Here is a 53,999-nt window from a genome sequence, read left to right on the forward strand (position 1 = left end):
ATTCCACCGAGAACCGCTCCACAGCCGATGGCCTGGCCGGGCTACCGCGAGACTATGCTGGCGTGCCGCGGCTTGGTCCGCCGCTTCCCGGAGACCTCGGCCGGCCTATCCTCAGCACACAGGATCGCGGCCAGCCAGTGCCGACCCCTGGCATCGCCACGCCCAATCCCGGCATCAGCCCGGAAGAGCAGCGGCGCCTACAGGAGATCGAGACCGCGCGGACGAGTCGCCTATTCTCCGGATCGGAAAGCCGGGGTGCGCCCGCTGCGGCGGGGGCGGCCCCGGCACTCCCGCCCGCACCGGATTTGGCGAGCCTTGGCCTCGCGCCGCCGCCAGCAACTCCCTCCGCACAGGATCGTCAGAACGCCTTTCTCAACGCGGCCACCGATCGACGAACGGTGTCTCCCGATCGCGTCGTTGCTCCGGCGTCGCCGAACATCCTTCAGGCCGGCGCAGTCATCTCGGCGGCACTCATAACCGGCATCCGATCGGACCTCCCGGGCCAGATCACCGCCCAGGTGACCGAAAACATCTACGACAGTCCCACAGGACGCATCCTGCTCGTGCCACAGGGCACGCGCGTCATCGGCCAGTACGACAACAATGTGCAGTTCGGGCAAAGCCGTGTGCTGCTTGTCTGGAACCGGCTGATCTTTCCGAATGGTCGCTCGATCGTTCTCGAGCGCCAGCCTGGTGCCGACGCCGAGGGATATGCCGGCCTGCAGGATGGGGTGGATTACCATTGGTGGGATCTCGCCAAGGCGGCAGGACTTTCGACGCTCCTCAGCGTTGGCGCCGAACTTGCCGTCGATAATGATGACCGGCTTATCCAGGCGATCCGCAATGGCGGCCAGGACACGATCAATGACGCCGGACAGCAGATCGTCCGCCGTCAGCTCAACGTGGCGCCCACTCTCACAATTCGCCCAGGCTACCCAGTCCGCGTCATCGTAACGCGTGATCTCGTGCTCGAACCCTATGGGGAATGAATATGTCTAAGCTCAAGCTAGGTCCCCTCGCGGACGATAAACCCGTAAAGGTTCAGGTCGAGCTGCCAGCCCCTCTGCATCAGGACTTGGCCGATTACGCGGACCTCCTGGGCCGCGAGCAAGGCCAGCCGGCGGTGGAACCCGCTCGGTTGATCGTCCCGATGCTACAGCGGTTCATCGCTACAGATCGCGGCTTCGCGAAGGCGCGGCGAGCGTCCACGCAGCGGAAGGCTGATTAGGCGGCGCCTACTTTCATACCGGGTAGAGCGTCGAAACACTTCAGTAGAAGGGGCAGCGCTGGATTATCGTTGTCGCTAGACGAGATCATTGCTGCGGTCGGCGCCCGGCTGGATCGAAGTGGCACCAGAGCAAGGTCTGGACGGCGAACCGCACTCGTGATGGTAACCCCAAACCCCTGTTCGACCATCGTCAGCAGGGTCTCTCGACTGACCTGTTGAATTGAAAGTTGGACGGCACTCTCGACCGCCCCGACCATCCGTCGCAGCATCGCAGCGAGTTCTCGTCCGGCCCCATCGGAGCGGGACAGAAAGATTTCTCCGCAGAGGTCATCCCAGACGAGATTAGGCCGCGATGCCAATTTGTGACCTGGGGACAGCGCGACGAACAGATCCGGTTCACATAGGCGTCGGATTTGGAGCGCAGGGTCTCTAGTCGCGCCCAGGCTGATTGCCGCGTCTAGCAACCCCCGTCTGACACCCAGTGTGTTTGCTTCTGACGTTCCTTCCTCGAGTTTGACCTCAATCGTCGGGTATCGGAGCCGGAAGCTCGCTAGAAGGTCGATGATAGGGCACGCGGGAAATGCTTCGAGCATTCCGAACCTGACGACACCGGTCGTCTGCTTCCGTGTAGTGCGGATTTCCGTCGCGGCTTCGCGAAGGAATCTCGCACCCACTACCGCCTGCTGAAGGAAGCGTTCCCCCTCGGGCGTCAAATCAGCGCCTGATCGCGTGCGGTGGAATAGCGAGCACCCAAGCTGGCGCTCAAGTATCTGAACCCGACGGCTCACGGTGGATTGCGATATCGCAAGGCGCTCGGCCGCGCGTCGAAAACTACCCGCCTCAGCGACCTGAACGGCGTACTTCAAGTATCGAAGGTCCAGCGTCAGATCGGGCATGACACTTTTCCCATGGCTGTGGCCCGCTTGCAGGAGATCGAGCCCAGAAGCCGGAGCCGTCGGAAGCGCGCCCGCTCAAGCCGCCTCGCGCATGAAAAGGTTGCATGCGTATCGATCCCAGATGTGGAATCCGAGCCGAGCCCTTTGTTGAGCATGACCATATCCGAATCCGTGAGAGATGTATGCGTCGGTCATACATTTCTCCCATCTTGATGTCTATGCGCGACGCATATATTATTTCGGAATGGAGCCTGAGGTCGCCAAATATCATTTTGGTGCTCTGGCGCTGGCGGTCGCCGAAAGCATCGCCAGCGTCTCGGCCTCGCTTTCACCCAGCGGCTCCGCGACCGCGATGATGATATTTCTGAGTTTGGAGCCTGGGCTTCCAATCAGTGTTCTAGCGACCCGGATTAGGCTGTCGCATGCTGGAACAGTGAGGCTGATCGACAGACTGGTACAGGACGATTTGGTGGAACGACGCCGGAATAATGCAGACCAACGCGCGCGACTTATCCACCTCACCGGTTCGGGGGAACGTCTGACTGGAGCTTTACTCAAAGCGCGAGAGCGCGTCATCGATGAGTGTGTCTCTGCGTTGTCGCGCGGAGATCTCGACATCCTCGGCACTCTATCCGAACGGCTGCTTTCAGCTAATGGGTTCGACAAATCCGGCTCTAGCAGCCTCTGCCAACTGCTCGGCTACGGAAAACAAGTCCATTCAGGACCCGTGGGCCAGACAGGGCGGTCCCGGCGCCGAAACGTTGCCCGTTGAGGCTGACAAGATGATTGAGCAGGTCTACAATTGGCTTCGATAGCCCTCGAATTTCTGCTTTGCGTGCTTGCCTTCTGGTTTGGGTATTCCGCCAATCAAGGTGGAACGTGCCTAGTCGTCGCTGCTCACGAAATCCAGAAGCGACGCCCGCCGAGGATGTTTGTTGGATTTCTAGCGGCGTCAGCAGCTGCGGGCCTTATCTCGATACCGCTTGTCTGGTCTGGAGCGCTGGGCGCTACTCTCACGCCGTCGACTAGCATCAACTGGCTTCTCTTAGTTGGCCAATGGGCAAGTGACAAGCGGTCGGAAAAGGGCCCATTTAATGTGGTGGAGGGGTCTCCACTTTACGGGATCTTCTGCGAATAAGTCAGACAGGAAGGCGACGATGGAGCAGGTACCGGCTGTTGAGTTGGATTTGGCAAAGCCGGTTGGCTAGGTTCACGGCGTCAACGCACAGTGCAATGTGCCCTGATTGGGACGCACAGCAATGTTTTCGAGCCCAGCGATGCACCATTCGGGGTCATAACGCGCCTCCGTCCCGTCTGAGCGCCATATCCAATGATCCCCATTTATGTCCTAGTTCGATCCGTCTTTCCGGCATGCGGTCCTATCAGCGATACTGATCGGCCAAGGCGGAAGGTGCTCGCTCAATCGAACGCGCGCGCAATGCTGGTGTTGGGTACCGCAGCTTGCATCCTAGCCCAGCATTCAGCCATGCCGCCGCGCGATCCATGTCCAGGCGGTCTCGCGTTCACTGCCGCATCCATGTCTACCAACTGATCATGTTACCTTAATCTCTGCTTCACTTGGCGCGGTGCTTCTCCCGTGACGCGAGCGAACACCCGTGAGAAGGCTGCGGCACTATCATATCCGACGCTGTCGGCCACGGTCTTGACCGGCTTGCCTGCGGCAAGAAGGTCACGCGCAATCGTCATTCGCCACCGGGTCAGATAGTCGATCGGCGTCCGCCCAACGCAGGCGCGAAAATGCGTGGCAAAACGGGTGCGCGACATGCCGGCCACCTCTGCCAGATCATCAAGAGTCCACGAATGCCTTGGCTGTTCGTGCATCGCCGTCAGCGCCTTGGCCAATCGCGGATCGGCAAGGCCGCCCAGCACACCATCATTCACCAGGCCACTGGCGACAACATGACGCACTACCAGGATCAAGAGATAGTCGAACAAATGGTCGATGGCGGCCTGACGCCCATTATTGTCGCCAAATCCTTCGACAAGCAGAAGATCGCAGGCGGGCCCCAGCGTCGGGTTCTCGGCCAGCGGCAGGATGACAAGGTCGGGCAGTCCTTCGCCAATCGGGTTGCCATTATCGCCGCCCAGATCGACCTTCGCGCAGACCAGATCAGCCCCGCCTTCCGCAGCGCCAGTGAACCGATGCGCCTGTCCGCGCGGGAAGAAGAGCAGCGTTGGTTCGTTCAGAATGAGATCGGCCTCACCAGATCGGCTCAGCGTCAACGCGCCGCTCTTGAGAAGGTGGAGGTAGCCGCAATCGGCAAATTGCGCGGTCGTACACAAGTTGCCGGTAAAGAATGTCCGGGCGCTCACGGCAGTGTGGGCAAAGAGAGCGGCAAAGATGTCCATGTGAACGATCTGCAATGAAGTTGGCACCAATCTGCACCGATAACAGCCGATAGAGGCGTTGTGCAAGCCCGCACTGACCAACAGAGGAAACGCAAATGCCCCGCATCAACCCCGTAGAACTCGCCACTGCCGACACCGGCGTCCAGGCCACCCTCGGCGCTGTTAAGGCGAAGATTGGCATGGTCCCGAACCTTTTTGCGACCTTCGCTCATGCTCCTGCCGTGTTGAATGGCAACCTCGCCTTCGCAGATGCACTGGGAAGTGGTGTGCTGACCGCTGCACAGCGCGAAATCGTTGCGCTTGCCGTCGCCCAGTACAACAGCTGCCACTATTGCCTGTCGGCGCACACGCTGCTCGGGAAAGGTGCCGGCCTTTCGCCAGAGGCTATCCGCGCCGCCCGTCTGGGCAAGGGCCAAGATCCCCTCGACGATGCGATCGCGACGCTTGCCTTGCGCATCGTTGAAACACGCGGTCAGGTGAGCGACAGCGATCTGTCAGCAGCCCGCCTTGCCGGCCTCGACGACGCCCGCATCGTCGAAATCGTCGGTAACGTCGCGCACAATGTTCTGACCAACTTCATGAACAACGTCGCCCAGACCAAGATCGATTTCCCGGTCGTCGATGTGGCGGTTGCGGCCTGATCATAATGCGTGCGGGCCGGTGCAGGACATCGGCCCGCTCCTCAATCACTTCCATAGGGAACCCTTGCCATGAAACTGCAATTCCTTACCCCTGCGCTGCATGGCGTGCTTGACTATGTCGCCGCTGCCGCCCTTATTGCGCTGCCATTCCTGCTCGGCTTTCAGGGTGTGGATCGGCGTGCAAAAAGAACCCCGTTATGGGGGTGATCGGCGTCTAAAAGGGACCCCCATCTCGATGGTTTAGGTGCGTCGGCTTGGTTGTAGCCAAGCGGCGGGATCGGGATGTTGATTTTGGAGACGGTGGTAAGGATCCGGCGCGAGCACGCCGATGGTAAGTCGATCAAGGCGATCGCGCGAGACCTGCGGGTGTCGCGCAAGGTGGTGAGGAAGGCGATCCGCGCTCCGGAGGCGGGCTTTGCTTATCGGCGGTCAGTGCAGCCGCTTCCCCGGATCGGCCCGTTCCAGGAGCGCCTAGACACTCTGCTGACGGAGAACGAGGCACGGCCCCGGCGCGAGCGGCTGCGGATGACGCGGATCCATGACCTGCTGCTGCGCGAGGGGTTCGACGGCTCCTACGATGCAGTGAGGCGCTATGCGAAGCGCTGGCTGGATAACCGGCGCAAGGATGCGGGCGACGGCGCAGCGGCGTTCATCCCGCTGATGTTCCGGCCCGGCGAGGCATACCAGTTCGACTGGAGCCACGAGGATGTGGAGATCGCTGGCAAGCCGATGCGCGTGAAGGTCGCGCATATGCGGCTTTGCGCATCGCGGGCGGTGTTCGTGCGGGCCTATCCTCGCGAGACGCAGGAGATGGTCTTCGATGCCCACGCGCGGGCGTTCGCCTTCTTCGGCGGCGTGCCGACGCGGGGGATCTATGACAACATGAAGACCGCGGTGACGACGGTGTTCACGGGCAAGGAGCGGGTCTTCAACCGCCGGTTCCTGATCATGGCCGACCACTACATGATCGAGCCCGTCGCCTGTTCGCCGGCGGCCGGTTGGGAGAAGGGCCAGGTCGAGCACCAGGTGCAGACGATCCGGGGCCGGTTCTTCCAGCCCCGGCTGCGCTTTGCGAGCCTGGAGGAGCTGAATGGGTGGCTGGAGGCTGAGTGCCGCCGCTGGGCAGCGCTGCATCCTCATCCCGATCAGCGCGAGCTGACCATCGCCGAGGCATGGGACGCCGAGCGCCCGTCGCTCCAGGTGATGCTGGCGCCGTTCGATGGCTTCCACGAGACGCCGCACGCGGTGACCGGCACCTGCCTGATAAGCTTCGACCGCAACCGCTACTCGGTCATGGCCAAGGCGGCCCGACGCGCGGTGCAGGTGCGCGCCTACGCCGACCGGATCGTGGTGCGCCTGGACGACGAGGTGGTCGCCGAGCATCCCCGCTTCTTCGGCCGGGATCGGATGATCCTTGATCCCTGGCATTACCTGCCAGTGCTGGCCAAGAAGCCGGGCGCCTTGAGGAACGGGGCACCGTTCCAGGACTGGGATCTGCCACCGGCACTGGCGCGGCTCAGGCGCAAGCTGGGGACGGGCGATGAAGCCGACCGCCGGTTCGTGCGCGTGCTCTCTGCCGTGCTGACCGACGGGCTCGAAGCGGTCGAGGCCGCGATCCGCGAGGCGCTGGCCGCCGGTGCTGCCAGCGATGACGTGATCCTCAATATCCTGGCACGGCGTCGTGAGCCGCCCCGGCCACCGACCATCGCCACGTCCGAAGCGCTGGCGCTCAGCCGCCCGCCGGCCGCGGACTGTGCTCGCTACGACCTGCTGCGAGGCGCCCGTGCAGCGGCATGAGATGATCGCCGCCATGAGCGGCCTGGGCCTCAAGGGCATGGCTGGCGCCTTCGACGAGGCGGTCACCACCGGCATCCAGCGCAAGCGCACCGCCATGGAGATCCTGACCGATCTGCTGCGCGCTGAGGCTGCCCATCGCCATGCGGCATCGATCCGCTATCGCATGACCGCGGCCAGGCTGCCGGCGGTGAAGGACATCGATGCGTTCGTGTTCGAGGGGACGCTGATCGACGAACAACTGGTGCGCTCGCTACATGCCGGCTCGTTCCTGCCCGGCCAGCGCAACATCGTCCTGGTCGGCGGCACCGGGACTGGGAAGACTCACCTGGCGATCGCAATCACCGCCAGCGTCGTGCGTGCCGGCGCCCGCGGCCGCTACTTCAACACCGTGGATCTGGTGAACCGGCTCGAGGAAGAGAGCCGCCTCGGCAAGGCCGGTACGCTTGCGGCCCAGCTCTCCCGCCTCGACCTCGTCGTGCTCGATGAGCTCGGCTATCTGCCGTTCGCCCGCTCGGGCGGCCAGTTGCTGTTCCACCTCGTCAGCAAGCTCTACGAGCGCACCTCGGTGATCATCACCACGAACCTGGCGTTCGGTGAATGGCCGACCGTCTTCGGCGACCCCAAGATGACGGCCGCGCTGCTCGACCGCATCACCCATCACTGCGACATCGTCGAGACTGGCAACGACAGCTGGCGGCTCAGAAACCGGAGCTAAAACCCTCCCCCCAGACCCCCCCACCCGGCGGTTGACCCGGTGGGTCCACAGGAACCTCCCACGGCCGGCACCGCCAGCGCTTGAGGGGGGGCGCGCGGCGCCGGCCGTGGGTCCCTCCTATGGACTACCGGGACAACCGCCCCCCAACCCGCAAAGGGGGTCCCTATTGCACGCCGATATGGGGTCCCGGTTCGACGCCTATTTACACCGCAAATCGTGTAAGAGTTTGGCTTGCTGTCTATGCTCCGCGCACATATAGATGCGGCAATGGATGGACCTCGAGATCGCAACATTTTCGGGGCGTTCTCACTCATGATCAGCGACGACATCGTTCGCGCTAGTTCATCGCGGGCGCCGGAAGCTGGCCCTGCTGCCTCTGCATTGGCGCTGCTCGCGCACAAGCCTGGGCTATCTATTCGTATGCTCGCGGTCGGCGTGGGCCTGTCACACGCAGGAACGGTTCGTCTCGTGGACCGGCTAGCGGCCGAAGGGCTGATCGAACGCCGGGGTCATTCAACAGACGGACGCACGCGGTCTCTCTATCTCACTGAGTCAGGGAAGGTTGCGAGCGACGGCGTGCTCGCATCGCGGGACGAAGTCATCGCCGAGGGTCTTTCGATCCTCGATCCTGCCGAAGTGAAGCTCCTGTGCGATATCGCCGAACGCGTCCTCCGCGCTCGTTTGGAGAACCTCGAGCACTCATATCGGATTTGTCGGCTCTGCTGCTACGATGGCTGCACCAACTGTCCAATCGACGCCGAACTGCACGAAAGAGGCGTGGATCGAGAAGGCAGCGACGGCGCGTAACCAGCTTGTTGACGTGGCGGCGTCAGTGCTGCGCGATCAAATAAGCTGCGAGGAAGCCCACAACGGTTATGAAACCGATGAACGGAGGCGCCTTTTCGAAGGCTTCTGGAATCATTGCCTCAGCCAGCATCGCGATGACCGCGCCCGCAGCGAAGGAAAGAATTGCGGGAGCTTGCGTATCGGCCGAACCAAAAAGCAGATTGCCCAAAGCTGCTGAAATGCCCACGAGAAGTGGGATGCCGATCCAGATCGTGAAGATGTAGCGTCGAGATCGCCCGGCGACTTTCATACCCGATGTACTCGACAGACCCTGCGGCACGTTTGCGAGAAAGAATCCAGCGATCACCGCAACGCTGATCGCGCCGCCGTTCGCGACCGACATCCCGATCACCATCGCTTCCGGGATGCCGTCAAGGACGCTGCCGAGCGCGATCGCAGCGCCGCTCCCGTGCTGCTCGCCCTCACGCGGCTGCTCGGTGCATTCACCGCATCGCTTGCGATTCTTCGCGCCACGCCGAGACAGGTAGAAATTGGCTCCGCTGAAGATCGCAGCGCCGGCAAGCAGCGCGATGACCGCTGTGGGCCCGAGATCGTCCGAGACCCGTTCTCCAATGAGCTCGGTGGCTACAACTGCTATCAGAACACCGCCGCCAAAGCCCATGACGGCTGAAATCATGCGGTGAGTGAGCTTGCCAAAGAGGGCATCCGCGACGATCGCGCCGACAAGCAGCCCACTGCCTGACAGCAATCCCCACAGGCCCGCGATCACGTACTCAGGCATCACGACCTCGCTTCGCATCGCGAGACGCGAAGCCGAACATGAGACAAAGCCGCGCCAGTTTGGAACTCATCGATCTGACCTGTCCAAGCGCCAATTCGCTCGCTCGAAATGGCAGCTATAACCCTGGGGATTCCGGGCGAGATAGAGTTGGTGCTCAGCTTCCGCCTCCCAGAACGGCTCCTCCGGGTTGATTTCGGATACCACCGGGCCAGGCCAGCGGCCTGACGCTTCGATCTCGGCGATCGTTTTTAAGGCCACGTCCATTTGGGCCTGCGACGTGTAAAAGATCGCCGAACGATAGCTTGGACCGACGTCGCTACCTTGCTGCTCGTAAGTTGTCGGGTCGTGGATCTGGAAGAAATATTCCAGGATCTTGCGATAGCTCGTCACCGCCGGATCAAATGTGATCTCAACCGCTTCCGCATGGCCATGATGACGAGCATATGTAGGGTCAGGCATCTCTCCGCCTATGTAGCCAACGCGCGTGCCTACGACCCCCCTGGCTCGCCGAAACAAATCCTCCAAGCCCCAGAAACACCCACCAGCAAGGATTGCGCGTTCTCGACGCATGGTTTCGCTAACTGATTGACCGTGACTTTTTGCGGAAGTCACGATTACGGCTCCACCTTCGTGGGCGTGATGAATGCTAATCCGTCTATCAACTCGGTTTGCACATCCGACCCTCGGAGGAGCGTCAAGTCCACCGGACAGCGATCAGCAATCTCAAGTATCCGCGCACGCTGCTCATCACTCAACGGCCCCTCCAGAACGACCGTCCGTTTGAAGCGATCGGGGGGCATCATATCTGCCACTTTCATGTGCTCGACGGTCGTGCTCGCGCGCTCAAGCGGAAATCCCTTGCGGTTCGCGTAAAGTCGCATCGTCATGACGGTGCAGGCCGCTAGACCGGCTGACACCAATTCATAAGGGGACAATCCGCTGCCAAGTCCGCCGACCGACGGCGGCTCGTCCGCAAACAAAGTGTGCTCGCCGCTGCGCACCGTAAGCTGGAACTTTCCGGCTAGCGTCTCCGTGGCGCTCACGCCCTTCGCCGCTTCAACTTGCGGGAGGTCGTCCACGAGTGGCGGAAGAAAGCGGTTGGCCCAGGCAGCGACCATAGCGGCAGCGTAGTTCGCGTCGCCTGCATCGCTGAGGAGGTGATCCGCCGTATCAAGCGATATGAAGCTCTTTGGGTGGCGCGAGGAGACGAAGATGCGCGACGCATGGTTGATCCCAACCACCTGATCGACCGGGGAGTGCATAACCAGCACCGGACGTCGTAGTGAGTTGATGGCCGTCTCCACATCGATTGCTTGCAAAGACTCGATGAAGCTACGACTGATCACGAATGATCGACCGGCGATTTCGACCGAGGCTTCCCCGTCTTCCCTGATGGCGTCGAGGTCATCTTGCTTAAAGATGCTCAGGATATGGTGCAGGTCCGCCGGCGCACCGATCGTTGCCACCGCAGCGACATCTGGTAGCTCTGACGCGGCTACGATTGCTGCAAGGCCGCCAAGACTATGCCCGATAAGAAGAGAGGGGGTCTTACCGGCGGCCTTCATCGCCTTTGCGCCTGACCTGATATCCTGAACGTCCGAGGCGAAGTTCAAAGCATCGGCGGTCGGCTCGCCGATCCCAGCGCCGGCAAAGTCAAATCTCAAGACGCCGATGCCCGCGCGCGACAACGCGCGCGATATGTGAACTGCGGCACGGTTGTCTTTTCCGCAGGTGAAGCAATGGGCGAAAATCGCCCAGCCGCGAGGTGTTCCCTCCGGGGGTTCTAGCCGCCCGGAAATCCGTGAACCTGCCGCGTTGAGAAACGTGAACGCAGTGCCTGCCATGTCTTCGAGCCTCCCACACGCCGCGGTGCGAGCGTGCCAGCGCGCAAACTCGGCCGAACCGATCGACATATTCGCGACCAAACCCAGCACCGCAGGACATCTCTTTTATATGCGTGGCGCATATAGACAAGCCCCTCGGTCATGATTATATGCGTCGCGCATACTTCTGTAGGGCGTCCGCGGGGGACGTTCAGTCAGCGGTAGCATCTGTCAGGCGCACGGGCCGAAGGGCTATGGAACTCAATCAGGTCAGCTATTTCATCAACTTGGCCGAGACGCTGAATTTCACGGCAGCTGCTCGTCTTAGTGGTGTCTCCCAACCAAGCCTGACCCGCGCGATCCGCCGCCTGGAGGAAGAACTTGGTGGACCGCTGATTTATCGTGACGGGAAGAACAGCAGGCTCACCGGCCTCGGTCAGGATGTCGAACTCGAGTTCCGCCGCATGCTGGTCGCGATGAAAAGCGTAAGGCATCACTCGGAAAACTGGGCCATGGGACGACACCGCGTTCTCGATGTCGCGGTCGCTCCGACGGTCGGCCCAAAGGCTTTCACGACATTTTTCGACAGCGCCTTGGAAGAGGTTCCGTCAATCGAGATCAAACTGCATTCGCTACAGTCGAGCGAAGACACGTCGGAGGTGCTCTCAGGTAAGTACCATGCTTGCATCCTACCCCGCGAATCGAGACCGGACCGCAAGCTCGATGTCCGGCCCCTGTTCAAGGAACGGTTCGTGCTGGGCTGCTCCGTCAATCACCCTTTAGCGGAGACCGACACCGTTCGCGGCGAAGACCTCCTGGCCTTCCCGTTCGTGGATCGGCTGAAATGCGAGTTCCGCGATCAGATCCTCGATCACTTCGCTCGGCGGGAGGTGCTCGTCCGCCCTCGTTTTCGCTCAGATCGAGATGATTGGGTCCAGCGTGTCGTCGCTGAAGGGCGGGGGATTTGCATTCTGCCTGAACGATCGGCTGCCGCGCCTGGCTTGGTAACCAGACCGATTGAGGGTTTCGCCCTGGAACGTGAGGTGGTGATCGCGACCGTTTCAGGGTCCACGGCGCCGGTCGAGATACGGAAAATTGCACAACTCGCAGCGCGTTACGAGTGGAGTTGACCTCGCAAGCAAAGTGCACGGGCGGTATCAAAACTATACACACGACGTATTGGATAAAAACTGGAGCCGCTGCGATAGTTGAGGCGACCACCGCAAAGATAAACTGAACGTAGTGTGCCTGGACCTCTAACTAAGTATTGGAGACCATCATGAAGTTTGAGAAATCAAAGGAAGCAATTGAGCGCCTGACGCCGGAACAGCGCCGGGTCACCCAGCAGGACGGCACCGAGCGGCCCTTCACCGGCGAGTACAACGATAACAAGGAGGCGGGCATCTACGTCGACGTCGTATCCGGTGAGCCGTTGTTCGCGTCGACGGACAAGTTCGAGTCGGGCACCGGCTGGCCGAGTTTCACCAAGCCGATCGTCCCGGCGCACGTCAACGAGGTTCGAGACAGCTCGCATGGGATGGTACGGACTGAAGTTCGCTCAGTACACGGCGACAGCCATCTCGGTCACGTGTTTCCGGATGGTCCGTCCGACCGCGGCGGCCTGCGCTACTGCATCAACTCAGCAGCGCTTCGCTTCATCCCACGCGATGAGATGGAAGCCGCGGGCTACGGTGAATATCTCGATCAAGTAGAGGAGGCCTAACATGCAGCAGCGCGCTGTTCTCGCAGGCGGGTGCTTCTGGGGTATGCAGGATCTGATCCGCAAGCAGCCCGGAATCGTCTCGACCCGCGTGGGTTACACCGGTGGCGACGTGCCAAACGCCACCTATCGCAATCATGGCACGCATGCCGAAGGGATCGAAATCATCTTCGACCCCGAGGTGACGAACTATCGCAACATCCTGGAGTATTTTTTCCAGATCCACGATCCGACCACGAAGAACCGTCAGGGCAATGACCGCGGACTCTCATACCGGTCGGGCATCTACTACGTCGACGACGAACAAAAGCGCGTCGCAGAAGACACGATCGCTGATGTTGACGCATCCGGACTGTGGGACGGCAAGGTGGTCACCGAAGTCGAACCCGTTGGGGATTTCTGGGAAGCAGAGCCAGAGCACCAGGATTATCTGGAGAAGCGGCCGGGTGGCTACACCTGCCATTTCCCTCGCGCAAACTGGGTGCTCCCCAAACGTAATGACGCTGGCGACACTCAGCGCACCGCCGGAGAGGCAGCGGAATAGCTGCAACGGCCAGCGCGGCTAAGCCCCTGGATCGTAAGCATCGGGACCGCATCGACCAGCGATGCGGTCCCCGAGCCAGCCAATCAGGCGGTCACGCTTCTTCGCTGAAATCACGTTGTGGGATCGCCCAGCATGCCAGACCTTTCATCGTTTCCGATCACTCAGCGCTGGCCCGCCTCCAACACTGATCTGTTGCAGCTCTATGCGGCTCCGACGCCAAACGGCGTCAAGGTCTCCATCATGCTGGAGGAGACCGGCCTCCCATACGAGCCGCACTTCATCGACATCAGCCGGAATGAGACCAAAGACCCGGCTTTCGTGTCTCTAAATCCCAACGGCCGCATACCCGCGATCATTGACCCATCCGGTCCGGACGGTGAGCCGCTCGGTCTTTGGGAATCCGGTGCGATCCTCGTCTATCTTGCCGAGAAGACCGGCCAACTGATCCCAGCGGCGGCAGCCAGGCGTTACGAAGCGCTCAGTTGGGTATTTTTCCAAATGTCGGCGATCGGCCCGATGTTCGGTCAACTGGGTTTCTTCCTGCGTTGGGGCGGCAAGGACTATGAGGACAAGCGGCCTCAGCAGCGGTTCGCCGACGAGTCCAAGCGCCTCCTGGGGGTGTTGGATCGCCAGCTCGAAGGGCGCAACTGGATCGTCGAGGACTACTCCGTCGCCGACATTGCGACGCTCGGCTGGGTCAATGCCCTGGTCGGCAGCTATGACGCCGGCGACCTGCTGCGCCTTGACGATCACCGGAACGTCCGAGCGTGGCTAGACCGCGGCCTTGCTCGGCCAGCTGTGCAGCGGGGCCTGCTCATCCCGGCGAGGCCGGCATGAGCGTCATCGCCGCGTATTACTACAACGAGGGTCGGCGGATCCGCGAAGTCGCGATCGACGAGCGCGTCGACCTCGACAAGAGCCGTTCGGGCTTCTGCTGGATTGGGCTCAGCGAGCCGTCAATAGGCGAACTGAAGACGCTTCAGGCGACCTACAATCTGCATCCATTGGCGATCGACAACGCGATGCACCCGATGTGCCCGCCGAAGCTCGAAGTTTACAATGGCGAGCTTTACGTCGTCGCCCAGACGGCCGAGCTGGTTGGAGATCGCATACGCTACGGCAAAACGATGTTCACTGGCCATAACCACCTCATCACCGTGCGCCACGGCAACGCCGGGGCATTGGGCAATCTTCGAGAGCAACTGGAGGGCTCGCCCGCCCAGTTCGGAAAGGGCGTCGATTACGTCCTTCACGCGATCCTGCACCGGATCGTAGATCAGTATCTTCCCATCTTCGAAATGATCGAAGATGACGTTCTCGAGATGGAGAGGCGGTCGCTCGACGATTTCCTCGGGCGAGAGGAAGTCGCCCGCATCTTCGGCTTACGATGCGAGCTAACGCGCTTTCAGCGTACGCTCGGCGCTATGGCGGAGCTGGTGCGCAAGCTCGTGCGCGGACACTTTCCATGCATCAGCGCTGAAGTTCGCCCCTACTTCAACGACGTCGCGGACCATGTCGATCGCGTTCAGTCCATGGTCGACGGCCTCCTCCAGGTGTTGTCCACTGTTTTCGAATTCAGCAGCCTGCTGGAAGCGCAGAGAACAGGTGTCATCACGCGCCAACTCGCGGCCTGGGCGGCCATCCTTGCGGTCCCGACGGCCATAGCGGGGATATACGGGATGAACTTCAGGAACATGCCTGAGCTGGATACAGCCTACGGCTACTTCGTCGTGCTCGGACTGATGTTGACGTTCTGCCTGTTCCTGTTCGTGCGCTTCAAGCGAGCAAAATGGCTATGACGGAAGCCCACGCTTCGCGCGCTGATTGGTCGATGCGCCATTGCGTGCTCTCCGCCCTGGCGCGATCCTTCCAATGCGAATTCGAGGTGCGTTTATGCCGACCCAAGTGACAGACGTTCTGGATGCCGTGCAGTCCTTCGTGGCGAAAGGCTATGACCGAGAATATCGCGTGAAGGACGGCGCTCTCGTCGATCTCGAACTCGGATCAACGCTCGATCCATGCAGCATTCGCGTCGACGCAGCATTGCGTCTCGAAAGCGGGGACGGGGCCGAAGACGCGTCCAACATTTACGCCATCACCGATCCGGCGACCGAGCACAAAGGCCTGCTGATCGATGCGTTCGACGTATTTGACGAGATATGTCACCGCGACCTGTCTGAACGGCTTATCGAGCACCGCGAGACAGCCCCGGCTGGCGACGAGGACGTCCCGAGCAAGCATGGGCTGCGCAAGGTCTATAAAAGCGAGTTCGATCGCGATCCGGAGCGCTACGTGTTGAGAGAGGGCTTTCCGGACTTTCCAGCGTGTCCGTTCGGGGGCGCATTCAGCATCCTCGGCTTCGATACTGCAGAACAGTCCTACGTTTGGCTCGTCACGAGCATCATTCGGGACCCTCGGCTAATCAGAATTCCCTACCAGGGCGAAGACGTCATTAGCGACGAATGACTCGTTCGCTGTTCGCGGAGACCGCTTCTCGAGCAATCGCCCAGGATGTGCGTCGGCTCCAAATCACGAAGTAACGAGGACAAGATGGACTGGAACAAAGACCACATTCGGGAGACCATGCTGTCGCTTGAGACGGCCGCACTACACAGCGCTCGAGACAACTATCTCGATTACGTTTCCACCGCGCGCCTCGATCGGAGCGAGCCGATAGAGAACGACGAGCAGGCGCAAGCCGAGGTCGCAAGCGATTTCGCTGAAGCGCTCGACGACACTCTCGATGATTATGCGGATAAGCTCGACAAGCTGCGTGCGATCGATTTCGGGCCGAAGTCAGCCGTTGCGGAGGGCGCCGTCATCAAGCTGTCCGGCAAGTACTTCGTGATCGCAGTGTCGACGAGTAGGTTTACCTGTCATGGGCGTGAGCTCATGGGTATTTCCACGATGGCCCCGATCTTCGAGGCGATCGAGGGTGCGCGGGCGGGTGAAACCGTGCAGTTCAACGGCCGGGACCTCACCGTTGAGGCCGTTGCCTAGGCGAGGACCCGCCGTGCTGCATTATGCAGCCCCACAGAAATTCAATCCGGATCTTAGGCGGCCGCGGCCCAGCGGTTGGCACACACAACATCTGGGGGGTGAGGCTGCGGACAGATAGCGTCAAAAGCCTTGCCGACCCAACGGCTATCTCCCGGGGCCGTTACATCGAACCGATGTTGAGTTTATGCCCCTAGAGACGCTCATGATCCCCACGCCCCACCACGGAAAGCCTACCTGCACAGCCAGAAGACCGAAGGCCATGCCATACACGCTGGCTCCCAACGCCAAGGGAAGGATGGCAAGAGCACCCCGCTTCATTTCATGGGCCCCGCTTTGAGCGGGAGCACACACTGTCTCGTCCATGGCGGGCTTCGCTTCGTTTGGGCCAAGCGTCTGCATCAGCTGACTGGCCTTCGGCCGCGAATGATCATTTCTGTGGCTTAGCTTGCGTTGTTATCATCGCATCGAGGGATCCGGTGATCATCGCCGTGCTTGGGCAGCGTATGGCGCGTGTCTCGATGGCGCGGTGAGTACGCCTGCGCGCACCGGCCAACACCGCCAGCGCAGTGAGCAACGCCGCCGCGTAGAGAAACAAGCCGCCGGGCCCCACTAAATCCATCACTACTCCCCCGATGAGCGGCCCAGCAGCGGTCCCGATACCGTTGAGCAGAAGAAGCCCGCGAGCTGTGCCCAGAAGCCGACCCGCAGGAAGATCGTCGTTGGCGACGGCTAGACATAGCGAATAGATGGGAATGCCGAAGCCGCCGAACAGCGCGCCCGCGGCGAGTAGCAGAGGCAGAGGCGCGTCCGCCGCCATCGCTACGGCGATAGCGGACGCTGCGGAAGCCAGGGCCGCGCCGGCGATGACGAGGTTTCGCGACACCTGGTCCGATAGCCATCCGAGAGGCCATTGCAGGGCGAGCGTCCCACCAAGGACTGCCGCCATGAACGCGGATATGCCGCCCACATCGAGGCCGATCCTCTGTGCAAAGTTAGGTCCCAAGCCCCAGAAACCGCCTATGGCCAGGCCCGCCAGGAAGACGCCGACCGATGCTAGAGGCGAGACCGCGAAAAGATCGCGGAAGGCGACGGGTTCCTGTCGAACATCGGCCGGCGGATGGCTGGGCAGCAGAGTGACTGGGACGACCGCCGCCGATATCAGCAGTGAGACGATCAGGAACAGGGTCACGTCTGCAGGTGGGGCCACGTTTAGAAGTGCTTGGCCAAGAGCCCACGAGCCCATCGAAACGACGCCGAAGATCGACAAGAGCTGACCGCGTGTGGACGGAATAGCGTGAGCGTTGAGCCAACTCTCAGTCGCAAGGATCATGCCGGCATAGGCGAAGCCGGTTACAAGCCGAAGTGGCATCCATGCGCTCGCGTCTACGAATGCGACATGGAGGAGAGAAGTCATCGAAGCGATCGCCGCGAAGCCAGCGAAGGTCCTGACGTGACCGACAGACACGATGATCCGGGGCAAAACCAGCGCGCCGATCGTGAAGCCCGCGAAATAAAAGGACATCATTGCGCTGATCGTCCCGGCCGAGAAGCCTTCCTGACCAGCTCTCACAATCAGGAGAGTACCCAGCAGACCATTGCCCAGGAGCAGTGTGGCGACACTTAACAACAGCGCCGCAACCGGAGCCAAAACGAGTCCCCGCGCGCACGCTGCCTTTACGTCGTCCATCGCCTGGCTCATTTCCGAGCCTGACGCGGAGGCTGATACTCCGCGGAACTGATGAACTGAGCAAAGGCTTCGCACCAGATGACAACGGTGCTGTAGTCTCGAACATCGATATCGGCGGGCACCTCTACGATGAAGCCGTTGAACGTTTTCACATCGCCCACCCGAGCGGATGCGTCCTTGATCGCGAGGAACGCTTCCTCTGTGTCGACGAAGTGTGGGGTGAGATAGAGCTTGTAGTCCGGCCCCGGCGAGAGGCGGCCGATGTGCGCGATCCGGAGAGGCAAGACCCGCACTTCACCTTCGCCCCAATGCAGCAGGTCGCTGCCGGCGAGATCCCGAACAAGCCTTCCGGAATAAAGCGCTTCAGGCGTCGAGCTGCGCAGGACAGCTTCGGTCGGCGAAACCGGCGCGGTCAGGATCGGGAGCATGTAGATGCCACCAGCAAAGCCTGCGGCGGCGGCGGCGATATGGGTGGCGGCTAGAATGAGCCAACGTGGCATCTTTCACGTGCTCTCCAGTTCCGCCACCAAACGATCCGCGTCGAGATGAAAATCCGAGAAGACGATGCGACCGTTGGCGTTGATGACGGTAAACCACGGCGTTCCCCGTGTTCTGTAATCTTCCATGAATGTGGGAAAAGCCGCGCCAGCTGGCGGCTCGTCATGCCCGAAAGCAATGGGGAGATTGTATTCGACTTGATTGATGCGCAGTTTCTCGAAGGTATTTTCGTGGGCACCTTCGAAGACCGTTTGGATCACTGCAAACCCGACACCTCTGGATTCCAGCGCTCCGTGCAATTTCTGCAGAGTGGGAAATCCATGCAGATGGCAGCCACGGCACCAATGCTGAAACGCGAACACGATCTTCGGGCCTACGCCCAGATCCGATAGTTGGATCGGCGTGGCGAGGTTGCCGCCATCTACACCGATCCACCGTTGCACACGAAGCTGAGGAGCTTGACGTTCGGCCGGGCTCATTCTTCTCTCCAACCACGATGCAGACACCCGATGCCTGGCGAAACATCGCGTCCACAGCGGCTTTGCTATGCGTTACTGCTCCCTGAGCCAGAGGGTCGCGTGGTCGATGAGACCAATGCTCTTCTCAACTATACCCATCGAAACAAAGCGTTCGCGTGATCGACTATGAATTCCCACGCTGAACTTTTCCAATAGCGACGTGACATAGTTTCTATATCTTCGACGGGAGCAAATCGGAGCGTGCGTTCGACCTGGGTGACGTCAAATCTGGAAAGCGGGCGCAGCAGGTAGCTTACGTTTGTGGGCTGTCGCTCGGTACGCTTCTTCGATTGTCTCTACAGCCGTCGGCGCCACGACGCGTCCCTCGAGGTAATCGTCGATCTCATCGTAGGTCACGCCGTAGACATCCTCATCTGGGCGCAACGGCATGAGATCGTCCAAATCCGCAGTCGGAACCTTGCCGATTATCTCAGGCGGGGCGCCAAGGTGAACCCCAATCGCGCGAACACGTCGCTTGTTGAGACCCGCGAGAGGCAGAACATCCGCGGCGCCATCGCCAAATTTGGTGAAGAACCCCATGACCGCTTCCGCTGCATGGTCCGTACCGATCACTAGGCCACCCAGGCTTCCAGCGAGCGCGAATTGAGCAATCATGCGCTGGCGCGCCTTGACGTTACCTAGCGCTCTGCCGCGGTCGTGAGGATCAACTGGATCGTATCCGGAGTACGTCAGTTCCGCCCAAAGAGCGTCCGTTGCGGGCCTCACATTGATCGCCACCGTACGGTCAGGCTTGATCGTCGAGAGAGCAAGTTGAGCATCGTGCTCATCCGACTGAATGCCATAAGGTAGCCGCACCGCAAGAAACTCGCACTCGTACCCGGTGCGGCGAAGCTCCTTCACGGCCGATTGCGCCAGCAGGCCCGCGGTCAGGGAATCGACGCCCCCGCTGATTCCAAGCACATACGCTCGCTGGCCAGACCTTCTCAAATAATCGCGAAGGAAGCCGATACGGCTCGCGGCCTCTTGTTCAGCATCGAACGTTTGAGAGACGCCGAGCGCTGCGATGATTTCAGCTTGAGCGTGCATGGCGACCTCATGACGTGAACCGCAAGCAGGCGATGACCGTGCCTTCTCCGTCCGACAGCCGGCGGCGTTCGCCTAACATCCCACGGGCGCACATACGCGTGCAACGCTGGTCGGAAGGTATTGAAACTATAGCGAGCAGACATTGGGCAAAGATGCTGCTCTACCGCTATAGTCGAGGTGCGATTAGCGCGATTCATAGTGATGATAAACAGATCTATACTGATACGGCATTCGGTTGTCTGAGTTTCAGCCTGTCGATCCATTCGGCATCATGCAAGTGCGAAGATCATCTACGCAGTAGCCTGAGATTAAGTCGGTTCCGGTCTGTCGTGACGAGCAAGGGGGTTCGGCATGGTCACCAGAGGTTTCACCGGCCGCGGTTCAGGCGGCGACCACGATGGCCGCATTCCGCCGGGTCAACATCTCGTAGAAAATTTTCCCGTACTGACCGCGGGACCGACGCCACGTATCGAGACATCCGACTGGAAGTTTACGGTCAAGATCGGTCCAAAGCCGATCAAGGTCTGGACCTGGAGCGAGTTTAACGCCCTTCCGAAAACCAACGTAACTAAAGACATACACTGCGTTACGTCATGGTCGAAGCTCGACACCAAGTGGGAAGGCGTGCTGATCGAAGACATCCTCGCGGATGCAGGACTCGAGCGGCCCACCGATTTCGTCTTGGCCCACTGCTACGATGGCTATTCGACCAATGTCCCGCTCGCCGACCTTCTGGCCGGTAAGGCGATGGTCGCGACTGGGTATGCGGGCGAGCCGCTTCCCCGTGATCATGGCGGACCGGCGCGCCTGCTAGTACCTCATCTATACTTTTGGAAGTCCGCCAAATGGGTGAATGGGCTGCAGTTCACGACGCGTGATGAAGCTGGCTTCTGGGAACTGCGCGGCTATCACATCTACGGCGATCCGTGGCGCGAACAACGGTACACCCATGACTGAGATCGACGCGCAACCCGCGTCGTGGCAGTCATGTGTGATCGACGAGATCGTCCAGCAGACCCCAAGTAGAAAGAGCTTTTTCCTGCTGCTACGGGAGCCTTTCTTCCATACCGCCGGCCAGCACGTTGACGTGCGCCTGACCGCCCCCAATGGCTATCAAGCGATGCGCAGCTATTCGATTGCATCGTCGGCTGCCTCGTCCCCGATCCTCGAGTTGGCAATAGAGCGTCTGCCCGATGGCGAAGTCTCGCCGTTCTTCCACGACGTCGCCGCTCCTGGCGACGAAATCGAACTTAGAGGTCCTCTCGGTGGCCACTTTTTGTGGCCCGAACCTGCTGACGACCCGGTGCTGCTGATCGGCGCAGGTTCGGGCTTGGTCCCACTGATGGCAATGATCAGGCAGCGCCAAGCACTGGCCCAGGCCGTTCCAGTTGCGCTGCTCTTGTCCGCTCGGACCAGTCGCGACGTACTCTTCTCCAGCGAACTTCGCTCGATCGAGATGCGTGATTCTGCGTTGGTCCTAGCCGTCGCGATAACGCGCGAAGCGCCAATGCGCGCCTCGGACTTTGGCCGACGGATCGACGCCGAGATGGTCAAGGAGACGATCGCCCGCCTGGGTCGAGATCCTGCCCACGTGTTCGTTTGCGGGTCCAACGGTTTCGTCAACATCGCGACGGACGGCGCGTTAGCGGCCGGGCTCGACGCCTCGATCATTAAGACTGAGCGCTATGGAGGGTAGAGGCAGCGAAATGGTCGAATCCCTCCAGACGAAAGCGCTCAACTACGGCCCAGGCCGGGGAGCCTGAGCGCACTACGCCGCGTCGCTTATTCGAACCTTTGTCTTTCGGGAGACCACTGTGAGCCGCTTTGCAGAACCAGTTTTCGTAGCCGCAGGCCTTCGGACCCCTTTTGGGCGCGGCGGGGGAGCACTGGCGAATTATGACGCGGTCTCCTTATCCGTGCCCGTCGTTCAGGAGATGGGGAAGCTTGCCGAGCCCGACCTCGTTGTCTGGGGAAGCGTCATCCCAAACCTGGGCTGGAGCAATATCGCTCGTGAGGTATGGCTAGACGCGAAACTCAATCCCAATGTCCCGGCATTCTCCGTTGTTCTTGCGTGCTCAACCAGCATGACCGCGTGTTTCGCTGCGGCCGGCATGCTCGGTGGCGGCCTTAACTTGATCATGGTCGGCGGCTCTGAGGTCATGAGCCGGCCATCGCTCGCGCTTACCCCCGAGGCATCAAAGCGGCTCACCGATTTGTTCGCGCAGGATGCCGCAGCAGCACTTGCCGCCTTGGGGGCGCTGGCTCCTACCGACTATGTGCTCCCGACGAAGGGATGGGCCAACCGCCTTACCGGCAGGACGATGGGCGATCACATGGAGGAGACCGCCAAGGCGTGGCGGATCTCGCGTGAGGCACAGGACGACTGGGCTCTCAAGAGCCACCAGCGAGCGATCGCCGGTTGGGACAGCGGTTTCTTCGATGACCTCGTGATTGCACTGCCGGAACTTGCCCGCGATGCAAACCCGCGTGCGGACACGTCCGCCGAACGGCTGTCAGGTCTGAAGCCGGCCTTTGATCGCGAGAGCGGCATGGGTAGCCTGACAGCTGGCAACAGCTCTCCGATCACAGATGGGGCGGCCGGCTGTTGGGTGTCCAATGAAGAAGGTTTGCAGAGGCTCCCCGAAGGCACGGCTCACGTGCGGCTCGTCGACTTCGAAATATCTGCGGTCGACCTCCACACGGAGGGGCTTCTGATGGCACCGTCATATGCCATTCCGCGTCTGCTCGCGCGACATCAGCTGGCATTCTCCGACATTGCCCTTTGGGAGATCCACGAAGCCTTCGCGGCACAGGTCTTGGCCAATGTCGCAGCCATCACCGATCCGAATTGGGTCCGAGAGAAGGCCGGCGTCTCGCCCGAGATGGGTAACTTCGACTGGGATCGCGTCAATCCCAACGGCGGTTCGGTAGCTATCGGGCATCCCTTCGGCGCGACTGGCGCGCGTGACCTCAGCCAAGCCGTCAAAGAGCTGTGGGCCATGCCGGTCGGGTCTCTCGGGATCGTCAGCATCTGTGCCGACGGCGGTCAAGGCACCGTCGCCCTCCTCGAACGCGTCTGATTGGGGGGTATGAGATGAAGGCGATCCGCTTCCATGAGTTCGGCGCTCCCGAGGTCCTCCGCTATGAGGATGCGCCACTAGCTGTCGCGTCAAGCCGGCACGAGGCTTTCCTCCGCGAACTGGGTGCTGACGAGTTCATCGACTACACGCAGACCAAGCCCGAAGACGATGTGCGCGACGTCGATCTCGTCGTCGACGCTGTCGGCGGCCCGGCCGCGAGCCGCTTTCTGCAGACCATCCGTCCGGGCGGCGCGCTGTTCCCGATTTTTCCCCTCGGCTTTGCCGGACATGACGAGGCTGCCGGCCGGGGGGTGACCGTTTCGGCGACTCAGGTTCGTTCCAACGGCGATCAGTTGGCCAAGCTAGCTCAACTACTCGATAGCGGTGCGGTTCGCGTCGCCGTGGACAGCACATTCCCGCTTTCCGAAGCGGCTGCCGCTCATCATCGAGCAGAGGCAGGCCACATCCAGGGCAAGATCGTTCTGACTATTGGTGCCGCCGCCGATCAGAGCCGCGACACGGGGGGCCCGTCATCGCAGTGGCCGCCGCGCGTGAGGGGGCACTGACGTGACTAAGCCAAAGCGCATGATCGGCCATGTTCAGGCTTCAAGGCCCCGACCGGGAGAGCTCTGGTGAGCCTGAACTCTGACAAAACAGATTTCGGGCCGGCACAGCGGGCGAAGGCGCTTGCGGACCTCATGGTCCTCGACACGCCGGAAGAGCAAGCCTTCGACGATCTCGTTTTCGTCGCGGCAAAGGCTTGCGACGTTCCGATCGCGCTCATCACTCTCCTCGACACCGACCGTCAATGGTTCAAGGCCAAGTACGGGCTCGAGGTGTGCGAGACCGAAATCGAACACTCGGTCTGTCGGATCGAGATCGATCAGGGCGACCTCTTGGAAATCGTCGATCTCACAAATGACGCGCGGACCAAGCGCAATCCGCTCGTCACCGGCGTCAGGCACTTTCGCGCCTACGCTGGCGCACCGCTCATGCTGCGATCCGGCGCGATCGTTGGTCGGCTCTGCGTCATCGATACCGCTCCGCGGCCTAAAGGGCTCAGCGAAGCGGAAAAGGCGATGCTTCAGGCACTTGCTCGCCTCGCCAGCGAAAATCTTGAACTGCGCCGTGTCGCCAACGCGAGCGAGCGCCTCACGGGGCTGCAGACAGCCTTGGTCGAGATCGGCGAGACCATACGAAGCAGTCACGACACCGCCGAGATGGCGTCGGCTACCGCCGCCATCGTGGGCAGGGCGCTTGCCACGGACCGGGCCGGGTTCGGATCCGTCGACGATGACGTCGAGACCATTGACGTCGAAACAGATTGGACGGCGCCCGGGATTATGAGCATCGCCGGCCGCCACCGTCTCGAAGAGTACGGAAGCTTGCGCAAGCCGCTCGTCGGTGGCGACCCCCTGATCGTTTGGGACGCCCTAACCGACGACCGCACGCTCCATAATCTCGAGAGCGCAGTGCGTGTCGGCGTTCGGTCTCTGGTCGACATGCCAGTGAGAGATCGAGGCAAGACCATCGCCGTCTTCTTTGTCCATTCGGCGCACCCCCGACCGTGGCCAGCAGAAGAAATCTCGTTCCTGCGGAGCGCGGCGGACCGGCTCGAGGCTGGGGTCGCGAGGCTCCGCACCGAGCAGCAGCAAGTCATCGTGAATGGTGAGATCGCTCACCGCTTGAAGAACATGCTCACTATGGTTCAGGCCATCGCGAGCCAAACGTTGCGAAACGTCACCGATCGCGATGCAGTCTACGCCTTTGAGCGCCGTCTGATGGCTCTTAGCGCGGCGCACGACGCCTTGCTTCAAATGAGTTGGACGCAGGCTGACTTGCAAACGATCGCCGCGACCGTGATTGACGCGATAGGATTCTCGGATCGGGTCGACATGAGTGGCCCTACGGTGGCCCTTGGGCCGCGAGCGGCGCTCTCTTTTTCGCTGATAGTGCACGAGTTGCTGACCAACGCCTGCAAGTACGGCGCGCTGAGCAATGATCACGGCGAGGTGTCTCTGACGTGGGGCATACTGAACGGGCAGGAGAGCGATCTTCTAAGCATCCAATGGCGTGAGCGCGGGGGACCACCCGTCGTCCCGCCGACGCGCAGAGGTTTTGGTTCGAAGCTGATCAACATCGGCCTTGTCGGCACAGGAGGCGTCGATGTCCGCTACGAGCCCTCCGGGTTAGCTGCTGATCTACACGCCTCCATGCGTCACCTGGTTCAAGGTTGATGGGAGTATGCGTGGAATGGTGAAACCCGTGGTGCTCGTCGTCGAAGACGAGCCACTCCTTCGTCTGTTCGCATCGGACATGATCGAGGAAGCAGGATTCGAAGTGCTTCAGGCGTCGGATGCGTCCGATGCGCTCGTAACTTTGCAAGATCGGCTCGACATCCGTGTCGTCTTCACTGATGTGAACATGCCCGGCGGCATCGATGGAATCATGCTCGCCATCCGCATTCGCGAGCGCTGGCCCGCCATCCAGATCATCATCACGTCCGGCAGGCCGTGGCCGGAAGCAGCGGTCGTGCCGCAGGACATCGTCTTCTTTCAAAAGCCTTATCGCCGGGACCGCGTCTTAGACACGGTCCGAAGGATGGCAGCGTGATGGCCCAACTCATCCGCAATCGGACTTTCGAAACCGAAACCCTTGAGCCCGCCGCTCGGTCCCATGCCTACACCTTCGCAGAGGTCGACGTCCCCCAAGCATCGGCCGCAACCCCACACATGAACGATCGGAGACGAGGAAATGAAACCAGACATCCTCCTTTACACCACGAGCTGGTGCCCGTTCTGCCGTCGCGCGAAGGCACTTCTCACTGAAAAAGGCGTGCAGTGGACCGAGCACGACATCGAGTCCGACCCGGCACACCGAAAGACGATGATCAAGGCGTCGGGCCGCAGCACCGTGCCCCAAATCTTCATCAACGGAACGCACGTCGGTGGCTCCGACGATCTCGCCCGGCTCGATGCCGATGGCGAACTGGACAAGCTTCTTGCGGGCGGGGCGCCCGCGAACTGACTGGGCTTCGCCTCGGCCTGCCGGCCCGAGGGCGATAGGCGACACAGGAGGTTTTTATGGTCTCAGCAATTTGGAAAGACGCCACCATCGCTACGAGCGACGAAACGGTAGTCGTCGACGGCAATCACTATTTCCCGCCCAAAGACGTCGACCACAGCCGGCTCGAACGGAGTGAGCAGACTTCGGTCTGCCCTGTGAAGGGATCCGCCCACTATTTCCACATTCGTGTAGGCGGCGAGCGCAACCTAAATGCCGCTTGGACCTATCCTGACCCAACGGCCAGCGCTGAAGCGATTAGAGGCTACTTTGCTTTCTGGAAAGGCGTGGATGTTGCGTAGCGGTCGGTCATTTTCCAACGCTCACAAAGCTGGGTTTCTTTGGGATGATAACGTGCGGATGACGCTTGGCCGACATTAGAAGTCTGAGCGCGGTCGGCTGACTCTGGACTCGTTGGCCGTTAGGGAAACAACGGGGTTCAAACCGTCCTTCAGATGAGTGTGGTGGGGTCGGATGGAGCGGGCAAAGTTTGATGCGGCCTTCAAGGAACTGCCGGAAGGTTACAGCGAAGGCATCTACGACGGTCGACGGTTCGGCGTGACCGTGCGTCGATCGAAGGATGGACGACGGAACAGTCTTTTCGCCCGGGAGTTGGCAGGCTCAGACCTTATCAGCTTCAATCTTTATCGCGTCTCTTCCGGGAAGGCGTCGCTCAAGCCGTGTGAGATGTCGGCGGATAAGGTTGTAGCGTTCGTTCTGAGCTATCGACCGGACGCCTGAAGAACAAGGCGCTCGCAGCGTCCCTAGGCATCGAATTTCAGCAGCGCCTTTCGGCTCCACCAAGGATATCGAAACTATAGCGACGATTTATTGGACGGGATCATTCAGTAAATCCTTCTTCTACACCGCAGCGTCAGAGGAGGCACGACGCTGATATCCCGCAGAATATTCAATCGAGGAAGTCCTAGCGATGACGAAATCTAGTTCCGCACCCGCTCCGACGCCATCTGACCTCGACGAAAGCGCGGCCATGACTGTCGCCGATGCTCTCAAGATCATCTTGGCGAACAGCTATGCTATTTACCTGAAAACGAAGAACTTCCATTGGCACGTCTCCGGGCCATATTTCAGGGATTATCACCTGCTCCTCGACGAGCAGGCGGCCGAGATACTCGCTGCCACTGACGCGATCGCAGAGCGCGCCCGGAAGACGGGTAACACCACGCTACGATCGATCGGCGATATCGCTCGCCATCAAACGATCAAGGACAACGACGCGGATTTCGTGACGCCGCAGGACATGCTCGCTGAGCTGCGCGCTGACAACCTACACATGGTGGAGTCACTGCGTCGCGCCAAGGACGTGGCGGACAAAGCCAAGGACAACGCAACTTCCGGCCTGATCGACACCTGGACCGACGAGGCGGAGCGACGCGCCTGGTTCTTGTTCGAAGTCGGTCGACCAGCCTGAAGCTCGATCTCACGGGAAGGGAAACTCGATGGCCTCGTCTCTTGTCCGCACCGAGTACATCGAGGTCGACAGCGGCCGTATCGCCTGCGACGACACCGGCGGTCCGGGGCACATCGTGCTGTGCATTCCAGGGATGGGCGATCTGCGATCCGAATATCGGCTCCTAGGGCCCGACCTAAAGCAGGCAGAATTCCGCGTCGTCACGATGGATGTGCGGGGATTCGGCGAAACGTCAGCGCGATGGACTGACTACTCCGCCCGGTCAGTGGGCCTGGACGCAATCTCTATCGTGAGACGCTTGGGCGCAGGCCCTGCCACCATCACTGGCAACTCTTTCGCGGCCGGGTCAGCTCTATAGGGCGGCGAGAGAGAGTCCGGACCTGGTCCGCAGTGTCGTGCTCCTCGGTCCGATAGTCCGAGACCTTCCACTGACGAGCGTCCAGAAGCTCGTCCTTTCGATAGGGTTCGCCGGGCCATGGCGGACGTGGTTTTGGACGACATACTGGAGCAGCCTCTATCCAACGAAGCGAGCTTTTGACCACGAGGCGATCAAGTCGGCCATCGCTCGAAATCTCAGAGAGCCGGGACGGATGCAGGCGCTGCTGACGATGCTCTCGCTTTCGAAAGCCGACACGGCCGCCATTCTAGATGACAGCGCCGTTCGCGCGCTTGTTGTGATGGGGACGAAGGATCCGGACTTCCCAAACCCGGTCGAGGAAGCTCAGAACCTAGCAAGCCGGCTGCATGCCGAGACAATGATCGTGGAAGGTGCCGGCCATTATCCCCACGTCGAAATGGCCGACCAAGTGGCGCCGCGGATCATCTCGTTCCTCGGCAGCTTATCGCCCGCGCCGGCGGCGGCCGGGATCACCCGACTGCATAGGAGCTGATGAATGGAGAAAGTCGGCTTCGGCGGCGGATGCCACTAGTGCACCGAGGGCGTCTTTCAGGCGCTGCGAGGCGTCTCCCAAGTCGATCAGGGCTTTCTGCAATCAGAAACGCCGGCCGACACGTGGGCCGAAGGTGTGGTCGTAAGTTTCGACCCTGCGGCTATTGGATTGGCCACGCTCGCCGAAGTGCATCTAAGGACGCACTCCGCCACAAGAGCTCGCTCACCGCGCGGAAAATATCGAAGCGCCATCTATGTCTTTGAAGTCGGTCAGCGGATAGAAGCCGAGAAGGCAATCGCGCAGTTTGCCGCTGAAACAGACAAGGCTGTCCACACTCTGGTGCTCCCGTTCAAGGGTTTCAAAGCTTCGGACGAGCGCTATCAGAACTATTATCGCACCGATCCAAGCAGGCCCTTCTGCCAGCGCTACATCGATCCAAAGCTGGATTTCATCCGGAAGCATTTTTCGGAGATCGCGTTGCCGCGATGAATGAATAATTGGGCTGTCGTGCAGGTCGCGATCTCATATCCCAACTGTCTGTAGGATGCAGTCAATCAGCTTTCCGGGCAGCGGAGGACTTAGGCGGCGATCGGGAACGGGGTTCCTTACGAGACAACGTCTCTCATCACCCATTTAGGGTGCCGCTTTGGGTAGATGGTGCGGGCGGTCGGATTCGAACCGACACGTATTTCTACGGCGGATTTTGAAGTGAGTCGCGGCTTTCATCGGGCTGCTATTCCACGGATGACGGCGCTTCAAACAAGAACCCAAGGGTCAGCCGACACTCCTAGATGGCACTTGCCCGTTGAGACGGCCCGTCCGATGTGCACGCTATAGCCCGATATTACCGCATCCCTTCACGCGGCGGCTTCAAATCGGAAGATCTATCGCCTTCTATCTCCACAAGAGTAAAGAAGTGGAGATACGGTATGAGCGTTGCGCCGCATGTCGCCCGCAGGACAATTCGCCGGCATCAGCTACGAGAGATCGTGCCGCTTGCCGACAGCACAATCTACGACATGGAGCAGCGAGGAGAATTCCCGCAGCGCTTCTATCTCACCTCGCGTTGCGTCGTCTGGGATCTGGCAGAAGTCGAAGCTTGGCTTGACGCTCGACGCCGTGCCTCTCGGGCCAATGCTATCGAACGCGCTCCAAGCCCCGACGTGAGATTGCGCCGCTCTCGGCCTGTCAAACACTAGGCTCGAGCTCAAGCAGCTCCATCGTGGCCGGGAGCAGGGTCGGCACATACTTCCGACCCGCGACCCAAGCGTCCACCAGGTTGGACCACTCCTGCATCATATGCCGGCGCTGGTGCTCATACTCCGCCTTGTTGTAGACGCCACGCGAGGACCGTCCGTCCTCATGCGCCAAGCACTTCTCGATCCAGTCGCTGTTGAAGCCGAGTTCGTTCAACAAAGTGGACCCGGTGCGTCGAAGATCGTGAACAGTGAAGGGCTCAAGTGGCAGCCCCTCCTTTTTCGCTCTAGCGACCACGGCGGTCGTGATCCGGTTGAACGTCGCCCGCGACATTGGCGCGTCAGCGTCATATCGCGACGGAAGGACATAGCGCGAATTGCCGGCGCAGGTTTTCAACGCGATGAAGATGTCGATGGCCTGCTGAGACAGGTAGACGTTGTGTGCCTTCGACCGCTTCATTCTTTCCTTGGGTATCGACCAGACGGCGTTCTCAAAATCGACCTCATCCCAGGTGGCATCCTGGAGCTCGCTCTTCCTGACCATCGTCAGGAGGAAAAGCTTCATTCCCAACCGTATGGTCGGCAGTGTCGGCACATGCTCAAGCTGACCGAGCATGACGCGGATCTCCGCGGGCGATAGGGACCGATCCTTCGGCACGAAGGTCGCGATGGACGCAGGCCCAACCTCATCCGCTGGGTTGGCGACCTTCTCGCCATGCAGGATGGCGAATGCAAAGATCAGCTTCACGATATCGCGCACATGGACGGCCGTGGCTGGAGCGCCGCGATCCTTCACTTTCCCACACATCATACGGAGATCGTCCGGCGTGATCTCCGTTAGGAGCCTGTTTCGGAATGTCGGCAGAATGTCGCGCTCGTAGATGGAGCGCCGCATAGCCCGCGTGCTGTCCGCCATGCGCGACTCCTGGAACCACTTTTCGCCGAACTCGCCGAATCGCTTCGCCTCCTTCAGTCGCCGCTTGTCATGCTGCTTCTCTTGAGCAGGCGACCGCCCCTCTGAAATGGCCCGCTTCGCATCGATCAGCTTCTCGCGAGCCCTGGCAAGTGAGAGGCCGTCAGGGCCATATCGGCCGAGCGTCAGCGTCTCGCGCCGTCCGTTGAGTCGATAGTCGTACCGAAACACGATCGCCCCGGACGGCTGGACCACGACATACATACCGTCACGGTCACTCACCTTGTACAATTTCTTCTGTGCTTTCAGCGCCTTAATCGCTGTGTCCGTGAGCATGGAGACCTCCAAATCTGTCCAAAAACAGCAGAGAGGCACCGATTATACCGTCAGCCCAAAACTGGGGTCACTGAAAGTGAATTTCATTCGCTCTTTCAATGCCTTAAGGCCAAAAACTATACCGTCAGCAGCTCTCTTGGCCATGACGGTATAGCGAAATCTCTAACCGAACAAGTTCCCCCATACCGTCCACTATACCGTCAAACCGGAGCACTGTCCCTCGATAGATGGCGATAGACGATGACAGTTTTATCTTTGTTATTCAGATACTTATGCCGTACCCTGGCGTACAATCGGATACTGCCGGAGGGGCAAAAATCATTCCCACTCGATCGTGCCCGGCGGCTTGCTGGTCACATCGTAGACCACGCGATTGATCCCACGCACTTCGTTGATGATGCGGGTGGCGGCGCGGCCGAGGAATTCCATGTCGTAGTGGTAGAAATCCGCCGTCATGCCGTCGACGGAGGTGACGGCGCGCAGGGCGCAGACGAATTCGTAGGTGCGGCCGTCGCCCATGACGCCGACGGTCTGGACTGGGAGCAGCACGGCGAAAGCCTGCCAGATCGCGTCGTAGAGACCGGCCTTGCGGATTTCGTCGAGATAGATGGCGTCGGCTTCGCGCAGAATCTCCAGCTTTTCGCGGGTGATGCCACCCGGGCAGCGGATCGCGAGGCCGGGGCCGGGGAAGGGGTGGCGGCCGATGAAGCTGTCCGGCAGGCCGAGCTCCTTGCCGAGCACGCGCACTTCGTCCTTGAAGAGTTCGCGCAGCGGCTCGACGAGCTGCATGTTCATACGCTCAGGCAGGCCGCCGACATTGTGGTGCGACTTGATCGTCACCGACGGGCCGCCGGTGAAGGAAACGCTTTCGATGACGTCGGGATAGAGCGTGCCCTGGCCGAGGAAATCGGCGCCGCCGAGCTTCTTGGCCTCTTCCTCGAAGGTCTCGATGAACAGGCGGCCGATGATCTTGCGCTTGGTCTCCGGGTCGGAAACCCCTTCGAGCTCGCCGATGAACTTGTCGGCCGCGTCGACGTGGATCAGGTGCAGATTGTAGTGTTCGCGGAACATGGCGACGACATTGGCCGCCTCGTCCTTGCGCATCAAGCCGTGGTCGACGAGCACGCAGGTGAGCTTGTCGCCGATCGCCTCGTGGATCAGCAGAGCCGCGACCGAGCTGTCGACGCCGCCGGACAGCGCGCAGAGCACGCGCTTGTTGCCGACCTGCTTGCGGATTTCCTCGACCGCCTTCTGGCGGTAGGCAGACATCGACCAGTCGCCCTTGATGCCGGCGATGTTGTGAATGAAGTTGCCGATCAGCTTGGCGCCATCGGGCGTGTGGACCACCTCGGGGTGGAACTGCACGCCGTAATATTTGCGCTTCTCGTCGGCGATGAAGGCGTAAGGCGCGTTCGGCGAGGTCGCTACGACCTTGAAGCCTTCGGGGAGCGCCGTGACGCGGTCGCCATGGCTCATCCAGACCTGGTGGCGCGAGCCCTTGGACCAGAGGCCTTCGAACAATGCGCTGTCTTCGTCGACTTCGAGGAAGGCGCGGCCGAATTCGCGGTGATGGCCGCTCTCGACCTTGCCGCCGAGCTGCATGCACATCGTCTGCTGGCCGTAGCAGATGCCGAAAACGGGAAGGCCGCTGTCGAAGATGATCTGGGGCGCGCGGGGCGAACCCTCATCGACCGTCGAGGCCGGGCTGCCGGACAGGATCACGGCTTTCGGCTTCAGGCTCTTGAAGCCTTCTTCGGCGGACTGGAAGGGAACGATCTCGCAGTAGACGCCCGCTTCGCGCACGCGGCGCGCGATCAGCTGGGTTACCTGGCTGCCGAAATCGACGATGAGAACGCTGTCGGGATGTGCTGTCTGGGTCATGGCGAGCCTTTAATGAAAAGCACCCGGTCTTGCAATGCGGGAAATCCGCCGCCGCGGGATTTTATTGCATCGATTGTCCCGCTTTCGCAGGGCCTGGAGCTGGTTTTCTTGGGCGTCGAAAGCGCTAGAACCAGAATACCCCATCTTCCAGCGCGGTGAACAGGCTGTCGGTGGCATCCGATAGCTTGCGGTCGATCACATGCAGATATTCGGTCCAGCCGGAGATGTGCTGCAGCTCCTCGACGCCGTCGGAAATCCCGCGCAGGCCGATCAGCGGCAGATTGTAGGCCTGGCAGGCGCGCAGGATGGCGAAGGTCTCCATGTCGACCATGTCGGCATCGATGGAAGAATAGGCAGCGCCCGAGACCACATTGCCGCCGGTCGACAAGGTCGCTTCCGCGACGCCGGGGATGCGCAGCGGCAGGTCGATGACGGCAGGCAGGTCGAGAAACGGCGTGCGCCCCTTCTCGAAACCGAGCGGCGAGGCGTCCATGTCGCGATAGGAAACCGACGTCACCTGATAGACCGCCGTCTGCTCGAGCTTTGCGGAGCCGGCCGAACCGAGAGATACCACGAGCTGCGGCAGGTCTCCGGCGTGGTCGAGGTCTGCCAGCGTCCGCGTCAACACCACGGCGGCTTCGACCGGGCCAACACCGGTCATCAGCGGCTCGAAGCGCGAGCGCAGGAAGGGGCCGTACTCGGCCTCGGCGGCCATCACGAACAGGATGGATTTTCCCGCGACCGATTTCAGTTCGAACGTCATCCAGTAATGCCCTCTCTGCCGCGTATGATCATCATGGTGCTGGTCATCGAGGCGATCAGCTTGGCCGGGCCGTCGCTGATGGCGTAGCCGCGCCCGTCGGCGACGATGATATTGGTACCGGGCTTGGTGATCTCGCCGCGAAACAGGAAGCGCTCGCCGCGCCCTGGTGACAGCAGATTGACCTTGAATTCGATCGTCAGCACCGAGGCGTCGGGGTCGATGACGCTGTAGGCGGCAAAGCCGCAGGCCGAATCCAGCACGGCCGAGATGATGCCGGCATGCAGGATGCCGTGCTGCTGCGTCAGCTTCACGTCGAACGGCAGCTCGATCTCCACCATCGCCCGCTCCACGCGGGTGAGTTCGGCGCCGATCGTGTGCAGCGCCGCCTGGCGCGAAAAATTGGTCTGGATGCGATCGCGGAAATCGCCGCTATCGGTATTGGTCATCTGTCTGCCCTCGTGCGAGCCGGAAAGTGCCATGCGTCGCCGCGCCACACAAGCGCAATGGATCGCAGCCGGTACGATTGTGCACTCAACGGCGGCGGCAGGTCGTGCTAGATCGGGGTTGAGATGAAGCGGAGGTGTCGGCATGCTGCAGGTGAGGCGTTACACGGCGGATGATTGCGACGACACGATCGCGATCTTTCTGGCGGCGATCCGCGAGGTGGCGTCCCGCGATTACAGCCCGGCCGAAATCGAAGCCTGGGCCAAGGTCGAGGATCGCGCCGCCTGGGCGAAACGCCGCGCCAGCCGGCCAACCTTCATCGCCGAGCATGCGGGACGCGCAATCGGCTTTTCCGATCTCGAGCCCGACGGCCATCTCGACATGATGTTCGTCCATCCCGCCCATCAGGGCATCGGCGTCGCCAGCCTGTTGCTCTCAACGGTCGAGGAGGAGGCGAGACGGCAACGCATCGGCCGCATTTTCACCGAGGCAAGCCTCACCGCGCGGCCCTTCTTCGAGCGTCGAGGCTTCAGCGTCATCGCCCGCCAGAGCGTCGAGAAACGCGGCCAGCGCCTCACCAATTTCCGCATGGAGAAATTTCTCTAGAGTCGGTCCAGCCAGGCGTGGCCGGGGTGCGCTTGCCCCAGCGTGGCCTTCAGCCAGTCGCGCTCGGAGGGGCCAAGCTTCGGCAGCGCCTTGGCAAAGTCCATCTCGTCCTTGTCGCGCAGGTATTTTGCCTTGAACAACAGCACGCCGGCCGCCCTGAGATAGGGTATGCCGTCGACGGTGGTGGCGATCATCTCGGCGCGGGGAAACGCAATCGAGGGATCGCGCTTGTAGACCCAGCGATCGGCCGTTCCCTCCTCGATCATCATGTCGACGCGCCAGCAGCCGGCGGCGAGATCGTGACACCATATTTGCGCGATCTCGGCGGGCGGCGCAGCGTCATTCGGCAGAGGCGAGACCACACCGCTGCCGACGGCGTAAAAATCTATGTCGCCGAGTGCCGCGCGAAACATCGCGACATCGCCGCGCAGCACCGTGAACTCCAGATCTTCGTGATCGCGTGTCTTCTCTCCATGCCAGAGATCGAGCGCCCAGCCGCCGACCACGCACCATGGCTTCGCAATGCCGGTGAGCCGCAAGGCGAGTTCCGTGGGCTGCCAGGCGTCCCATGCGCCGTGATCGGGGATCGGCCGTGTCTCCATGCGGCCCGTGTTAGCGGGGCGCGGCATCGAGGGCAATCTCAGTTGAGATAGACGATCGAGGCGTTGAGCAGCGTCGCGAAGGAAACCCAGGCGAGGTAGGGCAGGAAGAGCAGCGCGGCGACCCGGTCGGCATTCCAGCGGTTGACGATGAAGGCGATGATTAGCGCCAGCAGTGCGAGGATCACGATCAACGCCACCGTCGGCACCTGCATGCCGAAGAAGAACGGCGACCAGAGAAAATTCGCCACCATCTGTCCCGCCCAGATCAGCATGCCCACCGAGAGATGCCCGCGCATCCAGGTCCGCGCGCCGGCAAGCCCGATCAGCACGTAGAGAATGGTCCAGGCCGGCCCGAACACCCAGTTCGGCGGGTTGAAGGGCGGCTTGGCAAGCGATTGATACCATTCGCCCGGAAGATTGTTGACGCCGATCACGAGACCGCCGCCAAGCACGATCGCAACGAAGATGATGTAGGTCAGGGCTTTGCTCATGCGGGCGGAGATAGGGCGCGGGCGTCGCCTCGCCAGAGCCATATCGCATACGATTCAAATGATCGTGCAATGATCCCGATTGCCCGTCATGCGCTTCGGGATATGCTTGGCGAAGCAGGAAATTGGAGTGCTTCGAAATGGCCGGCATCGTGCAGTCCACACAGGCCTACGAAAGTTGGCTTCGCGGCCAACTCGGGGCCGATCTGGTCGAAAGCGATCTTCTGCGCAAGCACATGAAGATGCGATCAAGCAGCTTTTCATTCCTGCGCGCCACCTATTGGCGCTTTTCAGAAACCATTCTCGATATCTGTCCTGACGCTGCCGCCGCGCCAAAGGTTCTGGCGATCGGTGATACGCATCTCGAAAACTTCGGCACCTGGCGCGATGTCGAGGGACGCCTCGTCTGGGGCGCCAATGATTTCGACGACGCAGCCTTTATGCCTTACGCGCTCGATCTCATCCGGCTGACGGCAAGCGCGCTCCTGGCAGTCACCGAGGGCGGCCCGCCGGCGCAGACGATCGCGGCTTCGGTGCTGACGGGCTATCTGAGGGCGCTGCAGACGCCCATGCCCATCATTCTCGAGCGCGATCACAAATGGCTGCGCAAGGCGCTGACCCTGCCCGATAGCGAGCGCCGCGCGTTCTGGGATAAATTCGCGAGCCTTGCGCCGGGCGAAAAACCGGCACCATCGGCCTATGCCGAAGCGCTCGACGCGTCCTTGCCGTCGGGCCATGCCGCTTACGCTCCAAAGCCGCGCACCGCGGGCACCGGCAGCCTCGGGCGTCCGCGTTTCATCGCTTACACGGATTGGCGGGGCGGGCCGGTGTTGCGCGAGGCCAAGGCCATGCTGCAATCGGCCTGGTCGCTCGCCCACGCGCCCGATGATCGCGCCATCCATGCCGTCGAGATTGCGACAGGTCAGATGCGCTCTCCCGATCCGCACTACCGGCTGATCAGCTCGGTTCTGGTGCGGCGGCTGTCGCCGAGCAGCACCAAGATCGAGATCGACGGCAATTCCGATTTGCTGCTGTCGCCGGATATGCTTGACCTGATGGGCTTCGAGATCGGCAATTGCCACGCCAACGACCCCGCGGCCGTTGACGCGATCCTGCGCGACCTCAAGGCGCGCAAGCCGGGCTGGCTGGTGGAAGACGCGAAGGCTGCGGCAGCGCAGATCGGCGCCGAGCAGAAAACATGGTCACACGCGTCGTGAGGGTGCGATCCTGACGATGTGCTGGTCCCAGGCCACGCTGCTGCGCTGACCAAGGAAATCGCCGTCGTAGGAGGAAACGGCAAAGCCGGTGCTTGCGGACGCGATGCCGGCCGCCTCGGGCACGATCTCCTCGCGCAGCACCCGGCCGCTTATGGCATCGATCGTCACCGAAGCCCCGCCCTTGGGTGAGGTCACGCCCACCAGCCCGTCCTTGCGGTTGACGGCGATGGCGCCGACATAGTTGGCGAGCCGGCGTGTGGTCTCCTCAGGCAGATCGACGAAGCGCAGATCCTCGCCCTTGGCGAAGGAGCCGACCAGCGGCGGCAGATCGTTGCGGCGGCCTTCATACTGGCAGGCGAACCAGATGCGGCCGCTGTCGTCGACATCGACATGCCGCGTCGAGACCTGCGCCCATTCGGCGGGCAGCGTGTGCTTCTCGATCAGGGCGCCGGTTTCCGCATCCACGAGCGTCAGCGAGGGCTGCATGTTGCCGAGGTTGAGCTTGGTGCGGCCGAAATCCGGATGCGTCTCGATCCCGCCATTGGCAATGATGAGCGTGTGCCCGTCGTCGCTGACGGTCATGTCGTGCGGACCGACGCCATAGGTCTCGAACTCGCCGATCCGCTCGAAGCGGTCGGTGGCGTCGTAGAGGCCGATCATGCCGCGATTGCCGTCGAAATCGTTCTCGCTGGCGTAAAGGATGCGCCCATCAGGCGAAAACGCGCCGTGGCCGTAGAAATGCCGGTTCTCGGCGGCCGTGATCACGATCGGCTTGGTTTTTCCGTGCGGGTCGAAGATCATCGCATAGGTGCCCGGCCGCCGCGCGAAGGCGACGGTCTTGCCGGTGGCGGCGCTGAAGGCCATGCCGTGCGAGCGCGCCGGCAGCGCCACCTGATCGATGATCTCGCCGCGCTCTGAAACGGTCGCGACCGCGAAGGATCCATTGGCCTGCCGCACGCCCGAGGCATAGACGGCGTCGGCGCGCTCGAGCGCCATCAGCGCCCGCGGCTGAAGGGCCGCCAGGAAGGTCAGCCCGGCCGCCTTGACGAAGCTGCGCCGGTCGATCGCGGCACTCCTGATCATCGGCTCAATCGCCGTCGGAGAAGGAGAAGCCGGCCGAAAGGCCGATCGCGGCGCCATAATTGTCGCTGATCATGGTCACGAGGTCGCGCGTGTCGACCAGGAGCTGGTCGAGCTTTGCCTTTTCGGCGTCGCTGGTGGCGACCTCGATATCGGGGTTGAGCTTGGGCACCGTTTCCAGAAGCGACTTCAGCTTGGCGTCGATCGCGTCGGCGACGGGCTTCTTGTCTGATGGAAGCAGGTCGGCCATCTCGGCTTTCTGCCAAAGGTTGCGCAGCCCCTCCAGATTGGATGTCATCGACTTCCAGGTGTTCTTGGAGCGCCAGTAGATCGCCATCTTCGGGCGCGGCGTCGTGTCCTTGCCCTTGTAGAATTGCTCGAGGCGCTGATCGCGGACATTCTCGGCACCGTGCACGAGAGTGCCGAGAAGCGCGGTCACGGCTTCCTTGTTGTCCATGAAATCGGCGCTTTGCGGACCCGGATGTTTCCAGCTCGCCTGGATGCCGTCAGGCTTCTCCCAGGCGGCGACCACCTCGGCCGCCTCGCGCTGGATGTTGCCGGCAACGGCCGCGCCATATAGGCAGCGGAAACCGCTCTTTTGATTGGTGAGGTCTTCCGATCCCGTCCCATAGAGCACGTATTCAAGCGCCGTCAGACCCTGCAGGGCAACACTCTTGGAGGCGATCGCATCGACCGTCGTATCCTTGGGATCCGCCTTGGCGATCAGCGTCTGCACCTGCCTGAGACCCACGCCCTTGCGATCCGGGTAGAACAGGATGTGTTCGAAGAGATTATCCTGGATGACGGGGCCGACCTGCACCATTTCGATCGCCGACCAGTAGCGGATGATGTCGTCAAAGGCCGACTTCGCCTTGTCGAGGCTGGCGGGCGTGCCCTTGTCGCAAAGATCCTTCATCGCCGTGGTCAGCCGCGCCGCGGACTGCTGGGCATTGCGGTAACCCGGGCGGATCACCTCGTCGACCGCGCGCTGCATCACGGCAGGCACGGCATCCTCGTTCAATCCGGCCGGAGCGGCAGCCTGGCCAGCCTGGGCCTCGGGCGCAGCAGTCTGGCCCGCCGGTGCGGCCGCCTGGCCCGCCTGCGGAGCGGCCGTCTGCGCCACGGCATTGGAGGCAAGGGCAAGCGAGAGAACCAGAGGGTACCAAAGGCGCATCAAAGAGACTCCAAAAACGTAATCAGTGCCTGCCTGTTATCCGCAGGCAGGGAGGCAAATGCGTCGCGCGACTTTTGTGCTTCGCCGCCGTGCCAGAGAATGGCCTCGGTGAGGTTTCTGGCCCGGCCGTCATGAAGGAAAAAGCTATGTCCGCTGACAGTCTTGGTGAGACCTATACCCCATAGTGGCGGCGTGCGCCATTCACGTCCGCTTGCAAGTCCAACCTGTTGTCCGTCCGCCAGCCCATCGCCCATGTCGTGCAGCAGGAAGTCGGAATAGGGCCAGATCAGCTGGAAGGACTGCGCCTTGTCGAGGCTGTCGCGACGCGTCACGAACTTCGGAACATGGCAGGCCGTGCAGCCGCTTTCGTAGAAAACCTGCTTGCCCTTCAGTGTCTCCGGAAAGCTCGCCTTGCGCCGCGCCGGCACGGCCAGATTGGCGGAATAGAAGGTCACGAGGTCGAGGATCGGCCCCGGCGCTTCCTCGTTTCCGAGCCGCTTCTGCACGCCTGTTGGCATCGCCTTGCACTTGGCCTGCGCCTCGGTGCAATCGCCATGCGGGTCGGGCTGGTCAGGAGTGGAGATGCCGATGTCGTTCAGGAACGCATCGGCGCTCTGGTCGCGCACGCTGGCGTTCTGCGCCTTCCAGCCGAAGCGGCCGAGCGCGATCTTTCCGGTGCGGTGATCGCGCACGATCGCCGCCTTGCCGCGAATGCCGTCCCCGTCCTTGTCGTCGGGATCCGCATGCGCGAGGATATCGGCCTCGGGAATGGCCTCGATCAGCCCCAGCCCGATCATCGCCGGCGCCACGCGCGGCGAGATCGTCGTTGACGGGTCGAGCGGGCCGTAGCCAAGGCTGTCGATTGCGTAGAGCGGCCGCCGCAAGGATACGGTCTCGCCACCTGCGAGCGTCACCGGCTCTTCGGTGTAGCTGACCGCCATCTTCCCCTCGGCAGGAAGGCCGGGTACCGCGCGGTCCTGCAGCTGGTGGCCGTAGACGGGATCGGGGAAGTTGATGGTCTCGGCATTGGCGACGGCGCGCTCCTCGTCGTGCGTCTTGGCCGTCCGCGCCAGTCTGAGAAACATCGAGCTGGTGCTGGCGTCGGGCTCCGGCTTGCCGCGCCCGTCGTTGAGATGGCAGTTCATGCAGGAGCGCGCGTTGAACAGCGGCCCCAGCCCGTCGGAGGCTTGCGTCGAGGAAGGGGCGGAGACCCAGAGCTTCTTGAAGAGCGCATTGCCGAGCTTGAACGGCTGCTCCTCCTCGAAGGGAATGTTCGCGGAGATATGCGAGAAGGAATTCTTCGTCACCGGATCGATCGACGTCGCGCCGCCCGCCTGCATGGCCTCGTATTGCTCGGCCTTGGAGAAGTCGGTGGTCGGCCGCGTCACGTCGGCGACGCGCTTGGCGTCTGCTTCGGTGAGATCGGTGCGCTTCGTGGGAAGGTCGAAATTATCCGCAAGGGCGGCGGAAAGGCCGGCGATCGTGGCGCAGATGGTTGCGCTGAAGAGAAGACGACGGGCCGGGAAAGGCGACATTTCGGAGTTCGGGCCGCCTCGATAGCGAAGCGGCCCGCCTTTTTAATTATTTGAAGACGGCAGTAGGATTATCCAAGCTGTCGGAACCTTCAAGCTTGACCGTGCCGAGATCGAGGGCTGCGATCACGCGCTGCACCGATTTCGTCTGGTCGACGAGGCCGTCGATGGCAGCCTGGACAACGGCGTTGCCCTTCTTGTTGCCCTCGGCGATCATCTGGTCGTACTTCTCGACGTTCTGGCCGCGCTTGGCCATGATCGCCATCGCCTTCAGCGTCGCGTCGAGCTTGCCCTGCATTTCCTTGTCGAGCTTCTTGTCCTTGGCGGCGACGAGATCGTGCAGCGAGGGACCCTTCATCTTCGTACCGTCGACGCGGGTGTAGTTGCCCGTGTAGGCGGCAGCGATGCCGACAGCGTCGTTGAGGTGCGAGTTGTAGGTGTTGTCGGAGAAGCAATCATGCTCTTCTTCCGGATCGTGCAGGATCAGGCCGAGCTTCATGCGCTCGCCGGCGAGTTCGCCGTAGGAGAGCGAGCCCATGCCGGTCAGGATGGCGACGAGGCCGGCCTTCGGATCGGCTTCGACATGCTTCGTGGCTTCGCCATCCGGCTTCCAGTTGTCGGTCATTTCCTGCAGGTCGGAGACCAGAAGCGTCGATGCCGACTTCAGATATTCGGCGCGGCGGTCGCAATTGCCGTGCGTGCAATTCTTCAGGTCGTAATCGGTGGCCGGGCGGTTGCCGGCGCCTGGGCCGGTGCCGTTCAGATCCTGGCCCCAGAGCAGGAATTCGATGGCGTGATAGCCGGTCGCGACGTTGGCTTCGACGCCGCCCGCTTCAGCCAGCGTACCGGAGAGGAATTCGGGCGTCAGCTTCGAAGCGTCGACATCCTTGCCGTCGATCTTGATCGTCTTGTTGGCGATCACGTTGGCGACGTAAAGGGAGTTCTCGTCGCTCTCGGTGCCGTAGGAGGCGTCGACATAGTCGATCAGGCCTTCGTCGAGCGGCCAGGCGTTGACCTTGCCTTCCCAGTCATCGACGATCGGGTTGCCGAAGCGATAGACTTCCGTCTGCTGATAGGGAACGCGGGCCTTGATCCAGGCGGCGCGGGCAGCTTCCAGCGTCTTGTCTGTCGGCTCCTTCAAGAAGGCGTCGATCGCGGCGTCGAGCGCCTTTGCCGTGGTCAGCGCGTCTTCATACTTCGCGTGGCCGACTTCGGTGTAATATTTCACAACGGCAGCAGCATCCGGGGCCGCGTAAGCGGGTATGGCGGACAGAGCGGTTGGGGCCACCGCCAGCGCCAGGGCTGCGCAGAAATTTTTGTTGAGTTTCATGGGATCCTCTCCTGTGACGGGCGAGCTTTATAAGGCCCGACGAAAATGTCTTCGCGCAAAAGCAAACTGGTGTCAAACACTCTAGTTTGGAATGGTTTTAAGGAAACGAAATCCGCCGAAAGGCCATGAAATCGAAATCGAATTGCTTGGAAAATGGGCGATATATGAGTAATCACTGTGCAATTGCATAAACATTGTCCGGATTGATCGCGTATGCGCCGACATCTCAAGCATTTCACCCATCGCCATGAGCCGAAGGGTACCGTTCATCTCCATCTGAAATCCGGCATCGGCGCCATGATCGGCATGGCATCCGTCGGCGCGCTCACCGTTTTCACCGGCATTCCGCTGCTGATCGCGCCCTTCGGCGCCACGGCGGTGCTGATCTTCGGCCAGCCGAAGAGCCCGCTCGCGCAGCCGGCCAACGTCATCGGCGGCTACCTTCTGGCGGCGCTGATCGGCGGCCTGGCGGTCTTCCTATTTCCGGGGCTTTGGTGGGTCGGCGCGATTGCTGTCGGGCTGACGATTGCCGGCATGCTGATGCTGCGCGTCACCCATCCGCCGGCGGGCGCCGTGCCGCTGGTGGCGTTCGGCTCGCATATGGGCGGACCGATGCTGTTTCTGATCGTCGGTTTCGGCAGTGCGCTGCTGATCGCGATCGCCGTGCTGCATCACTTCATCCCGCCGCGGCATCAATATCCGCTGCGGGCCCCGCACTGATCCAGGCTCTATTGATTTAGGCTTTGCGCTTCATCCGGCAGAAGAAGAAGCCATCCGTGTCTGTCGATGCGGGCGTCAGCGTGATCGTCTGGCCGTCCGACGAGCGCGGATGCGGGCTATCCTTGCCGAACAGCTGATCCCAGCCCTCAAGCGCACCCGCAATCTCGAACGTGGGATTGGCGGCGGTAAACGCGCGCACCTGCTCCTCGTTTTCCTGCGGCAGCACCGAGCAGGTCACGTAGATCAATTCACCGCCGGGGCGCACATAGGCGCTCGCTTGGCTCAGCGCGTCCTGCTGCTGCGCGGTGCGCTCGTCGAGGTTCTTGGGCGTCAGGCGCCATTTCGTATCCGGGCGTCGGCGCCATGTGCCGGTTCCCGTGCAGGGCGCATCGACCAGCACCTTGTCGCAACGATCCTCTAGGTTCTTCAGCGCCTTCGGATTGTCGTGCACCTGGACGTTCCGGGTGCCGGCGCGCTTCAGCCGCTCGATGATTGGCGCCAGCCGCTTGCGGTCGGCGTCATAGGCGTGAACCTGGCCCTTGTTGTGCATCGCCGCCGACATGGCGAGCGTCTTGCCGCCGCCGCCGGCGCAGTAGTCGAGCACCTGCTCGCCATCCTGCGGCAGCACGAGATCGGCCACGATCTGCGATCCCTCGTCCTGAACCTCGAACCAACCTTTTTGGAACGAAAGCTCCGCTGTCACGTTGGGAAGACGGGACGCTCCTTCGCCCGCGGCAATCCGGATGCCGTAGCGCGCGATGCTGGCCTCCTGCGCGCCTGATCTTTCGAGCGCCTTGACGGCCTTTTCGCGGGTGGCCTTCAGGATGTTCGCACGGAGATCGAGCGTCGGTCGCTCGGCGAGCGCCTGTGCTTCCCTCAGCCAGGTATCGCCGAAGGATTTTTCGAAGGTGGGCTGTATCCACTCCGGGATATCGCCCTGAATATGGGAAGGAGCGTCCTTGAGATCACGGGAGTGAAAGGCCGAAAGCGTTGCCTCGGAAAGTGCTGCCGGCGCGAACTTGTCATCGGCAAGCTCGGCGGCGAGCGTTTCGGGCGTAAATCCCCACTGGCGGAACATGACGGCATGGGCGATTGCCGATGCGCTGTCGTCATCCATCAGCCAGGCGTGCGAGAGGCGCATGCGAAGCGCGTCGTAGACGATGTTGCCGATCGCGGCGCGGTCGCCGGAGCCGGCGAAGCGATGCGCGAGCCCCCAATCCTTGAGGGCATCGGCGACAGGCCGTCTGCGGGCATCGATGTCTTCAAGAACCGAAATCGCCCCTTCGAGCCTACCGCCCAATCGCATTCACAACGCTCCTATTGCCTGGATCAATGCCGGACCTTCAAGGACCGGCGGCTTGTGAACGATCCGCAGGAAGCGCGACAGACGCAGCGGATGGTACACAAGTCTCAACCGCGTGGTATCCGCGATTGGCGGCAAGAGCAAGCGGTGGCTTATATCAGGCGTTAGCCGATGACTTCGTAGCAGACCTTGGCGGTGCCGGTGCTGACCATGCCGATGTTGCTGGCGGCTGCACGGGAAAGATCGAGAACGCGGCCGCGGATGAAAGGACCACGATCGTTGATGCGGACGACGACGCTGCGGCCGTTGTTGCGGTTGGTGACCTTGACCTTGGTGCCGAAAGCGAGCGAGCGGTGCGCGGCAGTATTGATGGTCGGGTTCATGCGTTCGCCGGAAGCGGTTTTGGAGTGAAGTGCGTACCACGACGCGCCACCGCAACCATTTGCAGCAAAACCTTCCATCGGAAGGATCGTAGAACAGGCTGCTATAGTTGTGACGGCGATAATAGAACGACAAATTTTCTTCAAAACGGGGTGTCCCTCAACTGTTAAACCTACGCCTTGTGGGCGGCGGGGGCTTAAACCGGTCGAAAAGTGGCAGAAAAGTGCCCCGAGTGATCACGGAATGTTACATTATGAAATATATGTGATAAGCCGGCAAAATGATTCGAACCGTCGTCAAGCGGTTCCGAATGAAAAAAGCGCAATTGAATCAAGTAAAATTAGAACTTTTTTTGCGGGAAGCCGTTCACGACTCCCCCGATCACAAAAATCACGAAAATAATTTTGCGCGGGCGTCATAATTCCCGCCCCATTTGGGCAATTTCCAAGGCCTCCGCCCAATTTTTGCGCCAAATTTTAACGAAATCTGCCTGGAGTAGGAATTTCCTACCAATTCATCTGGTGCGATATGGCGATATCAGCGGCGTTTAAGTCAGCCGCGCCAGCGCTCGTTTTGCAACAACTGCGCGAGTGATTGCGGGTAGGTGGGGAAGGCGAAGGTGAAGCCGGCGGCCTTCAGCTTGGCGTTCGAGACACGCTTGTTCTCGCCATAGAAGGAGCGCGCCATCGGCGTCAGTTCGGCCGTTTCGAAGGCCTGTTCCGGCGGCGGCTCGACACCCATCAGGCGGGCCGCCTCGACGATGACATCCTGCGGCGGGCCGGGGCGGTCGTCGGTTACATTATAGATGCCGCCAAGTTTATGCTCGGCAAGAAACCACGCGCTGGCGCCGATATCCTCGACGCGGATGCGGTTGAACACCTGATCCTTCTTGATCAGCCGCCGCGCCGTGCCGCGCGCCAAATTGACGAAGGCATTGCGGCCCGGTCCGTAGATGCCGGACAGGCGCAGCACCGCCGCGGGAATGCCGATCCGTTCGCCGATCGCAATCCACGCCGCCTCCGCCTCCAGGCGCTCCTTGGAGCGTCCCGAAACCGGAACGCAAGGCGTCTCCTCGCTCACCCAATTGCCCTTGTGGTCGCCGTAGACGCCGACCGTCGAGAGATAGCCAATCCAGGAGAGTTCGGGCATGAGCGTTTCGATGCGCTCGCCCGCAAGCTTCAGCAGCGGATCGCCCGCCTCGCGCGGCGCGATCGATTGCACCAGATGCGTGGCCGAGCGCATGGCATCAATGAGTGTCGCATCGAGCGTCTCGCCATCGAACACGAAGGCCTCGACACCCTGCGCTCTCAGCGCGGCCGCCTTCTCTTCAGAGCGCGTCGTGCCGGAGACGCGAAAACCCTCGGCCATGAACGCCTTGGCGATGGCCGTGCCGGAGAAGCCGCAACCGAAAATCACAAGATGCATCACGCCGCTCCCGCCAGTCTCCACTCGTTCAGCACATCGCTGTCCGACTCATCCTGAGGCCTTTGTGCAGCAAAGCGCTGGAATTCGCCAGCCTCCATCAGCCGCGACAGCGCCCATATCGCCATGGCCCGCACCACGGGCGAGGCATCGGCGGCAAGAGAAAGGCAGGCATCGAGGAATCGGCGGTCGCCGGAATTGCCGGCCGCGATCAGCACATTGCGCACGAAGCGGTCGCGGCCGATACGCTTGACCGGGGAGCCGCTGAAGAAACTGCGGAAGGTGGGATCGTCGAGCGAAAGCAGCGCGGCGATATCAGGCTCCTGCAGATCCTCGCGCGCCTTCAGCTTCATTTCGGAAGCAGCACTGGCGAACTTGTTCCAGGGACAGGCGGCAAGACAGTCATCGCAGCCGTAGATACGGTTGCCGATCAGCGGCCGGATGGCCGGATCGATCGGTCCTTTGTGCTCGATCGTCAGATAGGAGATGCACCGCCGCGCGTCGATCTGATAAGGCGCGGGGAAGGCTGCCGTCGGGCAGGCGTCGAGACAGGCCCGGCACGAGCCGCAATGATCGATCTCCGGCGCATCGATCAAAAGGTCGGCCGTGGTGAACATCGAGCCGAGAAACAGCCAGGAGCCATGCGCGCGGCTGACGAGATTGGTGTGCTTGCCCTGCCAGCCGAGCCCGGCCGCGGCCGCCAGAGGCTTCTCCATCACGGGGGCAGTATCGACGAACACCTTCACATCCTCGCCGGCGCGCGCCGCAAACCGCGTGGCGATCTCCTTCAGCCGGCCCTTGATGATGTCGTGATAATCGCGGTTGCGCGCATAGACAGAGATCGCCGCCTTGTCCGGCTTCTCGAGAATGCCGCGCGGGTCTTCCTCGGGCCCGTAGTTCATCGCGAAGACGACGACCGATTTCACGTCGCTCCAAAGCGTGCGGGGATCGCCGCGCCGCTCGCGCGTCTCGGCCATCCACTCCATCGTCCCGTGCCTGCCGGCATCGATGAACTGGCCGAGGCGTTCCTTCGCCTCGGGAATGCTGTCCGGCCGCGTGATCCGACAGAGATCGAAGCCGAGCGCCTGCGCTTCCGCCTTGACGAAGGCGGTCAGCGTCTGCAGGCGTTTGTCTTCCTTGGTCAGTGCGGATCGTTCGGGCATGAGAGGCCCCGTCAGAAATCCAGGTCGGCGTAGTGCGAAACAGGGGTCAGGCCGCGCACGCGCTCGGTGAGCAGCGGGCGGAACGACGGGCGCGACTTGATGCGCTGGTACCATTCCTTGACGAGCGGCGATTCCGTCCAGTCGATCTCGCCGAGATAGTCGAGAATGGAGACGGAAGAGGCGGCCGCCAGATCGGCATAGCTCATCCGGTCACCCGCCAGCCACTGGCGCGAGCCGGAGAGCCAGGTGAGATACTTCATGTGCTGGCGGATATTGGCGCGTGCCGTTCGCAGGATCTTTGAATCCGGTGCGCCGCCGCCCTGGTCGGCCGTCATCTGCAGCTTGTAGACGCGCTCGCGCGCCAGCGGCCGGGTGACGTCGGTTTCCATCTTGACCATGAACCACTCTGTCAGCCGCCGGATTTCGGCGCGTTGGAAGGGGTCCTCTGCGAGCAGCCGGCGGTCACGCTTCAGCACACCGTGGGTCTCGTCGAGATATTCGGAGATCACGGTGGAGCCACAGAGCGCGCGCATGCTGTCGTCGACATAGACGGGCAGCGTGCCGGCCGGGTTGAGCGCCAGGAAATCCCGGCGCTTCTCCCAGGTCTGCTCTTCGATCAGGTCTGCCTGATAGCCGTACTCCGTCAGGATCAACCGGACGAAGCGTGATGCGGATGACATGGGGTGATGATAGAGCGTGGGCATCGAGACTCGGATTTTTGGATGGCTGGGGGTGCACGTCGCATGGACGCGATGATTATAGCGCCCTAGTCATGACTCATTCGTTGAAGCTATAGAAGTTTGGCCCCTCCAACACAAGCGAGTCGGGCCGCCCGAAACCCTGACGAAGGAAATCGACCTCGCCCAAAAATCGCCGACAACCGATCAGAGGTTCTCGTCGCATCCTCGTCTGGTGAAAATTGGTGTCGTTCCCCCAGCGGCACAGCACAATTCCCGTCTGACCGAACCCCGAAACGGAGACAATTGATGGATTACATAAACGCGATAATCCTAGGCATAGTCGAAGGCATTACCGAGTTTCTACCGATTTCAAGCACCGGCCACCTCATCATTGCGGAGCAATGGCTCGGCCACCGGTCTGATCTTTTCAACATCGTCATTCAGGCCGGCGCCATCCTCGCCGTCACCATCATCTACTGGCGCCGTATCATGACGCTTCTGCTTGGCTGGCAGGATCCCGAAAACCGCTCCTATCTCTTCAAGCTCATCCTTGCCTTCCTGATCACCGCCGTCCTCGGCCTGATCGTCAAGAAGCTCGGCTTCGAGCTCCCGAGCACGGCCACCCCGATCGCCTGGGCGCTGATCATCGGCGGTATCTGGATGATGGTTGCCGAATGGCTCGCCGCCCGTCGCCCGCCGCACAAGGAGATCACCTGGCTGGTCGCCATCCTTGTTGGTATCGCGCAGGTCGTCGCCGGCGTCTTTCCCGGCACCTCGCGTTCGGCGTCCACGATCTTCGTCGCCATGCTTGCTGGCACCGGCAACCGCGCGGCCGCCACGGAATTCGCCTTCCTCGTCGGTATCCCGACCATGTATGCGGCAAGCGCCTATGAATTGCTGAAGACGTTCAAGGATGGTGGCGCGGCCAATGAAGACTGGACCGCTCTCGGCATCGCCTTCGTCGTGTCGACGATCGTTGCCTTCGTCGCCGTCAAATGGCTGCTCTCCTATATCCAGAGCAACAAGTTCACGGCTTTCGCGATCTACCGCATCATTCTCGGCGCCATCCTTCTCGGCATGGCATCGGTCGGTATGATCGCCTGATCGGGAAGCAAAGCTCCCCAACCAAAAAAAAGAAACCGGCGTCTTGGGGCGCCGGTTTTTCTTTTACCTGAGAGCTGCGGTTTCGCAGGGATCGACGCCATAGGCAGGCGAGCATTCGCCCTTCACGGCAGCGACCGAACCGGGCGCCACGAAAGAACCAGCCAGAATCACCAGCGCCGCGGAAGCAAAAAGCAGCGCAATTGACCTACCCATCGAAGTAACCTTTCAAGTCGTTTGAGCGCGCCTGTTTGAGGCGCTGAGTCCAAGCACAGACGCGCGGGGTGTGTAGTCAGAGGAATGGGAAATAGCAATAAATGTTCCTGCTAAATTTCCTGTTAATTCCGCTAAACTTTTCATGCGACTTTTATGCAACGCCCGGCGGTGCACAACCCCGCGAAAGCCGCGCATTCAGCCTGTTTTTTAACCCCTGCCTCAAAACGCGCAACGCCGCCCGCGGGGTCCGCGAGCGGCGTTGTCGTTAAGAAAATCGGCGTGGATCAGGCGGCCTTGCCGCTGTTCGTATACTGGCCCTGCGGGCGGAACTGCACGAGGTAGCTGTCGATGACGGAGCTTACCATCGTCGGCGCAATGCCGAGGTCCCTCAGCGTCCGTCCCTCGGTTTCCGCTTCCTTGGAAACGACGTTGTCCTTCTTCAGGAGCTTCACCTGGTCAGAGGTGATCGGCGGTGCGATCAGCGGGATCATGGAGGCGACGCTGCCGATCAGCGAAGCAACGCCGAAGGGAAGCGAGACCAGCGGGTTGGTGCGCGCCGTCGACTTCAGCACCGCTTCGAGACACTGGCGGAAGGTCAGTACTTCCGGCCCGCCGAGTTCGTAGATCTTACCGCCGGCAACCTTGCCTTCGACAGCCTTGGCCACCGCCTCGGCGACATCCATGACATAGACCGGCTGCAGCTTCGTCTTGCCGCCGCCGATCAGCGGCAGAAACGGCGCCGAGCGCGCCATGCCGGCGAACTTGTTGAAGAAGCCGTCTTCCGGACCGAACACGATCGACGGACGGTAGATGATGGCATCGGGCGCGACAGAGTGGATCGCGGCTTCGGCGCGGCCCTTGGTGCGGGCGTAGGACGAATCGGAGTTGGCGTTGGCGCCGATCGCCGAGATGTGAACCAGCTTGGCGCCGACGCCGCGCGCGGCTTCGGCCACGGCCCGACCGCCGAATTCCTGGACGGCCTCAAACGAGTTGCGGCCGCTTTCAAACAGGATGCCGACGCAGTTGACGACGTAGGACGCACCCTCGACGGCGCGGTCGACCGACTGGCGGTAGCGCAGGTTGGCCTGCACGAAGGAAATCTGGCCGACATTGCCGAGCGGCTGCAGGAAACCCGCGAGATCGGGGCGGCGGACGGCAACCCGGATGCGGTAGCCGCGCTTGGCCAGCGCGCGTACGACGTGCCTGCCAACGAAGCCGGAGCCTCCGAACACGGTGACGAGTGGCGGCAGGTTGGCAAGGGTCATGGCAGGTTCCTCGGAAGGCTGATGTGATTGGCGGGTGATCTCGTCTTAGCCCAATCAGGGTGCGACGAAAAGACCTATCGCACCACGCTTGCCACGACTTTGATCTGCCTCAAACGCCTTCGACGACAACCATTTCCGCGTCGGCCACTTCCTGGCGGATCTTGGCGGCGATCTGGTATTCAGGCGAGTTGTAGCAATCCACCGCATGCTGCATCGAGGGGAACTCGATGACGACATTGCGCGCCCGCGCCTTGCCCTCGAGCTCGGTCAGTGCACCACCGCGGGCGAGGAAATTGGCGCCGTATTTCTCGAAGGCCGGCTTGGCGGCGGCGACATAATCCTTGTAGCGCTCGGCATCGCGCACATCCACGCGAGCGATCCAGTATCCCTTGGCCATGGTGTATTCTCCCCGAGGATGATGATGTGAAACGAAGATAGCGGTCAGCGGTTGGCGGGCCAGAGCGCGCTGACCATCTCGTCGAGAATGGCCTTGGCCGCGACCTTCGGCTCCGGCGCCTTGACGATCGGGCGGCCGACGACGAGATGCGTCGAGCCGGCGCGCAGTGCGTCATAGGGCGTCATCACCCGCTTCTGATCGCCGCGCTCGCTGCCGCTCGGCCGAATGCCGGGGGTAACGATCGCCATGTCGGGGCCGACAACCTCGCGCACGACAGACGATTCCTCGGCCGAGCAGACGATGCCGCCCATGCCGGCTTCGCGCGCCTGTTCGGCGCGGCGCAGCACCAGCGAACGCGGATCGCCGCTATAGCCGGCCTCGGTGAGGTCGGCCTCGTCCATCGAGGTCAGCACCGTGACGCCGAGCAGGCAGAGGCCCGAGCCCTTGGCGGCCTCGACGGCGGCGCGCATCGCCTTCGGATAGGCGTGCAACGTCAGCATCGACATGCCCATCTTGGCGATGTTTTCGACGCCCGAGGCGACCGTGTTGTCGATGTCGAGCAGCTTCATGTCGAGGAAGACTTTCTTGCCGTCCTTGGCAAGATCGCGCGCAAATTCCAGACCGCCGGCAAACACCAGCTGGTAGCCGATCTTGTAGAAGGAGACGGTATCGCCGAGCGTCGCGACCATCTTCTCGGCTTCACCGAGTGTTGGAACATCCAGTCCGACGATCAACCGTTCGCGCGCGTCCATCTCACATCCATCCGTGCCAGTCTTCGATAGGCGTCCAGTCGCATGATAGGCGCCGATCCGCAAGACGGAAACAATAGAGATTGCCGCCACCACCGGGCTGGTCACGATCCCGTCCGATCGGCCGGCCCTCGAGGTGACATTTCAGAAGCGTGCCGACGCCGCCATGGCCGACGAATGCGATCGGCAGGCTGGTATCGTGCGTGGAGAGAATGCGCTCGACGTTGGATACGATCCGCCGCTGCGCATCGATCGCCCGCTCCCATCCGTTGAAGCTCTTCTCCGGATTGGCGAAGAACCAGTCCGCTGCCTTCTCGAATTCCGGCGGCGGCAGGAAACCGGTCGCGGAGCGGTCGTTCTCGTGCATGCCCTCGACGATCTCGACCGAAACGCCCGAGACGGCGGCGAGAATGGCGGCAGTCTCGATCGCCTTGGTCTCGTCGCTGCTGACAATACGTCGCAATTGCGACGCCCAGGGACTATCCGCCGCCAGCCGCGCGCGTGCGGCGCCGACATCCGACAATCCCCATTTGGGCACCGGGACGGCGGCGTCGATCTTCACTTGCGGGTGGGTGATGTAGAGACCGAACACGTCAGCCTCGGCGGTAGATCCAGAGCTGCGCCGGCGGAATGTTGCGGACGATGAAGTCGAAGTGCTGGATATGGTAGCGCTCCGGCCGCGCGATGATCGGCGAAACCGGGCCGTAGGAAATCTGCACGAAGGGGCGTCCGGCCGGCAGGCGGTCGAGCACGCTTTCCAGCATGGCGATGCGCGCCTGCATCGGGAAGTTCAAAAGCGGCACGGCGGAAACGACGCTATCGAATTTCTGCCCATCCATGTGGGCCAGCGTCTTGTCGAGATTGAAAGCGTCGCCGTTGATGACGTTCACGCCGGGATAGAGCCGCACCAGATGCTCGTAGAAGTCTGTCGAATATTCGATGGCGACGAGGTTTTCAGGCTTCACGCCACGCTGCAGGATGGCCTTGGTGATGGCGCCGGTGCCGGGCCCGAGTTCGAGAACCGGAAGGCCGGAGTTCGGGTTGATGACGCTTGCCATCTTGCGCGCCGTGATCGACGACGTCGGCACGATGGAGCCGACTGTCTTCGGCCCCTGCATCATCCCCTTGAAAAACCGGATCTCCTCGTCGAATTTCTTGCCCAGCCGTTCCTTGAGGCGCAAGCCACCCATGCCGTTCTCCTTCGTGCAGCACATGCTGCATGCTTATGTGCAGGCAATACGGCGCTAAAACAAGGCCAAGCGTCGCAATTGACAAAGTTTGAACGGCAAATGCGACGCGCTACACGCGCATCGGCATCAGCACGTAAAGGGCATCGTCGCCGGCGGTGTCGCGAATGAGCGTCGGAGAGCCGGCATCGGCCAGCAGGAAGATCGCCTGATCGCCGGAAAGCTGCGCGGTGATATCGAGCAGGTATTTGGCGTTGAAGCCGATTTCCATGGCATCGGTGTCGTAGCCGACGGCCACTTCTTCCGTGGCGCTGCCCGAATCCGGGTTGTTGACGGTGAGCAGCAGCTGCCCGTCCGAAAGCGCCAGCTTCACGGCGCGGCCGCGTTCCGACGAGATGGTCGAGACGCGGTCGACGGCCTGGGCGAAGCTCGTGCAGTCGACGCGCATTTCCTTGTCGTTGCCGGTCGGGATGACGCGCTGGTAATCGGGGAACGTGCCGTCGATCAGCTTCGAGGTCATGACGATCGAGCCGATGGAAAGGCGGATCTTGGCGTCGGAAACTTCGACCGTCACCATCGCTTCCGGATTGTCGACCAGCTTCTGCAGCTCGCCGACCGTCTTGCGCGGAATGATGATGCCGGGCATGCCCTCGGAGCCCGAGGGTGCGTTGACGTCGGCGCGCGCCAGGCGGTGGCCGTCGGTGGCGACGGCGCGCAGCTTCAGGTCGCCTTCGCTTTCGATCGTGTGGAAGAAGATGCCGTTCAGATAGTAGCGGGTCTCTTCCGTCGAGATCGCGAACTGGGTGCGATCGATCAACATCTTCAGATCCGTCGCCTTCAGCTTGAAGGTGTGCGTGAAGGTGCCGGCCGTGAGGTCGGGGAAGTCGGATTCCGGCAGGCACTGCAGCGAGAACTTCGAACGGCCGGACTGAACCGTCATCGAGCCGCCATCCTGGCTGGTGGCGAGCAGCACTTCCGAGCCGTCGGAGAGCTTGCGCACGATGTCGTAGAGAAGATGGGCGGGAACCGTGGTCGCGCCGGGCTGCTCGACATTGGCGGGCGTGGCTTCCGTCACTTCCAGATCGAGGTCGGTTGCCTTCATGTCGAGGTTCTGGCCATCGGCGCGCAGCAGGATGTTCGACAGGATCGGGATCGTGTTGCGGCGTTCAACCACGCGGTGAACGTGGTTCAGCGACTTCAAAAGGTTGGACCGCTCAATAGTAATACGCATGGGATGCTACCGCTTTCGACCGTTACTGCCCGGGCGCGCTTGAACGCGCCTGAATAATGCCTTTCCCAAAAGCTGGGATCGGAGG

The 53,999-nt window shown here is 61.5% G+C and carries 62 protein-coding genes and 2 pseudogenes (1 of these 64 cut by a window edge); 33 read left to right on the forward strand and 31 right to left on the reverse strand.

Going from position 1 to position 53,999, the window contains the following annotated elements; translation table 11 throughout:
- Positions 1-989, forward strand: partial view of a TraB/TrbI/VirB10 family type IV secretion system protein gene (locus ACODTZ_RS08450; RefSeq protein WP_099503712.1) — the 3' portion only. Its footprint begins 232 nt before the window's first position; 989 of the gene's 1,221 nt are visible here — the last part of the coding sequence; its start codon lies beyond the left edge, outside the window; the stop codon is at positions 987-989.
- A gap of 2 nt (positions 990-991) precedes the next feature.
- Positions 992-1,228, forward strand: coding sequence for a DUF2274 domain-containing protein (locus tag ACODTZ_RS08455; protein WP_099503714.1), 237 nt, complete (start codon positions 992-994; stop codon positions 1,226-1,228).
- On the opposite strand, the gene ACODTZ_RS08460 is transcribed toward ACODTZ_RS08455, so the two are convergent.
- On the reverse strand, positions 1,225-2,124 hold the full coding sequence (locus ACODTZ_RS08460) for a LysR family transcriptional regulator (protein ID WP_489025125.1): 900 nt from the start codon (positions 2,122-2,124) through the stop codon (positions 1,225-1,227). The two genes, ACODTZ_RS08455 and ACODTZ_RS08460, sit on opposite strands and share 4 nt — an antisense overlap.
- A 355-nt stretch (positions 2,125-2,479) precedes the next feature.
- Here ACODTZ_RS08460 and ACODTZ_RS08465 point away from each other — a divergent pair, with 355 nt between their 5' ends.
- Positions 2,480-2,896 (forward strand): MarR family winged helix-turn-helix transcriptional regulator, encoded by a 417-nt coding sequence (locus tag ACODTZ_RS08465; RefSeq protein WP_246842056.1) that lies wholly within the window; start codon positions 2,480-2,482, stop codon positions 2,894-2,896.
- A gap of 785 nt (positions 2,897-3,681) precedes the next feature.
- On the opposite strand, the gene ACODTZ_RS08470 is transcribed toward ACODTZ_RS08465, so the two are convergent.
- Positions 3,682-4,494 carry an AraC family transcriptional regulator gene (locus tag ACODTZ_RS08470; RefSeq protein WP_100962516.1) on the reverse strand — a complete coding sequence of 271 codons (813 nt, stop codon included), beginning with the start codon at positions 4,492-4,494 and terminating at the stop codon, positions 3,682-3,684.
- Positions 4,495-4,589: 95 nt separating this feature from the next.
- On the opposite strand from ACODTZ_RS08470, the gene ACODTZ_RS08475 reads away from it, so the two are divergent.
- The 5 genes from ACODTZ_RS08475 to ACODTZ_RS08495 all read left to right on the forward strand — a co-directional run bounded on the left by ACODTZ_RS08475 (position 4,590) and on the right by ACODTZ_RS08495 (position 8,454).
- Positions 4,590-5,135, forward strand: coding sequence for a carboxymuconolactone decarboxylase family protein (locus ACODTZ_RS08475; protein ID WP_058456592.1), 546 nt, complete (start codon positions 4,590-4,592; stop codon positions 5,133-5,135).
- A 69-nt stretch (positions 5,136-5,204) separates the two neighbouring features.
- A complete protein-coding gene (locus tag ACODTZ_RS08480) occupies positions 5,205-5,342 on the forward strand; it encodes a hypothetical protein (RefSeq protein WP_489025127.1) in 138 nt (45 codons plus the stop codon).
- Positions 5,343-5,417: 75 nt separating this feature from the next.
- Positions 5,418-6,932, forward strand: coding sequence for an IS21 family transposase (gene istA / locus ACODTZ_RS08485; protein WP_100962518.1), 1,515 nt, complete (start codon positions 5,418-5,420; stop codon positions 6,930-6,932).
- Positions 6,919-7,647 (forward strand): IS21-like element helper ATPase IstB, encoded by a 729-nt coding sequence (gene istB / locus ACODTZ_RS08490; RefSeq protein WP_100962519.1) that lies wholly within the window; start codon positions 6,919-6,921, stop codon positions 7,645-7,647. The genes istA and istB overlap by 14 nt, the downstream gene beginning before the upstream one ends.
- 312 nt (positions 7,648-7,959) lie before the next feature.
- On the forward strand, positions 7,960-8,454 hold the full coding sequence (locus ACODTZ_RS08495) for a MarR family winged helix-turn-helix transcriptional regulator (protein WP_210408504.1): 495 nt from the start codon (positions 7,960-7,962) through the stop codon (positions 8,452-8,454).
- A gap of 22 nt (positions 8,455-8,476) precedes the next feature.
- Here ACODTZ_RS08495 and ACODTZ_RS08500 read toward each other — a convergent pair whose 3' ends face one another.
- From ACODTZ_RS08500 to ACODTZ_RS08510, 3 genes are all read right to left on the reverse strand, one after another.
- Positions 8,477-9,235 (reverse strand): ZIP family metal transporter, encoded by a 759-nt coding sequence (locus tag ACODTZ_RS08500; RefSeq protein WP_069311316.1) that lies wholly within the window; start codon positions 9,233-9,235, stop codon positions 8,477-8,479.
- A gap of 66 nt (positions 9,236-9,301) precedes the next feature.
- Positions 9,302-9,805, reverse strand: coding sequence for a peptide-methionine (S)-S-oxide reductase MsrA (gene msrA / locus ACODTZ_RS08505; RefSeq protein ID WP_058193752.1), 504 nt, complete (start codon positions 9,803-9,805; stop codon positions 9,302-9,304).
- A 44-nt stretch (positions 9,806-9,849) separates the two neighbouring features.
- Entirely contained in the window at positions 9,850-11,079 is a 1,230-nt protein-coding gene (locus ACODTZ_RS08510) for a bifunctional alpha/beta hydrolase/OsmC family protein (RefSeq protein WP_058193757.1), read from the reverse strand.
- 233 nt (positions 11,080-11,312) lie between these two features.
- On the opposite strand from ACODTZ_RS08510, the gene ACODTZ_RS08515 reads away from it, so the two are divergent.
- The 7 genes from ACODTZ_RS08515 (at position 11,313) to ACODTZ_RS08545 (ending at position 16,322) form a co-directional block, all read left to right on the forward strand.
- A complete protein-coding gene (locus tag ACODTZ_RS08515; RefSeq protein ID WP_170233918.1) occupies positions 11,313-12,188 on the forward strand; it encodes a LysR family transcriptional regulator in 876 nt (291 codons plus the stop codon).
- Between the two features lie 149 nt (positions 12,189-12,337).
- Positions 12,338-12,781 carry a peptide-methionine (R)-S-oxide reductase MsrB gene (gene msrB, locus ACODTZ_RS08520; protein ID WP_058193748.1) on the forward strand — a complete coding sequence of 148 codons (444 nt, stop codon included), beginning with the start codon at positions 12,338-12,340 and terminating at the stop codon, positions 12,779-12,781.
- A gap of 1 nt (position 12,782) precedes the next feature.
- Positions 12,783-13,322, forward strand: a complete 540-nt coding sequence (gene msrA, locus ACODTZ_RS08525; RefSeq protein ID WP_058193745.1) for a peptide-methionine (S)-S-oxide reductase MsrA — start codon at positions 12,783-12,785, stop codon at positions 13,320-13,322.
- 132 nt (positions 13,323-13,454) lie between these two features.
- Positions 13,455-14,159: a glutathione S-transferase N-terminal domain-containing protein gene (locus tag ACODTZ_RS08530; RefSeq protein WP_058193743.1), complete on the forward strand. Its 705-nt coding sequence runs from the start codon at positions 13,455-13,457 to the stop codon at positions 14,157-14,159.
- The gene (locus tag ACODTZ_RS08535; protein ID WP_489025132.1) at positions 14,156-15,121 is read left to right on the forward strand and encodes a magnesium and cobalt transport protein CorA; all 966 of its coding nucleotides are present in this window, start codon (positions 14,156-14,158) and stop codon (positions 15,119-15,121) included. The genes ACODTZ_RS08530 and ACODTZ_RS08535 overlap by 4 nt, the downstream gene beginning before the upstream one ends.
- Before the next feature lie 139 nt (positions 15,122-15,260).
- Complete coding sequence (locus ACODTZ_RS08540) at positions 15,261-15,788, forward strand: hypothetical protein (protein ID WP_234825309.1); 528 nt, start codon at positions 15,261-15,263, stop codon at positions 15,786-15,788.
- An 84-nt stretch (positions 15,789-15,872) separates the two neighbouring features.
- Positions 15,873-16,322 carry a hypothetical protein gene (locus ACODTZ_RS08545; RefSeq protein WP_058193737.1) on the forward strand — a complete coding sequence of 150 codons (450 nt, stop codon included), beginning with the start codon at positions 15,873-15,875 and terminating at the stop codon, positions 16,320-16,322.
- A gap of 427 nt (positions 16,323-16,749) precedes the next feature.
- On the opposite strand, the gene ACODTZ_RS08550 is transcribed toward ACODTZ_RS08545, so the two are convergent.
- From ACODTZ_RS08550 to nadE, 4 genes are all read right to left on the reverse strand, one after another.
- Positions 16,750-18,009: an MFS transporter gene (locus ACODTZ_RS08550; protein WP_058193734.1), complete on the reverse strand. Its 1,260-nt coding sequence runs from the start codon at positions 18,007-18,009 to the stop codon at positions 16,750-16,752.
- 8 nt (positions 18,010-18,017) lie between these two features.
- Entirely contained in the window at positions 18,018-18,509 is a 492-nt protein-coding gene (locus ACODTZ_RS08555) for a DM13 domain-containing protein (protein WP_058193732.1), read from the reverse strand.
- 3 nt (positions 18,510-18,512) lie between these two features.
- Positions 18,513-18,986: a peroxiredoxin family protein gene (locus tag ACODTZ_RS08560; RefSeq protein ID WP_071537974.1), complete on the reverse strand. Its 474-nt coding sequence runs from the start codon at positions 18,984-18,986 to the stop codon at positions 18,513-18,515.
- 261 nt (positions 18,987-19,247) lie between these two features.
- Complete coding sequence (gene nadE, locus ACODTZ_RS08565) at positions 19,248-20,072, reverse strand: NAD(+) synthase (RefSeq protein ID WP_058193727.1); 825 nt, start codon at positions 20,070-20,072, stop codon at positions 19,248-19,250.
- A 351-nt stretch (positions 20,073-20,423) separates the two neighbouring features.
- Here nadE and ACODTZ_RS08570 point away from each other — a divergent pair, with 351 nt between their 5' ends.
- The 14 genes and pseudogenes from ACODTZ_RS08570 to ACODTZ_RS08635 all read left to right on the forward strand — a co-directional run bounded on the left by ACODTZ_RS08570 (position 20,424) and on the right by ACODTZ_RS08635 (position 29,736).
- Positions 20,424-21,029: a sulfite oxidase-like oxidoreductase gene (locus ACODTZ_RS08570; RefSeq protein WP_058193725.1), complete on the forward strand. Its 606-nt coding sequence runs from the start codon at positions 20,424-20,426 to the stop codon at positions 21,027-21,029.
- Positions 21,022-21,768 carry a ferredoxin reductase gene (locus ACODTZ_RS08575; RefSeq protein WP_489025135.1) on the forward strand — a complete coding sequence of 249 codons (747 nt, stop codon included), beginning with the start codon at positions 21,022-21,024 and terminating at the stop codon, positions 21,766-21,768. Before ACODTZ_RS08570 ends, ACODTZ_RS08575 begins: the two co-directional genes overlap by 8 nt.
- A 118-nt stretch (positions 21,769-21,886) precedes the next feature.
- On the forward strand, positions 21,887-23,152 hold the full coding sequence (locus tag ACODTZ_RS08580; RefSeq protein WP_071537973.1) for a thiolase family protein: 1,266 nt from the start codon (positions 21,887-21,889) through the stop codon (positions 23,150-23,152).
- A 77-nt stretch (positions 23,153-23,229) separates the two neighbouring features.
- Positions 23,230-23,718 (forward strand): annotated as a pseudogene (locus ACODTZ_RS08585) (zinc-binding dehydrogenase); the annotation flags it as partial.
- A gap of 66 nt (positions 23,719-23,784) precedes the next feature.
- Positions 23,785-25,389 carry a sensor histidine kinase gene (locus ACODTZ_RS08590; protein WP_058193720.1) on the forward strand — a complete coding sequence of 535 codons (1,605 nt, stop codon included), beginning with the start codon at positions 23,785-23,787 and terminating at the stop codon, positions 25,387-25,389.
- A gap of 16 nt (positions 25,390-25,405) precedes the next feature.
- The gene (locus tag ACODTZ_RS08595) at positions 25,406-25,765 is read left to right on the forward strand and encodes a response regulator (protein ID WP_200969033.1); all 360 of its coding nucleotides are present in this window, start codon (positions 25,406-25,408) and stop codon (positions 25,763-25,765) included.
- Between the two features lie 141 nt (positions 25,766-25,906).
- Positions 25,907-26,179, forward strand: coding sequence for a glutaredoxin 3 (gene grxC / locus ACODTZ_RS08600; RefSeq protein WP_058193717.1), 273 nt, complete (start codon positions 25,907-25,909; stop codon positions 26,177-26,179).
- A gap of 56 nt (positions 26,180-26,235) precedes the next feature.
- Positions 26,236-26,517: a DUF427 domain-containing protein gene (locus ACODTZ_RS08605; RefSeq protein ID WP_058193715.1), complete on the forward strand. Its 282-nt coding sequence runs from the start codon at positions 26,236-26,238 to the stop codon at positions 26,515-26,517.
- A gap of 172 nt (positions 26,518-26,689) precedes the next feature.
- The gene (locus ACODTZ_RS08610; RefSeq protein ID WP_058193713.1) at positions 26,690-26,956 is read left to right on the forward strand and encodes a hypothetical protein; all 267 of its coding nucleotides are present in this window, start codon (positions 26,690-26,692) and stop codon (positions 26,954-26,956) included.
- A 190-nt stretch (positions 26,957-27,146) separates the two neighbouring features.
- Positions 27,147-27,647, forward strand: a complete 501-nt coding sequence (locus tag ACODTZ_RS08615) for a Dps family protein (RefSeq protein WP_099503724.1) — start codon at positions 27,147-27,149, stop codon at positions 27,645-27,647.
- Positions 27,648-27,675: 28 nt separating this feature from the next.
- Positions 27,676-28,005: an alpha/beta fold hydrolase gene (locus ACODTZ_RS08620; protein ID WP_489025139.1), complete on the forward strand. Its 330-nt coding sequence runs from the start codon at positions 27,676-27,678 to the stop codon at positions 28,003-28,005.
- Positions 27,971-28,537, forward strand: coding sequence for an alpha/beta fold hydrolase (locus ACODTZ_RS08625; RefSeq protein ID WP_266282153.1), 567 nt, complete (start codon positions 27,971-27,973; stop codon positions 28,535-28,537). Before ACODTZ_RS08620 ends, ACODTZ_RS08625 begins: the two co-directional genes overlap by 35 nt.
- 51 nt (positions 28,538-28,588) lie before the next feature.
- Positions 28,589-29,026: pseudogene (locus ACODTZ_RS08630) on the forward strand (peptide-methionine (S)-S-oxide reductase); the annotation flags it as partial.
- Positions 29,027-29,466: 440 nt separating this feature from the next.
- Positions 29,467-29,736, forward strand: coding sequence for a helix-turn-helix transcriptional regulator (locus tag ACODTZ_RS08635; protein WP_099503730.1), 270 nt, complete (start codon positions 29,467-29,469; stop codon positions 29,734-29,736).
- Here the strand turns inward: ACODTZ_RS08635 and ACODTZ_RS08640 are convergent.
- The 4 genes from ACODTZ_RS08640 to ACODTZ_RS08655 all read right to left on the reverse strand — a co-directional run bounded on the left by ACODTZ_RS08640 (position 29,726) and on the right by ACODTZ_RS08655 (position 34,072).
- On the reverse strand, positions 29,726-30,982 hold the full coding sequence (locus ACODTZ_RS08640) for a tyrosine-type recombinase/integrase (protein ID WP_099503732.1): 1,257 nt from the start codon (positions 30,980-30,982) through the stop codon (positions 29,726-29,728). The genes ACODTZ_RS08635 and ACODTZ_RS08640 overlap by 11 nt on opposite strands.
- A gap of 318 nt (positions 30,983-31,300) precedes the next feature.
- The gene (gene guaA / locus ACODTZ_RS08645; protein ID WP_489025141.1) at positions 31,301-32,863 is read right to left on the reverse strand and encodes a glutamine-hydrolyzing GMP synthase; all 1,563 of its coding nucleotides are present in this window, start codon (positions 32,861-32,863) and stop codon (positions 31,301-31,303) included.
- Between the two features lie 124 nt (positions 32,864-32,987).
- Positions 32,988-33,626 carry a 5'-methylthioadenosine/S-adenosylhomocysteine nucleosidase gene (locus tag ACODTZ_RS08650; RefSeq protein WP_489025143.1) on the reverse strand — a complete coding sequence of 213 codons (639 nt, stop codon included), beginning with the start codon at positions 33,624-33,626 and terminating at the stop codon, positions 32,988-32,990.
- Entirely contained in the window at positions 33,623-34,072 is a 450-nt protein-coding gene (locus ACODTZ_RS08655) for a PaaI family thioesterase (RefSeq protein ID WP_026283151.1), read from the reverse strand. The genes ACODTZ_RS08650 and ACODTZ_RS08655 overlap by 4 nt, the downstream gene beginning before the upstream one ends.
- Before the next feature lie 142 nt (positions 34,073-34,214).
- Here ACODTZ_RS08655 and ACODTZ_RS08660 point away from each other — a divergent pair, with 142 nt between their 5' ends.
- On the forward strand, positions 34,215-34,676 hold the full coding sequence (locus tag ACODTZ_RS08660; RefSeq protein ID WP_489025145.1) for a GNAT family N-acetyltransferase: 462 nt from the start codon (positions 34,215-34,217) through the stop codon (positions 34,674-34,676).
- Here ACODTZ_RS08660 and ACODTZ_RS08665 read toward each other — a convergent pair.
- Complete coding sequence (locus tag ACODTZ_RS08665; RefSeq protein WP_489025146.1) at positions 34,673-35,305, reverse strand: nucleotidyltransferase domain-containing protein; 633 nt, start codon at positions 35,303-35,305, stop codon at positions 34,673-34,675. The genes ACODTZ_RS08660 and ACODTZ_RS08665 overlap by 4 nt on opposite strands.
- 11 nt (positions 35,306-35,316) lie before the next feature.
- Positions 35,317-35,769 (reverse strand): TspO/MBR family protein, encoded by a 453-nt coding sequence (locus ACODTZ_RS08670; protein ID WP_489025148.1) that lies wholly within the window; start codon positions 35,767-35,769, stop codon positions 35,317-35,319.
- A gap of 137 nt (positions 35,770-35,906) precedes the next feature.
- Between ACODTZ_RS08670 and ACODTZ_RS08675 the strand changes: the two genes are divergently transcribed.
- Entirely contained in the window at positions 35,907-36,983 is a 1,077-nt protein-coding gene (locus ACODTZ_RS08675; RefSeq protein WP_489025149.1) for a DUF2252 family protein, read from the forward strand.
- Here ACODTZ_RS08675 and ACODTZ_RS08680 read toward each other — a convergent pair.
- From ACODTZ_RS08680 to ACODTZ_RS08695, 4 genes are read right to left on the reverse strand one after another with little or no spacing between them, the layout of a single operon-like run.
- Positions 36,969-38,066: a DUF1513 domain-containing protein gene (locus ACODTZ_RS08680; protein WP_489025151.1), complete on the reverse strand. Its 1,098-nt coding sequence runs from the start codon at positions 38,064-38,066 to the stop codon at positions 36,969-36,971. The genes ACODTZ_RS08675 and ACODTZ_RS08680 overlap by 15 nt on opposite strands.
- Before the next feature lie 4 nt (positions 38,067-38,070).
- Positions 38,071-39,237 (reverse strand): imelysin family protein, encoded by a 1,167-nt coding sequence (locus ACODTZ_RS08685; protein WP_489025153.1) that lies wholly within the window; start codon positions 39,235-39,237, stop codon positions 38,071-38,073.
- Complete coding sequence (locus tag ACODTZ_RS08690) at positions 39,237-40,772, reverse strand: di-heme oxidoreductase family protein (protein WP_489025154.1); 1,536 nt, start codon at positions 40,770-40,772, stop codon at positions 39,237-39,239. The genes ACODTZ_RS08685 and ACODTZ_RS08690 overlap by 1 nt, the downstream gene beginning before the upstream one ends.
- A 46-nt stretch (positions 40,773-40,818) precedes the next feature.
- Complete coding sequence (locus ACODTZ_RS08695; RefSeq protein ID WP_018899317.1) at positions 40,819-42,099, reverse strand: imelysin family protein; 1,281 nt, start codon at positions 42,097-42,099, stop codon at positions 40,819-40,821.
- A gap of 213 nt (positions 42,100-42,312) precedes the next feature.
- On the opposite strand from ACODTZ_RS08695, the gene ACODTZ_RS08700 reads away from it, so the two are divergent.
- Positions 42,313-42,819 carry an HPP family protein gene (locus ACODTZ_RS08700; RefSeq protein WP_111563194.1) on the forward strand — a complete coding sequence of 169 codons (507 nt, stop codon included), beginning with the start codon at positions 42,313-42,315 and terminating at the stop codon, positions 42,817-42,819.
- Between the two features lie 16 nt (positions 42,820-42,835).
- Here ACODTZ_RS08700 and ACODTZ_RS08705 read toward each other — a convergent pair whose 3' ends face one another.
- From ACODTZ_RS08705 to ACODTZ_RS08725, 5 genes are all read right to left on the reverse strand, one after another.
- Positions 42,836-44,125 (reverse strand): RsmB/NOP family class I SAM-dependent RNA methyltransferase, encoded by a 1,290-nt coding sequence (locus ACODTZ_RS08705; protein WP_489025156.1) that lies wholly within the window; start codon positions 44,123-44,125, stop codon positions 42,836-42,838.
- Between the two features lie 161 nt (positions 44,126-44,286).
- Complete coding sequence (locus tag ACODTZ_RS08710; RefSeq protein ID WP_026283154.1) at positions 44,287-44,649, reverse strand: septal ring lytic transglycosylase RlpA family protein; 363 nt, start codon at positions 44,647-44,649, stop codon at positions 44,287-44,289.
- A gap of 406 nt (positions 44,650-45,055) precedes the next feature.
- Complete coding sequence (locus ACODTZ_RS08715) at positions 45,056-45,928, reverse strand: SDR family oxidoreductase (RefSeq protein WP_489025158.1); 873 nt, start codon at positions 45,926-45,928, stop codon at positions 45,056-45,058.
- Positions 45,928-47,088 carry a tRNA epoxyqueuosine(34) reductase QueG gene (gene queG, locus ACODTZ_RS08720; RefSeq protein ID WP_489025160.1) on the reverse strand — a complete coding sequence of 387 codons (1,161 nt, stop codon included), beginning with the start codon at positions 47,086-47,088 and terminating at the stop codon, positions 45,928-45,930. Before queG ends, ACODTZ_RS08715 begins: the two co-directional genes overlap by 1 nt.
- 11 nt (positions 47,089-47,099) lie before the next feature.
- On the reverse strand, positions 47,100-47,792 hold the full coding sequence (locus ACODTZ_RS08725) for a glutathione S-transferase family protein (RefSeq protein WP_047506891.1): 693 nt from the start codon (positions 47,790-47,792) through the stop codon (positions 47,100-47,102).
- A gap of 282 nt (positions 47,793-48,074) precedes the next feature.
- On the opposite strand from ACODTZ_RS08725, the gene ACODTZ_RS08730 reads away from it, so the two are divergent.
- A complete protein-coding gene (locus ACODTZ_RS08730; RefSeq protein WP_047506892.1) occupies positions 48,075-48,872 on the forward strand; it encodes an undecaprenyl-diphosphate phosphatase in 798 nt (265 codons plus the stop codon).
- A gap of 63 nt (positions 48,873-48,935) precedes the next feature.
- Here ACODTZ_RS08730 and ACODTZ_RS08735 read toward each other — a convergent pair whose 3' ends face one another.
- The 7 genes from ACODTZ_RS08735 to dnaN form a co-directional block, all read right to left on the reverse strand.
- Positions 48,936-49,085 (reverse strand): hypothetical protein, encoded by a 150-nt coding sequence (locus ACODTZ_RS08735; protein WP_018899325.1) that lies wholly within the window; start codon positions 49,083-49,085, stop codon positions 48,936-48,938.
- A gap of 284 nt (positions 49,086-49,369) precedes the next feature.
- Positions 49,370-50,350 carry a complex I NDUFA9 subunit family protein gene (locus tag ACODTZ_RS08740; RefSeq protein WP_489025163.1) on the reverse strand — a complete coding sequence of 327 codons (981 nt, stop codon included), beginning with the start codon at positions 50,348-50,350 and terminating at the stop codon, positions 49,370-49,372.
- Positions 50,351-50,459: 109 nt separating this feature from the next.
- Entirely contained in the window at positions 50,460-50,747 is a 288-nt protein-coding gene (locus tag ACODTZ_RS08745; RefSeq protein ID WP_012482361.1) for a DUF1330 domain-containing protein, read from the reverse strand.
- A gap of 44 nt (positions 50,748-50,791) precedes the next feature.
- Positions 50,792-51,499 (reverse strand): orotidine-5'-phosphate decarboxylase, encoded by a 708-nt coding sequence (gene pyrF, locus ACODTZ_RS08750; RefSeq protein ID WP_489025165.1) that lies wholly within the window; start codon positions 51,497-51,499, stop codon positions 50,792-50,794.
- 1 nt (position 51,500) lies between these two features.
- Positions 51,501-52,088 (reverse strand): histidine phosphatase family protein, encoded by a 588-nt coding sequence (locus tag ACODTZ_RS08755; RefSeq protein WP_489025167.1) that lies wholly within the window; start codon positions 52,086-52,088, stop codon positions 51,501-51,503.
- A gap of 1 nt (position 52,089) precedes the next feature.
- The gene (gene pmtA / locus ACODTZ_RS08760) at positions 52,090-52,686 is read right to left on the reverse strand and encodes a phospholipid N-methyltransferase PmtA (protein WP_018899329.1); all 597 of its coding nucleotides are present in this window, start codon (positions 52,684-52,686) and stop codon (positions 52,090-52,092) included.
- Positions 52,687-52,795: 109 nt separating this feature from the next.
- On the reverse strand, positions 52,796-53,914 hold the full coding sequence (gene dnaN / locus ACODTZ_RS08765; RefSeq protein ID WP_026283155.1) for a DNA polymerase III subunit beta: 1,119 nt from the start codon (positions 53,912-53,914) through the stop codon (positions 52,796-52,798).
- Between the last annotated feature and the right edge of the window lie 85 nt (positions 53,915-53,999).

It is taken from the genome of Rhizobium sp. FG113 (genome assembly GCF_057809895.1).

Coding starts and splice junctions, on each gene's coding strand:
- msrA (WP_058193745.1), top strand. CDS start 12,783: ATGCAGCAGCGCGCTGTTCTCGCAGGCGGGTGCTTCTGGGGTATGCAG.
- ACODTZ_RS08465 (WP_246842056.1), top strand. CDS start 2,480: ATGATATTTCTGAGTTTGGAGCCTGGGCTTCCAATCAGTGTTCTAGCG.
- ACODTZ_RS08500 (WP_069311316.1), bottom strand. CDS start 9,235: ATGCCTGAGTACGTGATCGCGGGCCTGTGGGGATTGCTGTCAGGCAGT.
- ACODTZ_RS08575 (WP_489025135.1), top strand. CDS start 21,022: ATGACTGAGATCGACGCGCAACCCGCGTCGTGGCAGTCATGTGTGATC.
- ACODTZ_RS08495 (WP_210408504.1), top strand. CDS start 7,960: ATGATCAGCGACGACATCGTTCGCGCTAGTTCATCGCGGGCGCCGGAA.
- nadE (WP_058193727.1), bottom strand. CDS start 20,072: ATGCACGCTCAAGCTGAAATCATCGCAGCGCTCGGCGTCTCTCAAACG.
- ACODTZ_RS08680 (WP_489025151.1), bottom strand. CDS start 38,066: ATGATCAGGAGTGCCGCGATCGACCGGCGCAGCTTCGTCAAGGCGGCC.
- ACODTZ_RS08735 (WP_018899325.1), bottom strand. CDS start 49,085: ATGGGTAGGTCAATTGCGCTGCTTTTTGCTTCCGCGGCGCTGGTGATT.
- ACODTZ_RS08740 (WP_489025163.1), bottom strand. CDS start 50,350: ATGACCCTTGCCAACCTGCCGCCACTCGTCACCGTGTTCGGAGGCTCC.
- ACODTZ_RS08555 (WP_058193732.1), bottom strand. CDS start 18,509: ATGCCACGTTGGCTCATTCTAGCCGCCACCCATATCGCCGCCGCCGCC.
- ACODTZ_RS08515 (WP_170233918.1), top strand. CDS start 11,313: ATGGAACTCAATCAGGTCAGCTATTTCATCAACTTGGCCGAGACGCTG.
- ACODTZ_RS08460 (WP_489025125.1), bottom strand. CDS start 2,124: ATGCCCGATCTGACGCTGGACCTTCGATACTTGAAGTACGCCGTTCAG.
- ACODTZ_RS08670 (WP_489025148.1), bottom strand. CDS start 35,769: ATGAGCAAAGCCCTGACCTACATCATCTTCGTTGCGATCGTGCTTGGC.
- ACODTZ_RS08530 (WP_058193743.1), top strand. CDS start 13,455: ATGCCAGACCTTTCATCGTTTCCGATCACTCAGCGCTGGCCCGCCTCC.
- ACODTZ_RS08560 (WP_071537974.1), bottom strand. CDS start 18,986: ATGAGCCCGGCCGAACGTCAAGCTCCTCAGCTTCGTGTGCAACGGTGG.
- ACODTZ_RS08695 (WP_018899317.1), bottom strand. CDS start 42,099: ATGAAACTCAACAAAAATTTCTGCGCAGCCCTGGCGCTGGCGGTGGCC.
- ACODTZ_RS08685 (WP_489025153.1), bottom strand. CDS start 39,237: ATGCGCCTTTGGTACCCTCTGGTTCTCTCGCTTGCCCTTGCCTCCAAT.
- ACODTZ_RS08730 (WP_047506892.1), top strand. CDS start 48,075: ATGGATTACATAAACGCGATAATCCTAGGCATAGTCGAAGGCATTACC.
- ACODTZ_RS08595 (WP_200969033.1), top strand. CDS start 25,406: ATGGTGAAACCCGTGGTGCTCGTCGTCGAAGACGAGCCACTCCTTCGT.
- queG (WP_489025160.1), bottom strand. CDS start 47,088: ATGCCCGAACGATCCGCACTGACCAAGGAAGACAAACGCCTGCAGACG.
- ACODTZ_RS08715 (WP_489025158.1), bottom strand. CDS start 45,928: ATGCATCTTGTGATTTTCGGTTGCGGCTTCTCCGGCACGGCCATCGCC.
- ACODTZ_RS08650 (WP_489025143.1), bottom strand. CDS start 33,626: ATGACGTTCGAACTGAAATCGGTCGCGGGAAAATCCATCCTGTTCGTG.
- dnaN (WP_026283155.1), bottom strand. CDS start 53,914: ATGCGTATTACTATTGAGCGGTCCAACCTTTTGAAGTCGCTGAACCAC.
- ACODTZ_RS08475 (WP_058456592.1), top strand. CDS start 4,590: ATGCCCCGCATCAACCCCGTAGAACTCGCCACTGCCGACACCGGCGTC.
- ACODTZ_RS08615 (WP_099503724.1), top strand. CDS start 27,147: ATGACGAAATCTAGTTCCGCACCCGCTCCGACGCCATCTGACCTCGAC.
- ACODTZ_RS08545 (WP_058193737.1), top strand. CDS start 15,873: ATGGACTGGAACAAAGACCACATTCGGGAGACCATGCTGTCGCTTGAG.
- ACODTZ_RS08510 (WP_058193757.1), bottom strand. CDS start 11,079: ATGGCAGGCACTGCGTTCACGTTTCTCAACGCGGCAGGTTCACGGATT.
- ACODTZ_RS08640 (WP_099503732.1), bottom strand. CDS start 30,982: ATGCTCACGGACACAGCGATTAAGGCGCTGAAAGCACAGAAGAAATTG.
- ACODTZ_RS08745 (WP_012482361.1), bottom strand. CDS start 50,747: ATGGCCAAGGGATACTGGATCGCTCGCGTGGATGTGCGCGATGCCGAG.
- ACODTZ_RS08570 (WP_058193725.1), top strand. CDS start 20,424: ATGGTCACCAGAGGTTTCACCGGCCGCGGTTCAGGCGGCGACCACGAT.
- ACODTZ_RS08620 (WP_489025139.1), top strand. CDS start 27,676: ATGGCCTCGTCTCTTGTCCGCACCGAGTACATCGAGGTCGACAGCGGC.
- ACODTZ_RS08635 (WP_099503730.1), top strand. CDS start 29,467: ATGAGCGTTGCGCCGCATGTCGCCCGCAGGACAATTCGCCGGCATCAG.
- ACODTZ_RS08605 (WP_058193715.1), top strand. CDS start 26,236: ATGGTCTCAGCAATTTGGAAAGACGCCACCATCGCTACGAGCGACGAA.
- ACODTZ_RS08470 (WP_100962516.1), bottom strand. CDS start 4,494: ATGGACATCTTTGCCGCTCTCTTTGCCCACACTGCCGTGAGCGCCCGG.
- msrB (WP_058193748.1), top strand. CDS start 12,338: ATGAAGTTTGAGAAATCAAAGGAAGCAATTGAGCGCCTGACGCCGGAA.
- istA (WP_100962518.1), top strand. CDS start 5,418: ATGTTGATTTTGGAGACGGTGGTAAGGATCCGGCGCGAGCACGCCGAT.
- ACODTZ_RS08535 (WP_489025132.1), top strand. CDS start 14,156: ATGAGCGTCATCGCCGCGTATTACTACAACGAGGGTCGGCGGATCCGC.
- ACODTZ_RS08550 (WP_058193734.1), bottom strand. CDS start 18,009: ATGGACGACGTAAAGGCAGCGTGCGCGCGGGGACTCGTTTTGGCTCCG.
- ACODTZ_RS08480 (WP_489025127.1), top strand. CDS start 5,205: ATGAAACTGCAATTCCTTACCCCTGCGCTGCATGGCGTGCTTGACTAT.
- ACODTZ_RS08665 (WP_489025146.1), bottom strand. CDS start 35,305: ATGCCGCGCCCCGCTAACACGGGCCGCATGGAGACACGGCCGATCCCC.
- pyrF (WP_489025165.1), bottom strand. CDS start 51,499: ATGGACGCGCGCGAACGGTTGATCGTCGGACTGGATGTTCCAACACTC.
- ACODTZ_RS08705 (WP_489025156.1), bottom strand. CDS start 44,125: ATGCGATTGGGCGGTAGGCTCGAAGGGGCGATTTCGGTTCTTGAAGAC.
- msrA (WP_058193752.1), bottom strand. CDS start 9,805: ATGCGTCGAGAACGCGCAATCCTTGCTGGTGGGTGTTTCTGGGGCTTG.
- guaA (WP_489025141.1), bottom strand. CDS start 32,863: ATGACCCAGACAGCACATCCCGACAGCGTTCTCATCGTCGATTTCGGC.
- ACODTZ_RS08455 (WP_099503714.1), top strand. CDS start 992: ATGTCTAAGCTCAAGCTAGGTCCCCTCGCGGACGATAAACCCGTAAAG.
- grxC (WP_058193717.1), top strand. CDS start 25,907: ATGAAACCAGACATCCTCCTTTACACCACGAGCTGGTGCCCGTTCTGC.
- pmtA (WP_018899329.1), bottom strand. CDS start 52,686: ATGGGTGGCTTGCGCCTCAAGGAACGGCTGGGCAAGAAATTCGACGAG.
- ACODTZ_RS08690 (WP_489025154.1), bottom strand. CDS start 40,772: ATGTCGCCTTTCCCGGCCCGTCGTCTTCTCTTCAGCGCAACCATCTGC.
- ACODTZ_RS08660 (WP_489025145.1), top strand. CDS start 34,215: ATGCTGCAGGTGAGGCGTTACACGGCGGATGATTGCGACGACACGATC.
- ACODTZ_RS08700 (WP_111563194.1), top strand. CDS start 42,313: ATGCGCCGACATCTCAAGCATTTCACCCATCGCCATGAGCCGAAGGGT.
- ACODTZ_RS08610 (WP_058193713.1), top strand. CDS start 26,690: ATGGAGCGGGCAAAGTTTGATGCGGCCTTCAAGGAACTGCCGGAAGGT.
- ACODTZ_RS08675 (WP_489025149.1), top strand. CDS start 35,907: ATGGCCGGCATCGTGCAGTCCACACAGGCCTACGAAAGTTGGCTTCGC.
- ACODTZ_RS08655 (WP_026283151.1), bottom strand. CDS start 34,072: ATGACCAATACCGATAGCGGCGATTTCCGCGATCGCATCCAGACCAAT.
- ACODTZ_RS08725 (WP_047506891.1), bottom strand. CDS start 47,792: ATGCCCACGCTCTATCATCACCCCATGTCATCCGCATCACGCTTCGTC.